The 56972-nt window shown below is 33.0% G+C and carries 76 protein-coding genes (1 of these 76 only partly in view); 56 read left to right on the top strand and 20 right to left on the bottom strand.

The genetic code is table 11. The features are described 5' to 3' along the window. The 22 genes from ACQKNX_RS23030 to ACQKNX_RS22925 form a co-directional block, all read left to right on the top strand. Positions 1-307, top strand: the 3' end of a protein-coding gene (locus ACQKNX_RS23030) for an ArdC-like ssDNA-binding domain-containing protein (RefSeq protein WP_427430880.1). 563 nt of this gene lie to the left of the window's left edge; only the last 307 of its 870 coding nucleotides appear in the window; the start codon falls outside the window, past its left edge; its stop codon occupies positions 305-307. A gap of 89 nt (positions 308-396) precedes the next feature. Then, entirely contained in the window at positions 397-3603 is a 3207-nt protein-coding gene (locus ACQKNX_RS23025) for a helicase-related protein (protein ID WP_427430879.1), read from the top strand. Between the two features lie 37 nt (positions 3604-3640). Further along, positions 3641-4480 carry a hypothetical protein gene (locus tag ACQKNX_RS23020; protein WP_427430878.1) on the top strand — a complete coding sequence of 280 codons (840 nt, stop codon included), beginning with the start codon at positions 3641-3643 and terminating at the stop codon, positions 4478-4480. A 461-nt stretch (positions 4481-4941) separates the two neighbouring features. After that, positions 4942-5673 carry a hypothetical protein gene (locus tag ACQKNX_RS23015; RefSeq protein ID WP_427430877.1) on the top strand — a complete coding sequence of 244 codons (732 nt, stop codon included), beginning with the start codon at positions 4942-4944 and terminating at the stop codon, positions 5671-5673. A gap of 15 nt (positions 5674-5688) precedes the next feature. After that, positions 5689-6234: a hypothetical protein gene (locus ACQKNX_RS23010; RefSeq protein WP_427430876.1), complete on the top strand. Its 546-nt coding sequence runs from the start codon at positions 5689-5691 to the stop codon at positions 6232-6234. Between the two features lie 174 nt (positions 6235-6408). Continuing rightward, positions 6409-6801 (top strand): hypothetical protein, encoded by a 393-nt coding sequence (locus ACQKNX_RS23005; protein ID WP_427430875.1) that lies wholly within the window; start codon positions 6409-6411, stop codon positions 6799-6801. Between the two features lie 88 nt (positions 6802-6889). Next, entirely contained in the window at positions 6890-7198 is a 309-nt protein-coding gene (locus ACQKNX_RS23000; protein WP_427430874.1) for a DUF2325 domain-containing protein, read from the top strand. Positions 7199-7213: 15 nt separating this feature from the next. Further along, a complete protein-coding gene (locus ACQKNX_RS22995) occupies positions 7214-7762 on the top strand; it encodes a metallophosphoesterase family protein (protein ID WP_427430873.1) in 549 nt (182 codons plus the stop codon). Between the two features lie 27 nt (positions 7763-7789). Further along, positions 7790-10087: a DNA topoisomerase gene (locus ACQKNX_RS22990; RefSeq protein ID WP_427430872.1), complete on the top strand. Its 2298-nt coding sequence runs from the start codon at positions 7790-7792 to the stop codon at positions 10085-10087. A gap of 18 nt (positions 10088-10105) precedes the next feature. Then, a complete protein-coding gene (locus ACQKNX_RS22985) occupies positions 10106-10708 on the top strand; it encodes a hypothetical protein (RefSeq protein WP_427430871.1) in 603 nt (200 codons plus the stop codon). Between the two features lie 17 nt (positions 10709-10725). Next, complete coding sequence (locus ACQKNX_RS22980) at positions 10726-11481, top strand: hypothetical protein (RefSeq protein ID WP_427430870.1); 756 nt, start codon at positions 10726-10728, stop codon at positions 11479-11481. A 28-nt stretch (positions 11482-11509) separates the two neighbouring features. Beyond that, positions 11510-12025 carry a hypothetical protein gene (locus tag ACQKNX_RS22975; protein WP_427430869.1) on the top strand — a complete coding sequence of 172 codons (516 nt, stop codon included), beginning with the start codon at positions 11510-11512 and terminating at the stop codon, positions 12023-12025. Further along, entirely contained in the window at positions 11934-12764 is an 831-nt protein-coding gene (locus ACQKNX_RS22970) for a thermonuclease family protein (protein WP_427430868.1), read from the top strand. The genes ACQKNX_RS22975 and ACQKNX_RS22970 overlap by 92 nt, the downstream gene beginning before the upstream one ends. A 281-nt stretch (positions 12765-13045) precedes the next feature. Then, positions 13046-13240: a transcriptional regulator gene (locus ACQKNX_RS22965; RefSeq protein ID WP_427430867.1), complete on the top strand. Its 195-nt coding sequence runs from the start codon at positions 13046-13048 to the stop codon at positions 13238-13240. Beyond that, positions 13237-14496, top strand: a complete 1260-nt coding sequence (locus tag ACQKNX_RS22960; RefSeq protein WP_427430866.1) for a DNA polymerase thumb domain-containing protein — start codon at positions 13237-13239, stop codon at positions 14494-14496. The genes ACQKNX_RS22965 and ACQKNX_RS22960 overlap by 4 nt, the downstream gene beginning before the upstream one ends. A gap of 10 nt (positions 14497-14506) precedes the next feature. After that, positions 14507-14848 carry a YolD-like family protein gene (locus ACQKNX_RS22955; protein WP_427430865.1) on the top strand — a complete coding sequence of 114 codons (342 nt, stop codon included), beginning with the start codon at positions 14507-14509 and terminating at the stop codon, positions 14846-14848. After that, positions 14841-15194 (top strand): aconitate hydratase, encoded by a 354-nt coding sequence (locus ACQKNX_RS22950; RefSeq protein ID WP_427430864.1) that lies wholly within the window; start codon positions 14841-14843, stop codon positions 15192-15194. Before ACQKNX_RS22955 ends, ACQKNX_RS22950 begins: the two co-directional genes overlap by 8 nt. Before the next feature lie 75 nt (positions 15195-15269). After that, a complete protein-coding gene (locus ACQKNX_RS22945; protein WP_427430863.1) occupies positions 15270-16172 on the top strand; it encodes a DNA ligase in 903 nt (300 codons plus the stop codon). Between the two features lie 349 nt (positions 16173-16521). Then, positions 16522-17247, top strand: a complete 726-nt coding sequence (locus ACQKNX_RS22940) for a hypothetical protein (protein ID WP_427430862.1) — start codon at positions 16522-16524, stop codon at positions 17245-17247. 227 nt (positions 17248-17474) lie between these two features. Then, positions 17475-17981, top strand: a complete 507-nt coding sequence (locus ACQKNX_RS22935; RefSeq protein WP_427430860.1) for a hypothetical protein — start codon at positions 17475-17477, stop codon at positions 17979-17981. A gap of 118 nt (positions 17982-18099) precedes the next feature. Beyond that, complete coding sequence (locus tag ACQKNX_RS22930) at positions 18100-18450, top strand: hypothetical protein (protein ID WP_427430859.1); 351 nt, start codon at positions 18100-18102, stop codon at positions 18448-18450. Between the two features lie 449 nt (positions 18451-18899). Beyond that, positions 18900-19262, top strand: coding sequence for a hypothetical protein (locus ACQKNX_RS22925; RefSeq protein WP_427430858.1), 363 nt, complete (start codon positions 18900-18902; stop codon positions 19260-19262). 46 nt (positions 19263-19308) lie between these two features. Here the strand turns inward: ACQKNX_RS22925 and ACQKNX_RS22920 are convergent, their stop codons facing one another. The 9 genes from ACQKNX_RS22920 to ACQKNX_RS22880 all read right to left on the bottom strand — a co-directional run bounded on the left by ACQKNX_RS22920 (position 19309) and on the right by ACQKNX_RS22880 (position 25528). Next, the gene (locus tag ACQKNX_RS22920) at positions 19309-20361 is read right to left on the bottom strand and encodes an HNH endonuclease (protein ID WP_427430857.1); all 1053 of its coding nucleotides are present in this window, start codon (positions 20359-20361) and stop codon (positions 19309-19311) included. A 187-nt stretch (positions 20362-20548) separates the two neighbouring features. After that, on the bottom strand, positions 20549-20827 hold the full coding sequence (locus ACQKNX_RS22915; protein ID WP_427430856.1) for a hypothetical protein: 279 nt from the start codon (positions 20825-20827) through the stop codon (positions 20549-20551). 22 nt (positions 20828-20849) lie between these two features. Next, positions 20850-21308 (bottom strand): hypothetical protein, encoded by a 459-nt coding sequence (locus ACQKNX_RS22910; protein WP_427430855.1) that lies wholly within the window; start codon positions 21306-21308, stop codon positions 20850-20852. After that, complete coding sequence (locus tag ACQKNX_RS22905) at positions 21302-21709, bottom strand: hypothetical protein (protein ID WP_427430854.1); 408 nt, start codon at positions 21707-21709, stop codon at positions 21302-21304. The genes ACQKNX_RS22910 and ACQKNX_RS22905 overlap by 7 nt, the downstream gene beginning before the upstream one ends. A gap of 148 nt (positions 21710-21857) precedes the next feature. Further along, positions 21858-22292 carry a hypothetical protein gene (locus ACQKNX_RS22900; RefSeq protein ID WP_427430853.1) on the bottom strand — a complete coding sequence of 145 codons (435 nt, stop codon included), beginning with the start codon at positions 22290-22292 and terminating at the stop codon, positions 21858-21860. 102 nt (positions 22293-22394) lie between these two features. Then, positions 22395-23537, bottom strand: a complete 1143-nt coding sequence (locus tag ACQKNX_RS22895) for a tyrosine-type recombinase/integrase (protein WP_427430852.1) — start codon at positions 23535-23537, stop codon at positions 22395-22397. 217 nt (positions 23538-23754) lie between these two features. After that, positions 23755-24114, bottom strand: coding sequence for a hypothetical protein (locus ACQKNX_RS22890; RefSeq protein WP_427430851.1), 360 nt, complete (start codon positions 24112-24114; stop codon positions 23755-23757). A 461-nt stretch (positions 24115-24575) separates the two neighbouring features. After that, positions 24576-25010 carry a hypothetical protein gene (locus tag ACQKNX_RS22885; protein ID WP_427430850.1) on the bottom strand — a complete coding sequence of 145 codons (435 nt, stop codon included), beginning with the start codon at positions 25008-25010 and terminating at the stop codon, positions 24576-24578. Positions 25011-25141: 131 nt separating this feature from the next. Next, complete coding sequence (locus tag ACQKNX_RS22880; RefSeq protein ID WP_427430849.1) at positions 25142-25528, bottom strand: hypothetical protein; 387 nt, start codon at positions 25526-25528, stop codon at positions 25142-25144. Positions 25529-25847: 319 nt separating this feature from the next. Here ACQKNX_RS22880 and ACQKNX_RS22875 point away from each other — a divergent pair, with 319 nt between their 5' ends. From ACQKNX_RS22875 to ACQKNX_RS22725, 31 genes are all read left to right on the top strand, one after another. Beyond that, complete coding sequence (locus ACQKNX_RS22875) at positions 25848-26348, top strand: hypothetical protein (RefSeq protein WP_427430848.1); 501 nt, start codon at positions 25848-25850, stop codon at positions 26346-26348. Between the two features lie 43 nt (positions 26349-26391). Then, entirely contained in the window at positions 26392-26643 is a 252-nt protein-coding gene (locus tag ACQKNX_RS22870; protein ID WP_427430847.1) for a hypothetical protein, read from the top strand. A 16-nt stretch (positions 26644-26659) separates the two neighbouring features. After that, positions 26660-26839: a hypothetical protein gene (locus tag ACQKNX_RS22865; RefSeq protein WP_427430846.1), complete on the top strand. Its 180-nt coding sequence runs from the start codon at positions 26660-26662 to the stop codon at positions 26837-26839. Further along, a complete protein-coding gene (locus tag ACQKNX_RS22860; RefSeq protein ID WP_427430845.1) occupies positions 26817-28055 on the top strand; it encodes a DNA cytosine methyltransferase in 1239 nt (412 codons plus the stop codon). Before ACQKNX_RS22865 ends, ACQKNX_RS22860 begins: the two co-directional genes overlap by 23 nt. Before the next feature lie 32 nt (positions 28056-28087). After that, a complete protein-coding gene (locus ACQKNX_RS22855; RefSeq protein WP_427430844.1) occupies positions 28088-28306 on the top strand; it encodes a hypothetical protein in 219 nt (72 codons plus the stop codon). A 58-nt stretch (positions 28307-28364) separates the two neighbouring features. Continuing rightward, entirely contained in the window at positions 28365-28808 is a 444-nt protein-coding gene (locus ACQKNX_RS22850) for a hypothetical protein (protein ID WP_427430843.1), read from the top strand. Positions 28809-28857: 49 nt separating this feature from the next. Next, on the top strand, positions 28858-29028 hold the full coding sequence (locus ACQKNX_RS22845) for a hypothetical protein (protein ID WP_427430842.1): 171 nt from the start codon (positions 28858-28860) through the stop codon (positions 29026-29028). A 1-nt stretch (position 29029) separates the two neighbouring features. Beyond that, positions 29030-29407: a DUF3850 domain-containing protein gene (locus ACQKNX_RS22840; protein ID WP_427430841.1), complete on the top strand. Its 378-nt coding sequence runs from the start codon at positions 29030-29032 to the stop codon at positions 29405-29407. A gap of 59 nt (positions 29408-29466) precedes the next feature. Beyond that, positions 29467-29751, top strand: coding sequence for a hypothetical protein (locus ACQKNX_RS22835; RefSeq protein ID WP_427430840.1), 285 nt, complete (start codon positions 29467-29469; stop codon positions 29749-29751). A gap of 311 nt (positions 29752-30062) precedes the next feature. Then, positions 30063-30353 carry an AbrB/MazE/SpoVT family DNA-binding domain-containing protein gene (locus ACQKNX_RS22830; protein WP_427430839.1) on the top strand — a complete coding sequence of 97 codons (291 nt, stop codon included), beginning with the start codon at positions 30063-30065 and terminating at the stop codon, positions 30351-30353. Positions 30354-30511: 158 nt separating this feature from the next. Next, positions 30512-31177, top strand: coding sequence for an EcsC family protein (locus tag ACQKNX_RS22825; RefSeq protein WP_427430838.1), 666 nt, complete (start codon positions 30512-30514; stop codon positions 31175-31177). A gap of 33 nt (positions 31178-31210) precedes the next feature. Further along, entirely contained in the window at positions 31211-32539 is a 1329-nt protein-coding gene (locus tag ACQKNX_RS22820; RefSeq protein ID WP_427430837.1) for a hypothetical protein, read from the top strand. A gap of 230 nt (positions 32540-32769) precedes the next feature. Further along, the gene (locus tag ACQKNX_RS22815; protein WP_427430836.1) at positions 32770-33936 is read left to right on the top strand and encodes a DNA adenine methylase; all 1167 of its coding nucleotides are present in this window, start codon (positions 32770-32772) and stop codon (positions 33934-33936) included. A 14-nt stretch (positions 33937-33950) separates the two neighbouring features. After that, on the top strand, positions 33951-34613 hold the full coding sequence (locus ACQKNX_RS22810; RefSeq protein ID WP_427430835.1) for a hypothetical protein: 663 nt from the start codon (positions 33951-33953) through the stop codon (positions 34611-34613). A gap of 115 nt (positions 34614-34728) precedes the next feature. Further along, positions 34729-34824 carry a putative holin-like toxin gene (locus ACQKNX_RS22805; RefSeq protein ID WP_427430834.1) on the top strand — a complete coding sequence of 32 codons (96 nt, stop codon included), beginning with the start codon at positions 34729-34731 and terminating at the stop codon, positions 34822-34824. 509 nt (positions 34825-35333) lie between these two features. Further along, entirely contained in the window at positions 35334-35555 is a 222-nt protein-coding gene (locus ACQKNX_RS22800) for a hypothetical protein (protein WP_427430833.1), read from the top strand. 244 nt (positions 35556-35799) lie between these two features. Beyond that, a complete protein-coding gene (locus ACQKNX_RS22795) occupies positions 35800-35979 on the top strand; it encodes a hypothetical protein (RefSeq protein WP_427430832.1) in 180 nt (59 codons plus the stop codon). A 138-nt stretch (positions 35980-36117) separates the two neighbouring features. Further along, on the top strand, positions 36118-36342 hold the full coding sequence (locus ACQKNX_RS22790) for a hypothetical protein (protein WP_427430831.1): 225 nt from the start codon (positions 36118-36120) through the stop codon (positions 36340-36342). Positions 36343-36381: 39 nt separating this feature from the next. Beyond that, positions 36382-36603 carry a hypothetical protein gene (locus ACQKNX_RS22785; protein ID WP_427430830.1) on the top strand — a complete coding sequence of 74 codons (222 nt, stop codon included), beginning with the start codon at positions 36382-36384 and terminating at the stop codon, positions 36601-36603. 244 nt (positions 36604-36847) lie between these two features. Next, on the top strand, positions 36848-37330 hold the full coding sequence (locus tag ACQKNX_RS22780; protein WP_427430829.1) for a hypothetical protein: 483 nt from the start codon (positions 36848-36850) through the stop codon (positions 37328-37330). A gap of 373 nt (positions 37331-37703) precedes the next feature. Then, positions 37704-37922 (top strand): hypothetical protein, encoded by a 219-nt coding sequence (locus ACQKNX_RS22775; protein ID WP_427430828.1) that lies wholly within the window; start codon positions 37704-37706, stop codon positions 37920-37922. 95 nt (positions 37923-38017) lie between these two features. Next, positions 38018-38203 (top strand): hypothetical protein, encoded by a 186-nt coding sequence (locus ACQKNX_RS22770; protein WP_427430827.1) that lies wholly within the window; start codon positions 38018-38020, stop codon positions 38201-38203. An 83-nt stretch (positions 38204-38286) separates the two neighbouring features. Then, a complete protein-coding gene (locus ACQKNX_RS22765; RefSeq protein WP_427430826.1) occupies positions 38287-38481 on the top strand; it encodes a hypothetical protein in 195 nt (64 codons plus the stop codon). A 2-nt stretch (positions 38482-38483) separates the two neighbouring features. Then, positions 38484-38792 (top strand): hypothetical protein, encoded by a 309-nt coding sequence (locus tag ACQKNX_RS22760; protein WP_427430825.1) that lies wholly within the window; start codon positions 38484-38486, stop codon positions 38790-38792. Positions 38793-38865: 73 nt separating this feature from the next. After that, positions 38866-39291 carry a hypothetical protein gene (locus ACQKNX_RS22755; protein WP_427430824.1) on the top strand — a complete coding sequence of 142 codons (426 nt, stop codon included), beginning with the start codon at positions 38866-38868 and terminating at the stop codon, positions 39289-39291. Positions 39292-39325: 34 nt separating this feature from the next. Continuing rightward, entirely contained in the window at positions 39326-40315 is a 990-nt protein-coding gene (locus ACQKNX_RS22750) for a helix-turn-helix domain-containing protein (RefSeq protein ID WP_427430823.1), read from the top strand. Between the two features lie 221 nt (positions 40316-40536). After that, entirely contained in the window at positions 40537-40833 is a 297-nt protein-coding gene (locus ACQKNX_RS22745) for a DUF2187 family protein (RefSeq protein ID WP_427430822.1), read from the top strand. Continuing rightward, the gene (locus ACQKNX_RS22740; protein WP_427430821.1) at positions 40814-40987 is read left to right on the top strand and encodes a hypothetical protein; all 174 of its coding nucleotides are present in this window, start codon (positions 40814-40816) and stop codon (positions 40985-40987) included. The genes ACQKNX_RS22745 and ACQKNX_RS22740 overlap by 20 nt, the downstream gene beginning before the upstream one ends. Before the next feature lie 17 nt (positions 40988-41004). Continuing rightward, on the top strand, positions 41005-41397 hold the full coding sequence (locus tag ACQKNX_RS22735; RefSeq protein ID WP_427430820.1) for a hypothetical protein: 393 nt from the start codon (positions 41005-41007) through the stop codon (positions 41395-41397). A gap of 87 nt (positions 41398-41484) precedes the next feature. After that, complete coding sequence (locus ACQKNX_RS22730; RefSeq protein WP_427430819.1) at positions 41485-41691, top strand: hypothetical protein; 207 nt, start codon at positions 41485-41487, stop codon at positions 41689-41691. 28 nt (positions 41692-41719) lie between these two features. Then, positions 41720-41869 (top strand): hypothetical protein, encoded by a 150-nt coding sequence (locus tag ACQKNX_RS22725; protein ID WP_427430818.1) that lies wholly within the window; start codon positions 41720-41722, stop codon positions 41867-41869. 506 nt (positions 41870-42375) lie between these two features. Here the strand turns inward: ACQKNX_RS22725 and xerS are convergent. The 5 genes from xerS to ACQKNX_RS22700 form a co-directional block, all read right to left on the bottom strand. Further along, positions 42376-43506 (bottom strand): tyrosine recombinase XerS, encoded by a 1131-nt coding sequence (xerS, locus tag ACQKNX_RS22720; RefSeq protein ID WP_427430817.1) that lies wholly within the window; start codon positions 43504-43506, stop codon positions 42376-42378. Positions 43507-43584: 78 nt separating this feature from the next. Beyond that, the gene (locus ACQKNX_RS22715) at positions 43585-43884 is read right to left on the bottom strand and encodes a hypothetical protein (RefSeq protein WP_427430816.1); all 300 of its coding nucleotides are present in this window, start codon (positions 43882-43884) and stop codon (positions 43585-43587) included. Positions 43885-44403: 519 nt separating this feature from the next. After that, entirely contained in the window at positions 44404-44637 is a 234-nt protein-coding gene (locus tag ACQKNX_RS22710; protein WP_427430815.1) for a hypothetical protein, read from the bottom strand. Further along, the gene (locus ACQKNX_RS22705; RefSeq protein WP_427430814.1) at positions 44637-44834 is read right to left on the bottom strand and encodes a hypothetical protein; all 198 of its coding nucleotides are present in this window, start codon (positions 44832-44834) and stop codon (positions 44637-44639) included. Before ACQKNX_RS22705 ends, ACQKNX_RS22710 begins: the two co-directional genes overlap by 1 nt. A gap of 10 nt (positions 44835-44844) precedes the next feature. Beyond that, the gene (locus ACQKNX_RS22700; RefSeq protein WP_427430813.1) at positions 44845-45162 is read right to left on the bottom strand and encodes a hypothetical protein; all 318 of its coding nucleotides are present in this window, start codon (positions 45160-45162) and stop codon (positions 44845-44847) included. A gap of 534 nt (positions 45163-45696) precedes the next feature. On the opposite strand from ACQKNX_RS22700, the gene ACQKNX_RS22695 reads away from it, so the two are divergent. The 3 genes from ACQKNX_RS22695 (at position 45697) to ACQKNX_RS22685 (ending at position 48716) form a co-directional block, all read left to right on the top strand. Further along, positions 45697-46449 (top strand): helix-turn-helix domain-containing protein, encoded by a 753-nt coding sequence (locus ACQKNX_RS22695; protein ID WP_427430812.1) that lies wholly within the window; start codon positions 45697-45699, stop codon positions 46447-46449. A gap of 222 nt (positions 46450-46671) precedes the next feature. Next, the gene (locus tag ACQKNX_RS22690; RefSeq protein ID WP_427430811.1) at positions 46672-47889 is read left to right on the top strand and encodes a hypothetical protein; all 1218 of its coding nucleotides are present in this window, start codon (positions 46672-46674) and stop codon (positions 47887-47889) included. A 17-nt stretch (positions 47890-47906) separates the two neighbouring features. Continuing rightward, entirely contained in the window at positions 47907-48716 is an 810-nt protein-coding gene (locus ACQKNX_RS22685) for a hypothetical protein (RefSeq protein ID WP_427430810.1), read from the top strand. Between the two features lie 231 nt (positions 48717-48947). Here ACQKNX_RS22685 and ACQKNX_RS22680 read toward each other — a convergent pair whose 3' ends face one another. From ACQKNX_RS22680 to ACQKNX_RS22655, 6 genes are all read right to left on the bottom strand, one after another. Further along, positions 48948-49391 (bottom strand): hypothetical protein, encoded by a 444-nt coding sequence (locus ACQKNX_RS22680; RefSeq protein ID WP_427430809.1) that lies wholly within the window; start codon positions 49389-49391, stop codon positions 48948-48950. Between the two features lie 26 nt (positions 49392-49417). Continuing rightward, the gene (locus ACQKNX_RS22675) at positions 49418-50263 is read right to left on the bottom strand and encodes a hypothetical protein (RefSeq protein WP_427430808.1); all 846 of its coding nucleotides are present in this window, start codon (positions 50261-50263) and stop codon (positions 49418-49420) included. Positions 50264-50349: 86 nt separating this feature from the next. Then, complete coding sequence (locus ACQKNX_RS22670; RefSeq protein ID WP_427430807.1) at positions 50350-50622, bottom strand: hypothetical protein; 273 nt, start codon at positions 50620-50622, stop codon at positions 50350-50352. Between the two features lie 247 nt (positions 50623-50869). Beyond that, entirely contained in the window at positions 50870-51526 is a 657-nt protein-coding gene (locus tag ACQKNX_RS22665; protein WP_427430806.1) for a hypothetical protein, read from the bottom strand. 57 nt (positions 51527-51583) lie between these two features. Beyond that, positions 51584-53497: a peptidoglycan DD-metalloendopeptidase family protein gene (locus ACQKNX_RS22660; protein WP_427430805.1), complete on the bottom strand. Its 1914-nt coding sequence runs from the start codon at positions 53495-53497 to the stop codon at positions 51584-51586. A gap of 31 nt (positions 53498-53528) precedes the next feature. Next, positions 53529-56948, bottom strand: coding sequence for a type IV secretion system protein (locus ACQKNX_RS22655; protein ID WP_427430804.1), 3420 nt, complete (start codon positions 56946-56948; stop codon positions 53529-53531). Positions 56949-56972: the final 24 nt, after the last annotated feature.

The following is a 56972-nucleotide window of genomic DNA, read 5'->3' as shown; positions in this document are numbered from 1 at the left end:
AAGCGGAAATCATAAAGCAAAGACAGCAGTACATGAACTGGTTCATAGTAAAGTACATCGTAAAAATAATGAAACAAAAGAGGAACAAGAGAGTGTAGCTGAGGGAGCGGCATTTATTGTCTGTTCATATTTCGGTCTTGATACTTCGAGTTATTCATTTGAATATATTCGGGTTTGGTCTAAAGAAACTGAAAGCATACTCAAGTATTGTGAGCAAATTCACGAAATTGCAAGTACACTTATTTCTGAATTTGAAACTTACTTTGAGATGAATGAATCTTTAGAGATCAACTTAGCTATAGCCTAACAATAAAAAGAAATTAGAGAACAGTCACAACACCGTTATTGATTTGGAAGGTGCTTCGTGAGTGTTTTTTTGTATTTAGGAGGTTCAACATGACAGCAAATACAGAAGTGAAAACAGATATAAGACCAGAAAACGTAGAAAATCCAAAGATGATTCAAGTTATTAATGAACGGGTTTGGAATGAAGCATTTTGCTATGCAATGGTCTTTGAAAAAAATAAAAACAAGCGTGCCTATGATGCTGAAGGAAAGTTGCTTATGACTATCATCAGTGGAGCTGATACTACACTCCAGGCAATAAAAGCAGCTATAGATATGGGAGTAGAAATAAAATTTGGATTTGGCGAAAAAGGGCTATCTAATTATGAATTTAAAAAAGAATTAAACCTTTCTTGCGAAAAAGGAAAATATGACAAGTTTCATATGAGCCTTAATAAAAACCGAAAGGCTGTAGCAATTGTTCATGAGGATATTATCTCCGCTGGTAAGTATGTATTATCTTTTGAAGGTAACCCTGCAGAAGATATAGCTAATCTTTTAGGTGGGTCAAAATACGGTTTAAATATTCTTCCTGAATGGCAGGATACCGTTTTTAACCAATTGATTGAAGAAAAATATCTAATAGAACATGACCTCTACTATGATTCAGGGTTATTACAATTAAAAATGTATTCCTTGGATTTAGATGAAGAACAAGCTGATCGGTTTATATCTGATTTAGTTCAGAAGGGCATGCTTCCTTTTCCAAATTCAGAGGTAATTTTAGACGATAAAGAAGAGATAACACCAATAAATGAAATTACAGACCTTACCTCTTATTTACTTAATTATAATCAGGCAATGGCAGAGAAGATGAACAAAGTGTTGGTACCTTCTTACAATCCATTGGAGGAAAATTCATTGGCACATTACGACTCGTATAAGCGAGAATTATTTCCTGTACAAGCACATACTGCTTCTGCGATTTCTAAAAGGTTAGTTAATCACCTATTAATTAATCAAAAGGGAGTCGTTTTACAAGGTGAAATGTCTACTGGAAAAAGTGCGATGATGACGGCAATAGCGGATGGTTACAGTGTTCTAGGAATGAAAAAAGGATACTTTGCCATGTTAACTTGTCCTCCATCTTTAACAAAGAAATGGCCAGAAGAAATTAGAATGCTTATTCCACATGCTGAAATTCATGTAATCACAAAAACTGAGCATCTAATTAGATGGCATTCAGAATGGACACGGGCAGGTCGTAAAAAACCAATGGTTCCAACTTTTTTCATCATATCGTTTACTACCTTGAGAAACGATGCAGCTATTAGACCCGCAGTGGAGTTCAAAACACTAAGAATGACTGGAAGTAAAGGTTTACACAACGCTGATAAATCAGGAATTTATTGTTCGAAATGTGGTAGACCTCACCAAACCATTGATAGCACTACGGTGATAGAAAAGGAAGGTAAGCAAGAGAAAGTTTATGAGACACATAATATGACGGAAGATGAATTCGGATCTAGTCGTCGTATTAATTCTAGTGTCAATCCTGCAAACGCCTTTTGCTTTTATTGCGGAGAGTCTTTATGGACCAAAATGATAAAACGTAGATATTCTCGCTTTTCCGAATGGGCTGAACATGAAAAGAAATTAATTGAAGCCGTAAAAACTGGTGATCAATATATGTACCAGTTTCTACAGGAAAATCAATCTGATTTATCTTCATCCACTTCAATGCCCCGTCGTGTAGCAACAATCGAGTATATACGTAGAAAAATGTCGGGTTTTATAGACATTGCACTTATTGATGAAGTCCATCAATTGAAGGGAAGTAACTCAGCACAAGGCAATGCTTTAGGATCCTTAGTAGCTGCTTCAAAAAAATTCATTGCTGGAACAGGCACTTTGTTTGGTGGTAAGGCAGAAGATATTTATTATCTCTGGTGGCGCTTATTTCCGCAGGACATGGTCAATAGCGGTTATGAATTTAATGAAGTTACTAGGTTTAATGAAGAGTTTGGAAACATTGAGGAAACGATTTATGAGCCAAAAGAGACTACGGAATATAGTAATAAAAACAGTCGCGGTGGAACACGGACATCAAGGAAAAAAGTTATACCAGGTATCTCTTCATTTATTTATGGAAAATACATGGTTAACAATGTTGTCAACGTTCGATTAAAGGATGTATGGCCCGATCCAGTTGAGTTGGTAGATACTCCAACAATTTTCGTAGATATGACTCCAGAAATGAAACAACACTATCAATCGATGATAGGTACATTCGAGAGGCAAATAGACAGTAGAGATGATGGTTTTAAACTCTATACGCAAATGTTGGATTATGGTATCGGATACCCAGATAATCCTTTTAAATTCCCTGATGCATTATACAAAAACGAAAAAGGCGAACGTGAATTAATATGGAGTGCTACACATATATCGCCAGCACAAACAACACCTAAAGAAGCGAAACTGCAAGAAATTATTCAAGGAGAAATGGCAGAGAAACGCCCTTGTATTGTCTATGTACGTGATACAGGATCAACTGTTGCTTCAAGAGATGTTAGACCTCGGTTAAAAGAGAAACTTGAGGAGATTGGCGCTAAGGTCTGTATTTTAGACACATCTACAACAAAAACAAACTTACGCAGTGAATGGCTAAAGGAAAAAATAGAGAGTGAAGGGTATGACGTTTGTATAGTCTCTCAAAAGCTTGTTGAAGTTGGACTCGATTTATTATGTACACCTACATTGATTTATTATCAGTTCTCTTGGTCATTGTACACAATCAACCAAAGTGCAAGACGAGCTTGGCGTATTGGTCAAAAGAGAGAGTGTCGGTTATTTTATCTAGCTTATAACGATTGTTATCAGAGTTACATGGCTGAAATCATAGCAAGGAAAAATGCTGCGACTGCTGCAATAAATGGTGAATTATCGAGTGATGGAATTTCCGCTATGCTTGGCGATGACGGTGATTTACAAGCAATGTTAATACAGTCCGTTAAGAAAGGTAATATCACCATGAAAGGTTCTGCAGAAGAGTGGATTGCAAAAGCTTCTGATAGAGCACGTGAATTACTGGCCAATATAGGAAAAACTAAAACGCCTGAACTTGATAACGAGGACAAAAGAAACGTTATAACAGTCACAAAAGAAGTATCGCAAAATCAAAGAAATAATGATGAGATTATTGATTTATTTACTGTAGCTGAGCTATGCGAGGAAAACACCCAAAGCAATAAGAAAGGGCGTAAAAAGGCAACAGTAAATGAAGGTCAATTAGTATTTGATTTATTTGCAATGTAATTGTAGCAATTTAACACAATTAGGAGGAGAGGAATACATGTTATTAATTTTGTCACTATTAGTTATAGTTTTGTCTAGCTTATATGCTGGAGCAAAAAGAAAAGCTCGTATTTTAACAAATAAAAATGAAGAGTTAACGAATATAGTTCATCTCGAAACATGGGGAGTACCTTCAAATTTATATTCAGGAATCTATAATAGACAATCCGGAGAATCAAAGGAGGACGTGATTACGATGGTTGAAAAACAAGGCTCTGTATATGTTGAGGACTGTATGGACGATGCAGCACTAGCTTTTTTAAATTCTCTTGAAGTGACTGCATCGAATATCGAAGAATCGAATGAAATCAATGAATACGAAGAAGCGATGGAATTATACTACACAAATGAAAAATTTAACGAAGCGGAAGAACAGTTCTTTGAAGCGGTTCGTGGAAATTTGGATACAGTAATTTATGAAAATAAAATCGAAATGAGTGAAGATATTTTATTATCTGCAGATGATTGGGAACTTCCAGTAAAGGAACATGAAATACCTTTAAAATATCGCGATTTAGCAGAACATAGTATTTCGAACGAGGTTTTTGGATTACAAACTTGGGTTTGTAAAATAATCGGAATGGAGGAGTTCTTTTTACACATTACAGATAATTCAGCACAAACATGGTTAAATGCTGAGATTTATAAAGGCTACAAACAATTTAATGTGGATGACATTATCTTTGTGGAAATATGCCGCAATAAGGATAATACAGTCACATTGCAGTCAATTAATTGTTTGGAGAGAGGTTCTTCGAGCGATGATTGGAAAAAAGACCAATTAATTCAAATTAACCATATTGAAAATAATGAAAAACGGGATTATATGGCTATTTGAATGATAAAAGCTTCCTAACATTAATAGTTAGGAGCTTTCCTCAAAATTCAAAATTTAATATTTTTTATAAAATAATTAGGATAAAAACCATTTTATTTTACATAAAATGTTATATTGTTAGTATTTTAGTTTGGATTTTGATGAAAGTTTGTAATTATATTGTCGAATTTGGCAAATTTTAATGTATGATAGTAATGTAAATTATACATTGGAAGATAATACAACTTATATATGTATATTTTATATCCACATATAAGCTTTTTCTAGGTGATAAACCCTATTTTCAAGGATATTCCAATAGTCCAATTGACTAATAGAATAATCATAATTGACTAATAGTTACATAATTATTTCTATTTACCCTAAATATACTCACCTAAATAAAAATGCATTTATCCATCCAATTTGCCATTCGACATTAGATTCGAAATAAATATGAAGTAAAAAATGGAGGTCTTCGAATGTTTGAACAAACGGATTTAGCAAAGAATATAACTAAAAATAATCAACTGCCAACTAATATTAAGCTCATTTCCCAACTAGTACAAGATGATGTACGGATTCAATTTAGAAATGAGGGCAGTGACTACTCAAAACACAGACCATTTATGTTAACACCTTCTTATGTGGATCAACTTTCACATCAAATTCGCGATTTAGTGAATAATGAACTATTTGGTATAAGAGCACTAATAAAGGATGTAATCAAATCTAAAAAAGGAATCAATTCTTCTACTGTCAAGCTAAATCAGGCACAGGTTATAGTAGATGCAGCTGTTACATCTTCTTTAACTAGTGATAGTTTAATAGGAGAAAAGATTATGGTAGAAATAAAAATCCCATTCAATAAATGCGGAAGTTTTAAAGATTTTTTCCATCCAGTATCACAGTTGTTTATTCCAATTGCTGAATTTGTACAACATTTTGAAATTAAAGCTAGTAATTTTCAACTCTATCATCTACATGCATTTTTGACATTTTCTAAAGAGGAAATACTTTATGTTTGTCAAAATCCAATTGAACCTTGTAAAAAGACAAAAGAAGAATGGACATCTTTTCTTTTAAAGTTATACGAGCAAACACTTAGTAGTCATACAATCACATTTGAAGTAGACTGTATGGACGGGAAGTTGGTACTTGCTAATTCGCTGATCAGCCTCCCGGCCATTTCGTTTGAAAAATTAATACTTTAGGAAATGAGGAATTAAATGAAGATGCTTTTACTAAATATTCTCCCTCAACCTCCAACTGGAAATTTCGATGAAAATAATATGTTAATACCAGATGAGAATAGTCTTGATGGACTTTACAGTAATCTCACAGAATTAGGGGCAAAAGGAACCGAAAAAGTATTCTCATGGGGAATTAGTGCAATCACCATCTTATTTTTATGTGCTGTAATTATGATGATTATGGCAATTCTTTTTAGAAATGGACAATGGCAAAAGTTTGCTCAAACGACTATGTTATGGTCGTTTTTAAGTATGATTGCAATACGAGCCATCCCTATTGTTGTGTTATCTTTCAGAAGTGAATTAGATGTAGATGATGCATTTTCTACTGCACTCATTGCAATTTCTCAAATCACAATATTTATTGGTTTAACCGCTTTGATGTTAAGTTTGCTATTCCGTTTTGCATACAAACTAATTGAACATCCTGAATATCATAGATGGTCAAAAAATACTTTAAACATTTCTATAATGATGATATTTTTTGCTCTTATAGGACCATATATTTTCGCTATGATGTAGAATGAACCTTATATTGCATGCTCTAAAGATGAGATGATATAATAAACAAATAACTACTATTATTGTAATAGGAAAAGATTGAATATAAATAAAAGGGAACACCCCTCTAATTTAAACATAGCAAAATTGCTGTGTTTGTTTAGAGGGGTGTTTTTTTTATTAGGAGGGATTTATTTGGAACAGATATATCTGATTTCTGCTACTGCAAAGGAGACAGAAAATTGGAGCAAATTAATAGAGCTAGCCGGGAATGCTAACATTCAAGTGCTTGATTTTACTCAGAATACAAAAATAGATAACTTAAAAGCTATTTCAACAGGGATAGCTTGGGTTGTAGGTTCAGGAATGCAACCTGACTTACTAGATAGAATTGTAAAGCATTGCCAAGGACATTCCATACCGGTAGTTTGTACCGATTGCTCGCATATACGAAATTACAGTGTTCAATACTTAATTTCAATGGGCGTGAAAGCGATTGTCAATTTGCATTTTTCAGTGCTTCGTATCAAAGAAGTAATGGATATTGTGTATGGCGGTGGAATTTACATGCAAAACTTCAAAAATTAAATATGAACTAATGTTATAAAATGTGTTTTACATTTTACCTTTAATGTTATATAATTTGAACAAATAACAATATATGGAGGTAATTTATATGAAAAACAAACCAACTATCACTATTATTGGAGGCAGCCAAGAAGGGACATTTAAAAAAATCGGTGAAAAAAAAGGGTGTAATATTCTATTTCATAATGGAAAAGACCGGAAAGGTACAGGGGTAATCTTACCATTAGTGAAAAAAAGTGATTGTGTTGTAATTCTACAAGGCGCATGTTGTCACCCAACTATGTTTAAAGTAAAAGAACTCTGTAAGGAATTAAATATTAAAATTATTTATCAAAATGGCTTCGGAGCGAGTGCTGCAATTACAAATGGGCTTGCGGAATTAAAGAAAATTGCTTGAAGAGAGGTGAATTTTTTGAAGTTATTAGCGTTTTCCGATATTAGAACCACATTAGAAATACCTGAAGAGAACGTAGATTTAATAGTTCTATTAGGTAATATACCAAGCAAGATGATGAGTAAGATCTGTAGACAATATGAGAATACGCCAATTGTAGGTTTACTTAGTAAAAGGTGTTATCCAATGTTATACAAAGAGACAAGCATAGTGAATATCCATCACAAGTGTTTTGAATTTGGTGGGCTAAGGTTTGCAGGTTTTGGTGGAGAGCCAAAGGAATTTACTTATGAAAATGAAGAAAATGTTTACAATGATGAACAAGTAAACAACTTCATTAGCCAGCTTGGGAATAGTAATGTTGATGTTTTAATCACATATACAAATCCAGCATACGGAGATGTAAAAGGAGCATTAGCATCTGAAGGATATAAACCATATAGCAAATTAATCCTGGAGGGTCGTGTCAAAAACATAATACATGGAAGAATACGATCACCTTTTAAACGGAAACTTGCTAACGTGAATATAGAATCTGTTTATCCATATAGTTTGATTGAATTATAAAATGCTGAAGATTTGGAGTCGAAAAAAATGACTAGTAACTTACCTAATATGATAATCATTAGCGAAAAGAGAAGCCAGGCAATGGATTATTGTGCAGCTTTCAATGTTGCTACAACAACAGAACATTACGTAATACTTAAAGCCTGTAGTACCTTTGCATTTGGAGCTATAGTAACTTGGGCATCTGGTCATCTATTAGAATTAAGGGAAATATTTGAATATCCAGGTCAAGAACACTTAAAGAATTGGAGTTTAGATACTTTACCGCTTCGAATTGAAGGAAATCCATTATATAAGGTGAAAACCGGACAAGAAGCTCACTTTAATGCAGTTAAAAAAATTATCCGTCAAGTAGCCCTTCAGGGACCAGCAATAGATGGGAGCTTACCTGTTATTTGCTCTGCAGTTGATACAGACCGCGAAGGCGAACTAATATTTAGAAACCTTCTATATCACTGTCTAACCCCTAATGAGTTGGAAAATGTAGTTATTAAAAAGTTATGGATAAACTCACTTGAGAAAAGTGAAGTATTTAAAGGTTTTAATAATCTGCAGGAGGAGAGAAAAGCCTTAATGATGTATGAAGAGGCTAGAGCTCGATCAATTGCTGATTTTTTGGTTGGGATTAACGCTTCTAGACTGTATAGTAATTTAATTCAAAGAGAACTTACAACCAATCAAAAAGATATAAATTACAATTCGGTACTAGGAGGAAGTTTTACATTTGGAGTGGGGCGTGTACAATCTCCGACCCTTTTTTTGGCGTATAGAAGAGAACAAAGAATAAAGAATTTTGAACCTGAAAACTTCTACGAGTTATACGGTAATTTCATCTCTGAAAATGGAGTGCAGTATAAGGGAAAAGCAGCAATAAAGACAAATTCAATTAAAGAAATAAAAGAATTCTTAGATTCCTATTCTCTAACTGATACAAAGCAGTATGAGGGGACTATCAGCGATGTCTTGACAGAAGAAAAGAAAACGATGGCACCTACACTACATTCCTTAATGACTTTACAAACAAAAGCCAATCGTCTCTGGAAGTATTCACCTAAGAAGACTTTAACTATTGTGCAAGCATTATACGAAAAGTATAAGTTAGTCTCCTATCCGCGTACATCTTGTTCATTTATTACAGAGGCTGAGTTTGACTACTTATTAGGGCTTGTAGAGGGTTATAAAAAAGTTGTAGGGATATCATTCAAAAATGCTTATGAATCCCCTAGAAAGCGATTTGTGAATACAAAAATGGTAGCAGAGCACCACGGCCTAATTCCAACTAAAAAAGTGCCGACTAAAGAAGAACTCTCAAAATTAAAATCCGATGAATTGAACATTTACTTAGAAATAATTAGAACTACTTTGGGAATGTTTCACGACGATTATATTTACGAAAAAACTACTGTTAATACCAGTGTAAATTCATTACTTTTTAGAACTATTTCTAATAGAGAAATCAAAAAAGGGTTTAAAGAATTGTGGCCAGAAGTCCTTAAATCCGATGAAGAAGGAGAAGGAGCCCTAGAGGAAAACACTTTAAGTATCATCAATGGTCAACTAAGTAGAATTGAACGTAGCAAATGTGCGTGTGAAATACATGAAGGCACGACAAGCGCGCCTTCTGCCTATACGGAAGGTCAACTTCTGGAAGCAATGAAGACATGCGGAAATTTGGTTGATGATGAAGAAAGTGCGAAAATCTTAAAAGACGTAAAAGGCATTGGAACCGAAGCAACCCGAGCAGATGCTTTAGAGGCATTAAAAGCTAATAATTTAATTGAAGTTACAAAGAACAAAGTAAAAGTAACACCCAAAGGACGAATACTTTGTTTAGCTCTAGAAGGTACTCTATTGTCAAGTCCACATATGACGGCAGAATGGGAAAGCTATTTAAAGTCAATTGGGGAAGGAAAAGCTTCCGCAACTACTTTTTTAAAACAAATAGACAATTTTATCTTGCATCTTATTACAAATGCTAAAGGAACATTTTCACAGCAAGTACTGACTCAATCCCTCATCATTGAAGCAAATCAAGCTATAGAAGATAGTACGTTTGGTATCTGTCCAAAATGTAGACAAGGGAAAGTTATAGATCGTGGAAATTTTGTATCGTGTACTCAATATAAAATCGGTTGTGATTTCTCTATTAGTAAAACAATTTCGAAAAAGAAATTATCAGAACCTCAACTGAAGAAGCTAGTTTCAAAAGGAAAAACATCAATCATCAAAGGTTTTGTATCAAAAAAAGATACTACATTTGATGCAGCATTAACACTTACTCCTGAGTTTAAAATCGTATTTGAATTCGCAGAGAAAAATAAATAATTGAAGGGAGGCATTTAAGTGGGGCTTATCAATGCAAGTAAGAAATCATCACTTCCGGCATCTTCCAAGATAAAAAACACAGCCAAATTCATCGTTATAACTGCTCTATTTAGTTTTGTTATTGCTGCCATAGCCTATATGTTCAACTCAACTAAAATTGAACATGCGCCTGCTAAAGAGTCAATACAATTAAATACTTCTCAATATAGCGAAGAACAGAAAGAAAGCATGCTATTCATAAAGTATGCTTTTGGTAAATTTCAAACGGATGTACGGCCTGCATATGAGGATTTATTATCTTACGGAAGGAATTATGTTGGCTTAACTAACAACCAATATAATACTTATTCAAATCTTCTCAATAACTATAGGAAAGATTTACTTCAATACGAAAATCACTATCCTGAGCAAGTATTAGCATTAAATGATGTTACTTCAAACATCTTAGTTTTTGCAGAAAAACTTCAAATTGAGAAAGATTGGTTCAAACATCTAGACTTAATCAACTCAATAAATAATGATATCTCTCAACTTAATACACCATTAATAAAATTACTTCATACTAACCAACTAGATTATCAAATTGTACAACAAAATGATTTAAATATTGTTAAATTTTAAAAGGAAGGATGAAAGGTATGAATATTAAAACGTTTTTTCAAGGAAAAAAAAATATCGATGTAGATACTCTACCTGAAGTTGCCATTACAGCACCTAGAAAGGCAATTGAAAGGTTAGAGGAGCATAGTACATCTGAAATACTCTCACGCCGCGAAGAAATACTAGCCGGCGCCTCTACATCATCAAAAACAGAATCAGAAATTCTTAAAATTGATAAAGAACCAATACCTGTAATGGTAAATGAGAAATTTCCAAATCGCCCACTAATTCTAGAAGAAAATGAAAGTTATACAAGGGATGGATTGGACTTATCTGAAGACGAAGTAATAACTTCTTCCCAACGTTTTGAATCAACAAATCATTTAATACGTTGGGACGAACCTAATCAAATTCTACAAACATTAAACTATTCAATACAAAGTGAACAACCACAATATTTATTAGAAGATCCACCTGAAGTTGTATATGAAGAAACATTATTAGAACCCGAAACTGATTTTGATCCATATGATGAGTGTGCATCTGAAACTGGTTATACAGAGGTTGAAGTTACTCTATTGGATGGTAAGCAATTAACATACCTCTTTAATATTGCAAAAACTAAATTTGAACAACAATGGCTTGATGAAATACACTCAGTCGGTACATTCACCGCAAAAGATATATACGGTAACCTGGTTACACTTTCACCGAAAGTTACAACCCATACCATTGTATTTAAAATAACTGAAGGCAACTTACCAGGACAAAATATAAATACATTGTTCACTTAGAATATCCAGTTTAGAAGGGACTAAAAATATGCTTTGTAAAATTGAACCCGTTATTATAACAAAAACTATTAGTAATACTGAATTATATCTTGGCGACATATTTACCGCAAAAACATTTTATACCGAAGAATTGAGCTGGGATGCTTTACAATATATTCGTACCGTTTCTTTTGAATTTCAATCCCCAGAAGAGGATGTTATTGCTAAGTGGTTCCATGAACTGATAAAGCAAATACCTGTCTATCTTTATTACCTTTCAGAGGAAAGTTTTAATTATTGCTTAGATCTGGTAATTAAGCATGAAACTCAATTCTTATTAAATGATGACTACCCCACGAGGGATTTTATATTAGAATCAATTACTCAAATTGCAGTTGATGAAGAAGAATTACTACCATTTGTTAATCATGTACGCAGTCAAATATTAAATTTTTCAACAAAGGAGTCAACGGATGCTAAAAACTTCAATACGCTTATTAGTAATTGTCCTGGCACTTCTAATGTTATCTGGTTGCCTAGAATCAGGAGAGAATCTCACCGATAAAGCAGCTGCAGAAGCGGAAGAACATGAGCAGAGTAGCATAACTAAACAATTAACGGATACAGCACTACAATTCATTGGGAACAAAGAATTACCTGAGATGAACTTGCAGGATGCATCCAATTTAATTACAATTTCCTCTGCATTTACCCATCTATCTGTAGATGACCTTAAGGTACTAACAAATCTTTTTGAAACTTCAGCATCCAATAATATTGCAGCTGGTGAAGTCTTATATAAAGCCACTTATCAAGACAACTATGATGGTGATACAATATCTTTCAGAATCGATGCTGCATATCAAATGAAAAAGACAAATGAAGATTTAAATAATAATTCAAACAATAGTTCATTAAAAGAAATTAATATGTCACAAACAGCTTTAAGTGGCAAAGAACACATAAAAGTACGTTCTCTATTGATAGACGCACCTGAAATTGTTAATAAAAAAACTGGACAAGTTGATGAATATGCAGTAGAGAGTAGAGAATTTATCAAACACGTTTTAGAAAACTCTAATACTATTTGGTTAAAACATGATATAGGAGCTAAACAAGATAAGTATGGCAGAGAATTAATGTATATATGGGCTGATCAGCATCTACTTAATGTCCTTCTATTAGAAGAAGGGCTCGCTAAGACTGCCTATATCAATGAACCAAACACAACATTACTCGAAGAATATAAACAAGCTGAAAAGCAAGCCAAAGAGAATAAAAAAGGGATATGGAGTAAGAAATAGAATTTATAGAAATGACAAATAATGAAATGAAAAACACACAGGAACTACCCGCTTCAAAAGGCTAATTAGATTGTGATTCATCGCCTCTAATTAGTGTTTGGAAGCGGGTCCTTTTTATATCTCCTATATAATTTAAACTAGACACCGAGATGGCCCGAATACGCTGTCTTAGTCTTTTTTGTTTCCATAATTTTTAACTTGCCAAAACACAAACACTTGTTCTAATATAGGAATATATATATATACAAACAAACGTTCTTTAGTAATAGGAGGAAATCACAATGAGGAAACAACTGATTAAAGCTATTATTTATGCCAAAACTGGTGCCGTAATAATAAAGCGTGTAAAAATCATTAAAGTTGTTGGTGATTTATTTCAAGCATTTTATTTTGCAATACAAGCTAAGCGTATCTTTTTAATCAGTATTGTTCTAGCTGTTATTCCTGTTTTTAGAAAAGGGCGTGGGGTTGTATGAACTACGAGGAAATGCCAAATCTCCCAATCCTATGTATCGATATGAAATGCTTTTACGCAAGTTGCGTTGCGATGTTACATGGGCTAGATGTTTTAAAAACTCCAGTTGCAGTAGTTGCAAACTTTGAACAACCAGGTAGCATAGTGCTTGCTGCATCCCCCTTAATGAAAGAGAAATTTAAAATCAAAACTGGAAGCCGCCGTTGGGAAATACCCAAACATCCTGACATTAGATTGTTTGAGCCAAAAATGAGCTTTTTTATTCAAATGTCCATGAATATAACAAAATTAATTTCAAATTATGTACCTTTGGATGCTATACATGTATATAGTGTCGACGAAAGCTTTGTAGATCTAACAGGTACAGAAAAGCTATGGGGTTCACCTGAAGAAACGGCAAAGGAAATTCAAAGAGCGATTTTAGACCAGTTTAATGTCCATAGTGCAGTAGGTATGGGACCGAACATGTTGATAGCTAAATTAGCATTAGATTTAGATGCAAAGAAAACCGGCTTTGCTAAATGGACGTATGAAGATATTCCAAAGAAATTATGGCCAGTACGTCCTCTTTCCGAAATGTGGGGAATCGGTAAACAGATGGAAGCCAACTTAAACGCTATGGGCATATTATCAGTCGGAGGACTGGCTAATACAGATTTAAAGGAATTAGAAAAGCGCTTTGGCATAATGGGGAATCAATTATATCATCATGCATGGGGAATTGACTTATCCAAATTAGGTGAACCATTAGTTAAAAATCCTTCACTTAGCTTTGGGAAGGGTCAGATGTTAATGAGAGACTACCATACACGAAAAGAAATCTCTGTTGTGCTCCTAGAAATGTGTGAGGATGTCATGAAGAGGACACGTGATGCAGGATTTGTCGGTCGTACAATTAGTATAGGACTTTCTTATAGCCGTAATGCTATGACCAAAGGCTTCCATCGCTCTAAAACGATTGCGGCACCTACAAATGAAACGATTGTGATGTATAAAACTTGTATTGAATTACTCGATGAACACTTTGCAGGAGAGCCAGCACGACAATTATCAGTTAGAATATCCAATCTAGAGAATGAGCATAGCATCCAACTGGATTTATTTGATGAACGAAAACCACAACGTCAGATCATTGGTCCTACTATGGATTCAATCCGTAATAGGTTTGGGGCTACCTCATTATTACGAGCAGTTTCTTATACAAAAGCAGGTACAGCAATTAATAGAGATCGCTTAGTTGGTGGTCATTTGGCATAGGAGTGATTTGATGATACAGAATAGAGGAAATATTAAATGGGGATCATTGATGTTACCAGAGCATCTAGAGTTGCTTAGAGAGTGTAAACAAACGGAGTATGTAGAACCTCCTAGAGAGCAGATGGATTGGGAATTAGAAGAAATGCAACAAACAATAGACCAAGCAATTAATCAGCAACTGGAGGTTAAATTAAATGTGTGGATGGAAGGTAAAATCACGCAGTGGACGGGCATAATAAAATCTATCAACTTTAATACAAATGAACTCATACTCGAAACTCTTATTAAAACCAAGCGCATTCCATTGCAACATGTACAATCAACACAACTGGAAGTTAATTATTATGATTAAAGCTGATGAGAGACAGTTACTACACAAATATTTGTTGTTAGAATTAGCTGTGAAATCATTGCAGGTTGATTATAAAAAAACAGAACAATTTAAAATGAAAATTGTATTCTTACCAATTATGGATACATTATTGAAGGAACTACGACAAGAGTATTTCAACCTTAAACGACAACTTACGCAGCTGCGTATTAAGGTAGTCGGATGGCAGCCTGTAGATGAATACTTTAGTGATGTACAAGTGGCCACAGTAGGGAATGATGTAATTCTACGCTATGCTAATCAAGCATTAAAATCACAGGTAGAAAAGCTAATTATTACCCACATAGATTTAAAAATGAAATTATAGTTACCACTCGTTCCTTGTTTTTCTTGTATTTTTGTCTTATCTGACATGAGATAATGAAAGTAGGGGGGATAGGTAATGTTATTTACTCCAATAAAACCAATGTTACTTCATATGGGTAACAATGATGAAATAAAAGATAATCCATACTTGGATAACTGGGATATCAAATGGAACGGTTGGCGTATCCTATTGCATAAACAAGGCGATAGAATTGAAGCTTACACTCGTCACGGAAACAATGTGACAGCAAAATTCCCCGAACTGCAAGATGCTAGACATTCAATCAAAGCACATACAGCAATCCTAGACTGTGAAGGTGTAGTTTTAAGAAACGGCATTTCGGTATTTGAGGATTTTGCTTATCGAGGAAGACTTACCAATAGAAGTAAAATCGACCAAGCTACCTTAACTCACCCATCTACCTTTATTACTTTTGACATTTTGGCAACTACCAAGCCTGTTATAAACCTACCGTTAATTGAACGTAAAGAGCGCCTATCATCGATTATTGAACCTTCGAATAGTTTGCTTGTTACACCATCCATAGTAGGTAATGGCAGCGATATTTTTCAGTTAACAAAAGAAAAAGGAATGGAAGGGATTGTTGGGAAGCGAGGCGACTCCACATACAAAACAAACCACAGATCAAAGGATTGGTTAAAATTTAAGCATTTTAAAGTAATGGATGTTGTTATTTTAGGTTATAAAGAAAGTCCGTTTACAATGCTAGTTGGCCAACGTTTAAGTAATGGACAATACAAGCCACTTGCAAACGTAGAGTTTGGATTTAAACCAGAAGAAAAAAATGCTTTTAGACAGATAGCTAAACAAATTACTACAAAAGTAGAACGCAATTTGATTTGGCTAGAGCCTATTTTAGAGTGCAAGGTACAATACTTAGAAAAGACTAATGCGGGATTGTTAAGAATTGTATCGTTTAAAGGTTTCAACTTCGACAAGATACCAAATGCAATATAATTTAACTTCCTAACTTCCTACTTACCACCAAATGATAAAAAATCCGTTTAACGCGTTAATTCATCTTCCAATATATTTAAATGAATGATAAAATTAGCTATGTAATAATTTTTTCTATTTTTTCGGACTCCAGTTTTAGTCTGAGTGTTTTCAACAACAATTAACAAGTCTTTGTGACTTATTTAACAGCTCTATTTGTGCTGTTTAATAATAAGTTACAAGGGCTTTTTTTGTTGTCTAAAAACAGCAATAAACACGTTTTTAAGAGTATCTTCACAGCATTAAATAATTGATAGCATCTACTTATTGCTATGAGAAAGTTAAAATTTTGAAATGGAGAGTGACTTATATGTCAACTGAAACAAAATCATCATTAACTGGGCAATTCCTTTATGGTTATGTCCCTGGGGAAGAACGAGTATGCATTAAAAATACAATAGAACAAATCGCAGCTTACATCATGGCAAATCGTTTTAAGGGTCAAGTAAAAATCGTCAACTTCTTAGATATTTTAGAGATTCAAACAATGGGCGAGTTTATAGATTTTTGCGACAACAAACGTTTCTTGCAAAATGAATTACTACCTGTTTTAGTGCCAATGCAAAAAGGCGAAGCAGAAGTAATCGAATTTGTACCTTTCATTGATGAAACCTACACACTAAAAAATGCACGTTTTGTCAATGAAGAAGGGAAACATGTATTAATTAATTTGAACTTCTCTGATGAATGCATTGAAGTAACATTGGTCAATGATGAAGTGTTCGACACAGAAGAAGAATTAATTGCAAAATACCCAGATTCCATTAGTCAAGAGCTAGCAGAACATGTAGTCAATGCAATACCATATGAACGTGACGAGTTTATTATTGAATACGCTGAAGAGTATTGCGACGAAGAAAATGCAAAAGATTTATTAGGCATTTCTGAGGAAGCATTCGAAAAATTATGGGGAACAGAAGAAGATAAATTTGAATCCTTTATAGCTGCAGTTACGGAAAAAGTGAATGAGATGACTGTCGATGAACTATTAGAGTTCACATTTAAACACAATTTGTACATTCGTGCGCAAAATTAGAAACTATACACTACTACAGATGTGTGTATAGGAGATTAATTATGCAGGAGTTTTCGCAATTAAATATTAATAAATTAAGAGTTAAAGGGTCTGTATAATACAGGCTTTTTTTAGATAAAAACAGCAATAAATACGCTATATGAGAGTATCTTCACACCTGTTAGTAACAGACAGCAACTACTTATTGCGTTGATGAAGTTCAAACCATGAAATGGAGAGTGTAAATTATGAGTATAAGAAAAACATATGAGTCAGAGGACAAGTTTACTGTCTTTGGAGTAGATCGCATAACAGGCGTGTTTCTACAAATTTTTCATGAAATTGAGAACATTAAATTAACCAACTGGTCAGAATTTGAACCCGTTAACCTTCGATTGACTTATGAAGCTATTCAAGAGGCAATTCATAAAGGGGATATCTTAGAATCGGAGTTTAGAGAGATTTGTAAAATTCCTCTAGGAGACTTTAACGTGTATTTCTCAGGAATTTTATTAACTGCGAATGTATCAAACGACTTCGAAATGCCTAAAGCACTCATGAAAAAGATTTATAGTGGTAAGGGGTTTCGGATTCGAACACTAGGTGACTATTACAGGATACTTAAACTATTTAGATATCCTGTTTCTTTTTCAAAAGTAACTTGGTATCCATACTGTAAACACTCAACAGGAGCCATTTATGAATTCATTAATGACACAGTAGCGCAGGATACAATATCTCAGATCTGTATTTAGAAGTAAATAAATGCATGTAAGAGCCCAGAGAGTCTGTTTAAACAGACTCTCTTTTTGTACAAATAACGAGAAACATTTGTAGGAGAATTTTAAAATAAGAGTAAAGGAATTGATGCAGATGAGTACAAATACTTTTTCAATATGCCAGGGAGACACTAAAGATTTCGTTAGCTTAATTACTGATTGTGAGATGATTCAACCTTTGGCCAAAGAAATATTAAATAACCATACATTTGCATGGGCTAATATTTTCACCAGAGCATTTGATTATACGGTAAAAGGTAACAGCATTTCGGTTAATACTTTTGCAACTTATATTGCAGACTGTACATTTGTTAAATTCTTAGATGTACTAAAACGAAATCACATTATCTTAGCAGTAGAAAAAGGTATGCTTGTATTTTTAGGCAAAGGGGATATAGAAGAAATTTTTCTAGATGAACTTTTCTCTATTAAATATTTTTCATAATTCATACAAAATGAGGTAATGGCTAAATGACAAACGAAGAAATATACAAAGAAATGATAGAAGTATCCCAGAGAATAAATGATCTTGATAAACAAAACAGACTGGACGAAAGAAATGAATTAGTCCCAAGATATAGAGAACTATAAAAAAAATACGACTTTGGCTTTTCACTACATGAAGTTGTTGAAACAACTGCATGGAGGTCTAGGTGGAGCGTAGCAAAGATCACAGAGTGCACAGACGACAATCGATTTCTTGTTTGTAATGAAAAAGGATGGGAATGTTATGTAAGCGGTACTATGATTAGGAAACTAGTTGCTCCCCAAAAAGAGCAGCATATTGAACAATTAAGTTTGTTTTAAATAGTATTTTGAAACATTACCGTCTGTAAGTTTTACACCAAAGCCAACAAGTAAATGATACACAAATCTAATTAGGAGTGACATCGAATGAATAAATGGAATAACTATGAAACGTTAGAACACCACAAAGGAATGATTTGGGTGGGGAAGCTAATTAAAACCGAGAATAAAGGAAACATATGCGTAAACCAAAATGGTGAATTTAGAGTAATAGCATATGTTTCTCCTGATATGCTAGAACATAAAGACTTAGATACAATGGTTGCTGAAGTAGTGACTGCAGAAGGAACTCAATACTTATTAGAAGAGGATGAAACAAAAATAACATGTTCTATTTGCGGTAATACTTATGATGAATTAATGGTAAACATCGTTGATTACCCAGATGATGTATGTTTAAAATGTGAAAGCCAATATCGCGAACGTGCCAAAGAATATTGTGAAGCATAAAATTAACACGTATAAATTAGGTTAGCCCTAATTTATACGTGTTTTATTATGGCTTCAAATGTTTGTATAACGTTGGATGTGATCTTATATAAGCAGCCAAACGACCTACTTCTAAAGAAGAAATTATACTTCTTATATTATCAATGATGATTTCTTTATGTTTCTTTTCCTTTGGGTTAACAACGTATGCAATTTCCTTGTAAGGTGATGGTCCTGGATAAAAATAAGAAGGACTTTCAATTGTCTCAATTACAGCAGGAATCATTCCAAATATGTTTAAGAAGAGTCGAATTTTGTTATTGTATGTGTAGACAATAAATATGTGCTCTCTATCTTTTGTTAAGATTTTTTCTGTATTCCTTAAAAGCATTTTCTCAGTAGGGTAGGTGTATAAAATATTGTTTTTAACTACAAATGGCGGATACTTATCTTTCTCTAATTGGCGGGGGAAAAGTCTAGAATAAAGGTTCTTAATATTCCCTTTTCCCACTTTATCCCATAAATAATTTCTTAATGCTGCAGCAGTATTAGATTTAGCAAAGTTAGGTATAAAAAGACAACCCAACCCAAGTATGATTTTAACTTGTTCTCTCCTGATTACACTTAAATCTAGACTTTTTTGGAAACCTACTTTCCCTACATCTACAGATTCTGAACTTACTTTAGTTATGCTTATTTGCTTCCCTTTTTTCAAAGCCTTTTTCTCAATATCCTTTAGGACTTTTTCTTGGTGCCGCGGATCTACTTTTATAGTACTCTGTTTATCATTTATCCAATCTTTACTAATGTCGGGTTTAGTTATTGGAACAAAACCCTCCTCACAAACCTTAATTTGAATAGGTTCTCCTTCTTCTGTAGAGGTTTCAATTATCTCAGTATGCTTTTTCCCACGTTTATCAGTTAGACCTGCTAAAGCGCGTTCCCAACTAATTAACCATTGGTCTTTGAATTTAACGTCTATTTGTTGATTCGCTTGAGAATTGCACTTTATACAAACATTTGAAGTTGTGATATTGCCACCAATAGAATCAGGAATAATATGTTCTTCACTTTTTAAAGTATCCTCTAAATCTTCACCACAGTAAAAACAGTTAAACATTATTAAAAACCTCCGCAAAATTTGACCTTTTTTGACTATAATTAGTCTATATTTCATTACAATTCTTGTCAAATTTTTCAAGGGGCTAGTGATGTATAATGGTACACAAAAACCCAATCTAATGATTGGGCGAAAGATTACTAAAAAAAATGCATGAAGCTGTAGACAAATAATAAAGTTCGGTCCTTTAAAGAAGAATAAAATTGTTTAACTCTTCAACACTTATGAACCCCATCTTCTGATAAATTTTTGCAACTTCTTCATCAATCTTAAAAGGATTTTCTTTATTTAATAAATAGCCTTTTGCAAAGTCAAATTGGCTTTTATGAAGCACCATTACAGGGTTTTCTTTACTAGAATTTTGAATCTTCGAGACTTCAAATTTTGAATAATCACTCTTTAATTCATAAATTTTATCATCATCCAAAGTAACATAAATAGTATGGGTATTAAATGGAATTTTCATTGTAAATCCTCCTTTTAATTGTTTAGTCTACAATCAGTTCAATCTCTACTTTAGAAATACGTTCATCTTTGTGTCCAGGTATACTGCAATCTTTATATGTAGCATAAACTTCATAGGTGCCATCTCCAAAACCTGTTTGAAACACAGTAGCAATCGTGTTTTGATATTCGGCGGCTCTAAGTTCATTGTCTGTTAGTTCACATACTTCCTCATACGAATCATTATGAATCTGAGTCCATACAAGTCCCATTTCTTTTTCTTCTATTAAGAATTGAATTAACAGCCCTTGAATAACCTCTAACTCACTTTTATCACTTGATTTGATGAAATGTTCATCTGTATCTAATACTTCTACTATATATCCTTTTTCCTGTAAAAGCTTTGTTACTTTGTTTTTTAGAGCCCCATAAAACTTCATACCTTGTGGTGTACACTCAGAAGCTTTCTTCCAATGATCTTCAATATAACATGGGTCTAACATTCTCCTTCAATCAATTTTGGTGATAGTAGGGAAGGATTCTTTGAATCAACAGCATGTTTCAAACCATAATTCCCGTCATCTTCTTCATAGATAGTTAAAAATGCCTCGCCAACAGCAGATCTCCATGTTTCACAGTGAGCAATTGTTTTAATTTTGTTATCTAAAGATTCAATAGCCGAGCAGTAATTTTCTCCAAAGGCAGTTGGTAACCAAGAACCTTCATCTTGTAGGTAATACCCAAGTTCAAGACTTTGAATGTCTCCGCCGTCCTTAATTTGTTGTAGTTCGTATAAATAATTAATTACTGGACCAATAACTACCCAAACACCGCTTCCGTACCTTTCTTTAAATGCTAGTAATACCCAATCATGTTCATCAATTAGTTTATTAATTGTTTCCATTAGCCATCTCCTCAATTAAGTAAATATTAATTTTTTTACTCACTAAAGAAAACGAATCACTCCATCTTCTTCAATTATTGCCTTTAACTCTTCCATTTGATTATTGGAGATAAAAGCTGTATAGTTCTCCAACTTACAATAATATGGTCTAATCTGCGTGTTTAGTAAGCATATCTTCAACAAAACAAGGCAAGGTGATAGTGAATTTTACAAAGAAATCGGAGGAATCAATTTTCAGTATAAATTTGTTATCCTCTATTCTACACATCCTACTATCTGAATGGTTACGGTCAAAATCATTATGAATATAGAAAATATCATTTTTGTCTGTTTCGACTTTACAAAATTTCGAATCGTAATCATAGATTACTTTATTCAAATTGACATGATATCTCCTTTTTATAGGCACTTGATATACGTCAATAATACAATCTTCAGCACCTTGAAATTTTAAATATTCGATGATTCTAAATGTATATTTATTTGTGTCACCTAGCATTAAGTGTTCAGTTTTAACAAGCTCCTCTAAATACTTTATTACTGGATCGCTGTTATCATCAAATATATTCCAAATTTTTTTCAACAAATTTTTACCTCCTGGTAATAAGACACATTAATTTCTTTTTTAATCATTCCTAAGTTTTTTATTGAAAACGATGTAGCGTCGTCCTTATGACACGTAATTTTAGATATATCCTTCAAAATTATCGGCTTCCCACTCATGAATTGCATGTTGATCAGTAGCCAATACCTTCTCCATATAAATAATTGTCGTTTCAATTTTCTCATGGCCCAGTGACTTCATAATTTTATAAATGTCTGCACCGTTTATATGGGAGATAATAGCGAACGCATGTCGAAATATATGGGGAGTGATAGCTTTATCACTTTCAATCTTAGAAAATTCTCGTTTAAATACTTGGTCCAAATAACTGGGCGAATACGCATTCCCTGTTTTAGTTGTAAAAAGGGGAGCGTGTTTATCAGCAGCCTCTATAGGTGCCAACCCTCTAACTTTTCTAAAATGCTTTATGCTTACAGCTACTTTATCCTTTAAAGGGATTCTTCGCCATTTTCCGCCTTTTCCTAAGACATCAAGATGATATCCACCTTTAAGTGTATCTTTCCTCATATGCTCAACTTTTAGCGTACACAGCTCCTCATTACGCATACCAGTAGTTACTAATACAAGTATTAAAGTAAACATTATTGGATTCTTATTTTCTTCAAAGTGTTTCAAAAGTTCAACTACTTCAGTCGGTCCCATATCGCGGTTTGGCCGATCATTACTTGTTACACTAACCGTTTTAAAGCCCTGGTGTAATGGCTCATTTATATAATTACATTCGAATAATTGTTTAAAGAAACCTTTTAAGATAGTTGTTTTTCTTTCTAGTGTTGCTATTGAGTAACCAGCTTTATTTTTTTCTTTGTTCTTTAATACATAGGGACTCTTGGTAGCCAACCACTCCTGGTAACGTCGTATGTGACGGGGTTGCAATGACTTAAACAGCGAATGGTCTTTCATCTCCTGTATGTCTACACCAATTTCTTCACTATATAATAGTAGATACTCAAGAAATTGCTCAATTTCCTCCTTATACTTCGATGTTGAACGTTTAGTACGACCGCGAGTGCTAAATAGCTGCTGAGAATGATACAGATACCACAGGACCATGTCTCGGTCATTGAATTGCTGGAAGCGGTGCTCATGGTTAATTTCTGCTTGTTCAGTAAGTGTAAGTAAATTATCCATATGCAGCGCATCGTAGTTAAAATTAAAGGAAGAGGTTCTTAGAAGGGCACTTTCATAATTTTGTAGATCCATGGTTTCCTCCTCAGTTCTAAAGAAGTCTCTAACATTACTCTTTAAATAAATGTCTTTCTTTATGAAATTCTATTGCTGAATCATTTTTAAACTTTTCTTGAATAGTACTTACATAAAGTGAAAGTTCCTTATTAATAATCTGCATTAATTAATTTTAAAATGCTAATGCAAAAGAATAGAATAACTATTCCTATAATCATATAGAAGTACTCTTCCTTTATTGAACATGTAATTCATTATCAATTATTAAATTCCATTGATTTTTTGTTACAGATTCTAAATGTAAAAAAGTGTTAATATAGAATTTGTTTTCTTGTGACAATTCTTTTTGTTCGACCAAGATGAAGTTTCCCCCATTTTTCAATTTTATCACTGTATATATACCAGGGAAGTAGCGGGCAAATGCCTCTTTTGTTTCCTCAGTAGGTTCTATAGGCTGATTTTCAAATAAACTATAAGTGTTAAAGTCAATATTTCGTAAATCTGCAATGTCTTCAGTAGTAAGGTTTTCACAAGTAAAAGATGGTTGAACCTCTGGATTCTTCTTAAATGCTTTACTTAGTTTTTGTAATATCAAAATAATTCCTCCTTGTATGTATCTATTTTTAATTTCTGTTCATGCCTTTATTTTAATTTAACTGTTTTATAAAAAGTACCTAATCAACTGATTCTCAACCTTCTTCTATAAATACCTCGTTACTACATTCACACCTAATATTAATTCTCTCCGATTGTATAGGCCAAAAGCTGAAATTTTTTGGTCCATACTCTCTTTCTGTCATACCATCAAAAACATCAATAGTATTACCGCATTTTTTGCATATAATTGTGAATCCATTTTTTCCATTACTTAATGATTACATAGGGTTCACCTCTCTTTATGGATAATTATGTAAATGTAGTTGTGAGACGAATCGAATCCTACTAGTATCCATAAAACAAATTTTCGATTCGTCTCACATTTCCTTAATACTTCAATTATCAAATCCACCCAATATTAGAGAACATAAAACAACTGCAGATAATTTCTCTGATAATTTATCTGTCCCAGTTCTTTACCCAATAAAAGCCTTCACTTGATTTATCTCTAATTTTTTCTAGATAATAGATGATATTTGCATTTAATTTTTCTAAGGATTCTCGTCTTAAATCATCCTCATCAAATAGCCTTTCTGTATAACCAAATGAATTTACGAATGGATTCTTTTCCTTAGTCAACAACTGTATTCCTTTTTCAGCAGCTTCAAATACCTTTTGAGGATCAACCAAATCATCAATTTTTTTACTTACAGGTGGATAATAAATATCGTAAACAGGTAATAACAAATCAAAATGCCCTAATACTGTAGATAAAAAAGCAGATGTTGAAAAGGTAATATCTATGTCACCATCCTCTAAGTAGTAAATCCTCTCATCTTCATAATCTACAGATTTAATTTCATAGTTTTTAAAATAAGTCCAAGAGGTTCCCATGTATAAATCACTCCTTTTCAAGTCTCTCCATCGATTTCCTTAACAGCATTAATATATGCTTCGGCCGCTTCTTCTTCATCGTCAAATCTTTTAGAATATAAAGTCTTCCCCTTACGTCTTACAACAGCTTTTCACATTTGTCTTCCAGAATCCCATGAAACTCCTTTATATTTTGACTTACCCCAAGTCTTAATTGAATTTCTAGATTTATAGCTTCGATCAACAACTTGAAGGTTATTACGAGTGTAATTTTTATTATCACCGGAATTTTTAAAAATCACCAATTTCTTATTATCTGGTGCCAAATCTAATACATATCTATTTAAATAAACAAGGTCTCTATTTTTGTCATAGCCTCTCACCTTTTTATGGGAATCTAAATGTAAGTGAGAGTCTGGATGTTCATACCATTTCCATTCAATATTTTTACACTTTTCAAAATCTTCATCATCAACCAACACAAATTCCTCTGATTGTAATGAATCACTATATTTAGTAACACGCATTTGTCTAACCATTATAAACTCCTTATGTATTATTTCTTTTCCTCTATATACCAATAAATTAATTGTACTACAGATGGATAAGTAAATCACATAAAAAAATAGTCCATTTATTTATTATAATTATTTATTTATCTATTTGCATTTTAATTATAATTATATATATAATTAAAATGCAATAATAACTAATATATGGTATGCTAAATATAAATTATTGTATAAATTGTAAATTTTGGTTTTTAACTAAAAATGGGATTTACAAAATGGAATTATTATGGAAGGAGAGTCTGGTTTCTGAATTAATTAATCTAAAATTTATAGGGGAGGGATTTTCTTGAACTTAAGGCAAAAAATTAAAATGGCGAAAAAAGAATTAAAAAAGTTAGATTCATTTCCTACTAGTAAATCTAAGCAAAATAAAAGACGACAGGAATTGACTGACTTAATTAATAGTAAGCGCCACTTAAACTCCTACACAGATGATGAAAAAATTCTAAATGGCAAGCTAACTTATATGGAATTATCTTGTGGAATGACGAAGTTGAGTTTTGTAAAAAATCCTAACGGTAAACCTCTTTCAGTAAGACAACAAATGCTTTTTAATAATCATGCTACTCAAGCATTGTTAAAATATGTTCCTGTTGTTTATGAAAAGTACAAAAATAATAATGAACTACCATCTGATTTTCATTCAATCTATACCTTATATGTCTCTACAGATAGCAAACGCGCAAAAAGACTATTCTGTAAATTGTCTATCTATCAGTTTAAAGATGGACAAAGCCTATACATTAAACAAGAAGGAAAATGGATAAAAATTATTGATAAAGATTAGTTAGTAGAGTTGAACTTACTAAGTTAGTTTCAGGAGGGTAGTAATGCATTCATCTATAGAAAACCATGAAAACGTGTATTCGACAGTAAAAGACTTATATAAAAATTATATACCTGCATCTACTATTTTCTTTGACGGGGATACATACGAACGTCAAGAAAATGGGAAACAGAGAGATACAATCATTCATTTTTACCGATGTGAAAAAGAACTGCATACCCTCATTATTCGACTAACCGATGGAGTCCCATATTTAATAGAAGGAAAATATTCAAGGACTTATGAACCTTTGTAAAAGATGTGGGAAAAAATTGCGGAAACAAAAGTCAATTGAAGATGGAATGGGACAGTTATGCAGAAAGAAATCGGAAGAAGAAGCGGCATACTTAGAGTTTTTAAAAAATCAGATGACTATTTTTGATTCTGAATTCAACTTAAATGAACATAACCAACAAGGAGGTGACGAAATTGAAGCAATTAAGCTTATTTAGAGAAATTATCGTTGATAACTTTGCCGGTGGCGGCGGTGCAAGTACGGGCATTGAAATGGCAACAGGTATGAGTGTAGATATTGCAATTAATCATGATCCGGCAGCTATTGAAATGCACAAGTTAAATCATCCAGACACCGAGCATTACTGTGAATCAGTATGGGACGTAGACCCAAAAGAAGCATGTAAAGGGAGAAAGGTAGGGCTTGCATGGTTTAGCCCTGATTGTACGCACCATTCAAAGGCGAAAGGGGGCACACCTGTTAAACAAGAAATAAGAGGGCTTGCTTGGATTGCTGTTAAGTGGGCATTAGCTGTAAAACCTAGAGTCATTATGTTGGAAAACGTAGAGGAATTTAAAGATTGGGGACCAATCGAAAATGGTAATCCCATCAAAGAGCTGAAGGGAAAGACATTTCAGAGCTTCGTAAAAGCACTTGAATCACTAGGATATGAAGTAGACTTTAGGGAATTGCATGCATGTGATTATGGTGCACCTACTATCCGTAAACGGTTTTTTATGATTGCTAGATGTGATGGTAAGACAATAAAATGGCCTGAGCCAACGCATGGAGATCCACAATCACCAGCTGTGCAATTAGGGAGATTAAAACCTTGGCGTACTACAAGTGAAATAATTGATTGGAGTATCGGCGCACCGTCTATATTTGAACGCAAGACACCACTAGTACCAAATACACTAAACCGTATTGAAAAAGGTTTATTCAAGTTTGTCATTAATACAGATAACCCGTATATGGTGAGCGAGGATATAGCTGCATACCTTATCAGTTATTACACTGAACGTACTGAAAATGAAGTAAGAGGGTTGTCATTAAATTCACCCTTACACACTATTACGGCTGGAGGTAATCGGTTTGCTGTAGTTTATGCATTCATGACTAAATACTATGGTCAGAGTACTGCACAAGGCTTAAACGAGCCACTCCACACTATAACAACAAAAGACCGATTTGCTTTAACAACCTGCATAGTAAGAAATCAGCAAATCATTGATATTGGATTGAGAATGATGCAACCTCATGAATTATTTGCTGCTCAAGGTTTTCCGAATAACTATCACCATCCAGGGAAAAAAGCTGAACAAATTAAGAGAGTGGGAAACAGCGTACCACCACCATTCGCTGATGCATTAGTTAGAGCAAATTTACCTGAATTGTGTGCAAGTAGCAGTCGTTATGCAGTAAACATTTAAAAACTAACTAAAACTAATAGGAGTTGTAGATAATGGCACAATATACTTGTGAATGTTACGCGAATGGTCCAAATGGAAGAATATATGTTGGTAATAGGGTGCGATGCAGTTATAGCGTTAATGGAGAAAGTGGTGGTTGCTGGCATGGTGAAGTAACACGTATTACAATACGTGGCATATACATCGATGTCGGTAATAAACGTGATAAGTATGTACCTTTTGTAGATATTCAAGACATAATATTAGCTTGATATATAGCTAATCAATTGAAAAAATTTATTGTATATGTAGAGTAAAGGAGAGGACAGCATGAACGTTTATGAATCACCTGAAATGTATTCTACAGAATTAAATATGTCACTTGCACAAGCAGAAATCCGTTTAGCCCATTTTGAAAAAGCACGCGAAAAAATGAAGCAATCACGACAATGCCCAAAGTGTCAACAATACACATTAAAAGTTGAAGGTGGCGAATGGGAATCTGGAGTAAGAGATTGGGTATATTGTGCCAACGAAAAAATTGAAAAAACAGATGATGGTGGAGATTCAATTTTTGTTGATTGTGATTTTACTGATGATGTAAAGAATGAGTATTTATTCGCATTTCATCACGATTTTGATGCTGTGCTTATGATGGCGTGTGGATTAGATATACATGATGAAAAAGCCGTTTTACATAACATTGGTGAAGCATGGAGTAAGTTTGTTGAAAAAGATACTAAGAAATTTACTCAGTTAGTCAATGTTTCTTGATAATTACTACTGCACTATAGAAGGATATTGTTCAGGAGGGAGAATATTTATGGGGTGGCAATTAACATTTCATTTCGAAGATTTTCCAAAAATAAGTATGTGTGGTTTTGTTACAGCGTTAAACAAAAAGAAAGCAATTGAAAAATTCAAATCAGATTACCCAAACTTAGCAAGCTGCATCATTACAGAAGTAATTCCATATGAGGAAGGGAGCAAGTGAAATGACAGTACATGAATTAAAAATTGCACCGGAATATTTTGGTCCAGTATTTGATGGCATTAAAACATTTGAAATCCGTAAAGATGATCGTGGTTATGAAATTGGCGATTTAATGCATTTAAAGGAATTTAACGGAGAGGCATACACTGGTAAGTCAATAATATTGGAAATCACTTATACAACAACCTACAACCAAGAACCTGGATATTTGGTGCTAGCTATTAAAGAACCGAATTTTGAAGTGTTAAATGGTGTGTTCGGCTACAACAAAGCAGCATGCCTCAATATGGGTTACGATCCGATTTGGGTACTTGACCATGCAACTGACGAAGATTTAGAAGAGTCCATTTCAGCAGTTGATGCAGCAGATGCATTATAACTAGCATTCCGAAAAAACATATTTGAAATATTTTGTTCAGTAATTAGGAGGGATAGAGAATGCTGCAAGAAAGAATTTTTATTTTTGCTTTTAATAGATCCAGCGAAGGTTATATCAGCCCGGACTCTTGCTATCGAGGTTACTTTGATGGACAAGATTTTATCCCTAGAAAAATCGGTTATTGCGAATCAATAGAAGAACTTTACAAATATGATTATGTTCAGTTTTTCGGAGATAACGGCGCTCAAATGCATATACCAAAACGTGAATATCGAGATCTACTTGAATCGATGAAAAGTTCTTATTTAGAGGTTTTTGGAAAAGAACAAATTTCACTATTTTAATTGAACTACTGCACAATATGAGGAAATTGTGCAGTAAGAAAGGGCGTTTGAAAAATGGATACTAGCGAAACTTTGAATGTAATATGCATGTTTATTAGTCTGATAGGGTTGTGTATCGGAGGTTACAATCTTATTTACATATCCAATCAAATGAACCTAAAGTATTAAATAAAAGAAAGAAATATATATCCTTAAGTTATTGCATTATCTCTTTAGGGTTTGTGGGATATTTAATGATTATGAAATAGATTTGTTTACTAAACAATTTGAGGATAATAGACAAAAATATATTATATTACGGAGGAATAGAGATGAAATCAACAGGTATTGTTCGTAAAGTCGATGAATTAGGACGTGTAGTAATTCCTATGGAGTTACGAAAAACTTTAAGAATTAACGAAAAAGATCCACTAGAAATATATGTGGATAAAGAGGTAATTATTTTAAAGAAATACTTACCTGATATGACATGTGCAGTTACAGGAAGTATATCTGACGATAATCATAAATTGTTAGAAGGAAAATTAATATTAAGTGATCAAGGTGCGGAAGTATTACTAAAAGAAATTCAGTTACAACTGTTGAAGAAAAAGAGTCTTTAAGTTAGATAGCTTTTATATCCCAATGAACATTAGTAGCAGCATGCACCCAGTATGCTGCTTTTATTATTAGAAAATTAATATGCATACACCCTTATAAACTATAGTATGTTACTATCATTTAATATAACAGAATTACCAAAATTTAAATTTATTAGGGGGTGATAAATTTGGTAAGTAACGAAGGAAATGTCCAAAAAATTTTAGATTGGACATATGAAAAGGTCTTAATAGGTATACCTGGCACCTATTCGGTGTATGAACTTTCTAATAGCTATTTATCAAAAAATCCAACTAAAGATAAGGCTATTGATAGCTTAATTCGCTGGCAACAAAGTAAAGCAGGGGCAAACGGCTTTGCTGCAGGTTTGGGTGGTCTTATTTCTTTGCCCATAGCAATACCTACAAATCTTGTTTCAGTCATGTATATGCAAATACGGATGATTGCTGCCATTGCTCATATACGTGGCTATGATTTAAAAGATGACCAAGTTCAAACATTTGTCTATGCATGTTTAACAGGTCAATCCGCTTCTGATTTAATAAAACAAAACGGCATTATAATTGCATCTAAAATTGGGAAAGTACAAGTACAAAGAATACCAGGTAAAGTATTGACACAAATCAACCAAAAGGTGGGCTTTAGATTAGTAACCAAGGCCGGTGAGAAGGGTGCTGTAAATTTAGGGAAAATGATCCCGCTATTAGGTGGTGTTGTCGGAGCTACATTCGATGCATCTACTACATATATAATAGGTAAAGCTGCTAAAAAAACCTTCATTGAAGGTGGATATGATAACGATAACAAAATTATTTTAGAGATTTAAATTATAATCGAAAGAATAGAGGAAGAAAATAATATGATAGAACCTTTTCAAACCTTTTCAGGACGGAAGTACAAGGAAATAAAATCGTTATTTTATGATTATAATAATCATTTAAATGATGATAAAAAATGGTTGTTCGAACGATTTGATTATGGGAAGTATGATGACTTCCCAGAAGAATTTTTACGTTTTGTTACTGAAAACTATGAAAACTACGATACCTTTAAAAATCATTTATTTAAACACACCAATGAATCATTAGCTGTATCATTCAGTGAAATGGCGAGTGATTTTAGGCATGCAGCATATGCTTGTGCTACGTTTATGCTTGAAGGACCATATATAGAACGTTTAGATAAATTAATATTTCCATTGGCATACTTATATCGTCATTCACTTGAATTACTTATCAAAGGAACTATTTTAAAGACCAATAATATCAATTTGTCGAGTGTAACAACCCACGACTTAAAGGAACTCTTGAATAAAGTCAATTGGCCGGATAATTTAGAATCATTTAATCCGCATATAGAATGGTTAAAATCCTTTTTAGATAATTTTTCGACATTTGATAAAATGTCTGATTCATTTAGATATCCTTTCAAAATAAATTCTGAATCCAATATAAAGAAAATGAAATTCGTCTTTGAAGAACAAAGAAACATTTGCATAGTTTCTTTAGTCAAAAAATTCGAGTATTCGTTTGAAATTGTCTCACAGATATACAATGGGGATTTCACTGATATTACAGTTGAGGATTCCAAAGAACTTTCAACAGATTTTTTGGACGCTGGTACAGAGTATTATGCCATGAGTGTAGTTGGCAGAAAATACAATCAGAGTGATTTATATTTGTATGCAGATTCATACAATGATTTAGCTGAACATCTATTTAAACAGACAATATTGGATAAGAAGGATATAGCCAATGAAAGATATTTCAAACCAATCTGCTATCTTCTTCAAAATGCTATAGAAGTACAATTTAAAGCTATATGTATGCGTGTTTTTGACCACCAATCAGCTTTAAAATTACAGTACCAAAATAAGCACGATATTAAGAGGATTTGGAATAAGATATATGAGCAAATTAAAACTTATGGATGGGTTGATAGTTATAAAACTAAATTAGACCTCACATTTAATTATCTATCGCCAAGCGAGGTGACCGTTCCAGTTGATACACACTCTTTTAGGTATCCAGTTAATAAAAATGGTCAAAAAACCTTTAAGGACACCAAATTCCATATTGGATATGTATATTTTTTCCTAAGAGATTGTTTTCAAGTAGTATCAGGTCTTTATTATGATTGTGATGAACAACTTCAAATGGAATATGAACTACGAGAATTTACAACTTGAGATTTACAATACCTTGCTTTAGTTGTATTAAGGAGTAGGTATTTACGAAAAAACTGTATCCATTTGTAAATGACTGTAGATATGGATTAGAAAGCATTGCATTTGCGCAATGCTTTTTATTTTATACAATTAAACATTTGCATTTGTTTTTAAATTATATGTATAATTAAATTATTAGAATATACACCAAAGAAGAATAGGGAACCGATATGGAAGGAGCGGGATTATATATGTATTTACTGAAAGCGGAGAATTGCTTTTCACCAAAACAAACACTGATTGATGAATACAATAAGCTACACAAAGTTATAAGTGGTTATTCTATTCATGATATTTCTAAGCAGCATTTAATTTACAACGCTAGATTAAAAGAGTTAGGTGAAATTCTACAAATTAATCATAAACAATTTACTGCTTCAAGATTTATGTGTGAATTTTGTTCTGAAGTTTATCCTGCACATGAAAGATTAGACCATAACGAGGAAGGCTATTGGTGTGACAGCTGCGATTGCTTTAATTACTTTAGCAATGCACGTTCAGCTAAAGATCGATTTATTTTAATCTTAGAAGATGCGACTGCTCCTGCAGTTCATATTCCTAAAGATATAAAAAGGAAATTAAGCGCGCAGCTTTCTCCGCTTCGATACCCAGGAGGCAAAAGCAAACTAGTACAATATTTATTTTCTCACATACAAAAAAGTAAACGTGATGTACTATATTCACCCTTTGCTGGAGGAGCAAGCTTTGAATTCGCCTTACTTCATGCTGAAGCAATTAATCACCTACATCTAAATGACTTAGATTTTGGTATCCATTCCCTATATTGGACGATTCTTAATATGCCTTCAGAGCTTATTTATCGAGTAAACAACATACTACCCACAAGGACAGATTACTTTAAAGCCCAACAAAATATACGAAACGGTTTCAAAGGAATGAACATGCTAGAAGCAGCATGGGATACGCTCGTAGTTAACCGCCTTGCTTATAGTGGTATACCTAAAGCTAATCCATTAGGAGGGAAGAAGGGAACACAAGACCAGCTATTATCACGTTGGAACCCGAAGTCATTGTCGGCTCGTATCCAGTCCTTAGCGAATTTGGCTGATAAAATCACATTATACTGTGAAGATGCCTATGGTTTTGTTGAAGAGGCCTATTGGAATACCGATGCTCACATCTTTTTAGATCCACCCTATGTAAAAAAAGGACAAGCTCTCTATAATCACTTCTATACCGAACAAGACCATACAAAGCTTGCCTTCCTACTCAATGAATTGTATAAAGGTATGCCTGGTGCCGATATTATTGTTACATACGATCTCGATAAACTTATTACTGATAGTTATGAGCACCAAACAGAAGCCCATATCATTGGAAGACGATATTCCATATAGAGAGGATGAAAAACATGATTTTATTATTTGAAATGGGATTGCAACAAGAAGCAATTCAAAACTTAACGACACCTTTGAAGTATGGCCTCATGGCGATGCTTGGAATTATAACTATCGGAAAAATGATTACAATAGTTTTTCAATATCAGATTAGTTCAACACCAGAAATTAAAAATGATTTTTCTTTTTCCAACCAGCTTCCTGAATGGCCATATTTTCAAAAAGCAATTGTAAACATCAATTCAAGTCTGAGCAATTGGGATAAAGTAAACCTTGAAGCGGAGCATACAAATATCCTCAAAATTAACAAATACAATATAAAAATATATAAAGAAATAGCAGTGTATCTAAATGAATTTGGCGTTTCAAAAGACATATCCTATATTTTTTTACAAAACGAAGAACTGCTCAAACGTATTGCTACGGATATAGAAAGGCAACCTTCAGGGAAATCAAAAGTTTTATTGCACTTACATATAAAAATGGCTGAAGAACTAAAGGCTATAAATATACAATTGGAAAGCGCTATGGAAAAACATATTAAGGTACTGCAAGAAGACTATTTAATTGAAGAAAAAATATCTAGAATTGATACGCAAAAAATAATAGAATCCCGTACCAATTCTGAAGAAAAAAACACTAACTACAAGCCCTTTTTTAATGAAGAAAGTAAATAGTTTCCCTCTAAAATATGGTATAATTAAAGAGTAACTAGATAGAGGTTTCATGGGTGGTTGGCAATCAATTTAACCAATCTTCTTCTTTTTTTTGAAGGGAAAGGAGTTGATGCCAATGACGGTTTTTGAAAGTCTGATGGTAGCAATAAGCTTCACTACGCTTATTGTGTCAGTACTAGCATTGTCATTTACTTTTACACAAAAAAAGTAAACCCCCTCCGCCTCGCAAGCTAAGAGATGGTTTACTTTCATCACTTTGCAAATCGCCTTTGAAGCGATTCGTCTTGTTACAACGACCATTTAGTGCGGTAACACTAAATGGTCTTATTTATTTTATATACATCTTCATAAGGAATTATAACATCTTACCAAGTTTTTCTCAATAAAAATAGTTCCTAAATACTGGATTGGAAAAGAGAGGATAAAATTGCCCTCTTTTTATACATATAATTTAAAAACAAATAAAATAAATCAAAATATAGATAATTATTGTATAATTATAATAAAAAGTAATGAGAACTATAATGGAAAGAAGGTTTTAATGGATATGAGCAATTTCTTAGAATACCTAGGGGGAATAATTATAATAATGACCCCATTAATATTCTTATTTTTTTATAAACTCGGGTTTAATATGGAGTTAGATAATATTAGTGTCCGTGTTCTTCTTAAAAAAATAATTTTTAGAATCAAAGAAAGGTAGTTTTAGGTGAGGTATTCATGAAAAATATAGAATTAGGAGTTAGTGATGATTATCTTGTTGAATTTCAAAAACATTCGTTGGACGGATATACTACATCGTATACTCTAGAGTTAAATTTTTATAATAAAAAAGAAATAATTGGTGTAATAAATATAATCTTTGACGTAATTGGATATGGAACAGAAGGTTTCGATGGAGGAATTGATAATATCAAGTTATGTATTTTGAAGATCCACTAAATAAAGAAGAGTATCTTGACGATAACGAGGCATTCATTTATATTTTCACAAACTATGGCAGAGATATTATGACTATAGTTGATTTAGCTTATGATACTTTAGAGGAGTTTTATACAAAGGGGACTCCTTTGAGTCGATTTGCTAATCATTTCAAATAAGTTTTCTCGCTCAGAAGTGGCTAAAGATTGTTGAAAGATATCATTATTCTTGAATGATGAAAATGTACTGGAAGGGACTTCATATAATGACTTTATATAAAGTAATTGTGGAACAAAAAATAACCAAAAGGGTTCTAGTAATTGTTGATGCGGATTCTGATGAAGATGCGATTGGCAAAGCACGTGAAAGAAACATTATCGCAGCTGAAACAACAATAGATATGAAAATTGACGAGTTTATCCCCATTGAAACGGATAAATATTAATGACCAATTTGAAAATATTATATCTACTCTTCGATTGGATACATAGCAGCTATTGATGTTATATTCTTAGACTAATAGTTCACTTTGAGTAAATTATGCAATTTAAATAAACAAATTTAGAGTATAGGAAGTGTTTCATTGTTTATACGTAAAGACCAACTGTATATTGATAGAAATAGTGTAGGACCATTTAAAGTGTACTTAGCGCTAGAGAATGCAGAAAATGCGGATGATATAGTTAAAGTTATAGAACTGGTAGGAGATTCTATTGTTTATCTTACAAGCAAAACCGTGATTGCTTTTGAAGGTAATTTAGAAAAGGATTTATTGGCCGTGGCAATGAAATATAACTACACAGTATGAGGAACATTGCGATGAGAGAATAAGAAGGGAGAAATTAAAATGGGCTTTTTAGATGTTCTTTACTTTGCAATTTTCGGAGGTATTTTAATTATCACTTCAACTATTTTACTTTTTAGTTTGAAAAGTACAGATGATGAAGTTAAGAAAAAATATTACCAAAAGACATACTCACCTTTTTTAGTAGGTTCCGTTGTTATGTTAATAATCTATCTACCTATTGTAAGTATAGGCAATACTGTAGTGAATTTAATGAACAAATAAAAGAAAATGTACAATAACATAGCACATAACTCATTGGATAGTGGTATGGATTTTACAAGTTAAGCTATTCGAACTTTTGAAGTTAATGGAGGAAGTCCTGTTTGTTCAAGTCAGAATGGATTATGTGAGTAAACGAAAGATATTATTCAGTAGTCGATAGGAGATGAATCCATTTAATTTAAAAATTCACTAAAAAGGAGATAAATATGAAGTGTCAACAGGCTAAAGGGGGATATATCTAACCGTGTTCTGGAAATTAAGATACAGATATAAACAGCATAAGACAGATATAGAGATACTTAATAAATTGCCAATTTTTGAGCCTTACTTAAAGATGCGTGATTTAAAGGCATTTAGAAGTTGGGATATTTATCTCACAATTAATAATATTAAAGAGATGATTTTAGCTACTTCTTTAAATGATAAGGACTTGGAATTGTTATATGACATATTGTATGAAAGGTCCGAAGAAATAGAGGCTTTAATAGTTTATATATCTATACATCTTCCTGAAGAGCGGAAGTCCAATAAGCAATATAAGGAGATAGAGGAATGGTGGTTTTACTATAATCTTTGCTATAACGACATTACTAAAGGTCTATTTGCTAAAATTACAATATTTTTAGAACAGTGTAGAATTCAAAGGTTCAACTCCTTACATCAAGATTGGGAAAATGAATATCCAAAGAAAATTAGTAAATTGAATCGGAAAGAAGAAGTTAACTAATATGAAAGGAACTATAACTAAGAATTGGAAAGTTATATCGACGATTAAAAGAATTTATAATTGTATACAATTTTCTTTCCTATCGTGATTTTTATTATGTTAATTGAAACGATATTATTTTATACATTTAGATTACCAATCCTCAAATTCAGTTTGAAATAAACTAAAGAAGAGGGTATACGAAAACGACATAAAAGAACTTATGTCGCTATGATTACTTTGTGTATCATTGTTATTACGCTATATGTTGCTGCTCTTAGTATAGGCAATGCTATATTTCCTGGTAGTTACTGAAAATTATGAAGATCATGTTAGAAACATTGAGGATTTTGGACACTGGACAGATTTTAAATAGAAGGGTGTAGATGAGGATATGGATAAAGAAAAAGTTAAGGAAATGATATGCAAGGCAATAGACAACATTCCCGATTGTGCTGATATTGTAGATTGCTACACGGAACATGGTTTTGGTAATAGCCAGGCATTTATAAAAGTCGTTATTAAAGTAAAGGAAGAAACAGAAGAGAATATAAAACAGTTTCATAACATAGCACATGAAGCATTTGATAGTGGGATGGATTTTACAAGTTAAATTAATCACTTTTGAAGTTGATGGAAGAAGTTTCAGCCAATATGGTTTGTGTGAGTAGGTACTGCACAATACGAGGAAAAGGAGATTGAAATGAAATGGGAATACAAACAAATGAAAATTTAGTAATAGCAAGAGAAGATGAATTGAAAGGCAGCGAATTAAAGTCTATTGTCCTCTCAGAGCATATAAAAGATCAAAATGGCATTGTTATGAAAGAAGAGGATAGTAAAGAATACGAAAATTTATTTAATGCTTTAAACATTACTGTGACAAAGATATAAGTGACTGGACAATCTTTTGTGTTCGGTTCTTTGAAAGATATTGTTCAGCAAAAAACAATAAAACATTCAGAGGGGAATTATTAATGGAAAATCATGAAAAATTGGATATTCTAAACGGTATAGAAATTCTAAAAAATAAAGGTTATCAAATTGTCACTATAGATCTATCCTCAACCTCTACATCTTATTATAATCCTTTTGAAATTGGTTTTAACAAATTAGAAGATGAGATTGAGGATGACATTAATAAGCGGTTAGAAGATAAAGGAGATTTTTAATAATGACCGATATCATCTCATTTATGGTTTCAATCATTGACTATCTAGGCACTACCAAAAGCATAATTATACTCATTATCAGTTTCTTTCTTTTACTTCTATTAATGTATATCTCCGTTCTAGCGGAGCATAGCTCTTTACTAGACATTTTACATTATCGAACATTCATAGTTATTGCAACTAAACCTGAAGGTGAAGTAATCAAAGTAGAATTGAAAGCATGGGGACGTATTAATGCTGTGGAAAAAGCAGCTAAAAAAATAGGGTATACAAATGGCGAGCAATTTACTGTTACTGAAATTAAAAATTAGATTAGAATTCGATATAGAAATTTCAGAATAAAACATCTTTTTGCACTACTACTTAATTCTTAATAAGGGAGTTATGATGATGGAAGTCCTTGAACAAATTGAACTGGAACTGTTTGATGAAAATCTGCTGAACTATAAGCCTAATATCCAGATTAAAAACGAAACAGTAGAAATAAATAATCGTCAATATGAAGATATATTATTGAATAATCATGTGTTACCATTATTGCGAGGCATTGGCACAAATTTAGAACATTTACGCGTATGTGTGCGTGATGTAAATGATACTTGGATGGTAGTAGAAGTAGCTACAAGTGAAATATGTGCCTCTATGACTATTTGGAATAACGGCAATAAAGATTTCATTCACTGGAGCTCTAATATGAATCGTGAAGCATTTTTAAACCAGTATTTTAATCGATATAAGCCAGCTCAATTGTTCTATTTAGAGAAGGGCTTAGAACATAATACAAGTAGCTTCTTTAACTATAAGACCTAATCTTATAGTTGATTTATTGAAAGGAATGAATGTGGTGCAAAATAATGAAAAAGAAATTGAAGCGGGTCTAACACTTAAAGAGGTTGCTGAGACTTTAAACATCGCTGAGTCTACAGTCTATAAATACATCGAAAAAGGGCTCCTTGAAGAAGTTGAACAGCCTAACTTAAAATATACAGTCAATGGACAACGGTTATTTAATGCAGAAAGTGTTTTAAATTTGAAAGCACAGATGAGTGCCACTAGTGATCACATTAGTTTAAATTCATATGCCAAAGAAAAGAAGGTCAGCCCGGAGTTATTAAAGAGGATTATTGCTGATAATGATATCGAAATCCCAATGGGTTATCATGGCTTGCGACAAACTTATTTAATATCACCTGAAATAAGAGAAACTCTAGATCAACTCATATTAGAAAACAATTTTTCGCATTTCAGAACAAAGAGTAACTACTATAATAGTAAGCTTAATATAGCCTTACTGCAGCCTTTTGTTGATGAAAATGGTAGAACATACCGCATTATGATAGAAGGGCGTCGTTGGGGTTTCTATACAGAAACAGGGTTTATAGAATATGGAGCTATAAAAGATATACAGCCGTTATATGATATTCATAAACCTACAGTCCGCTCTACTTTGTATGTGAACTTTTCTATCCCTAAAAATGAGAAAAATGCTTATTTATACGTGGATGCTATCTACAATATATTTGGCATAGAGAATGCTCAATTAATTTTAACTGATGAAAGTATTAATGGACGGATTAAAATGAATAACTGGAAAGTGGCCAGTCATTCAGAACATATCGACAGGCTCTTAGAATTAAATAACTATACCCATAATGGTGAAGTAAAATTAATTGATCATGTATTACATGTAGTTAGCTTTGATAAACGGGTTGTGGTTGTTCTTCCTGCACAGTACCATGAGCGACTATCAGAACTTGCTAACAAACAGAACACGACAGATAGTAAGATGGGCCAAAAAATAATTCAAGATTTCTTAAATAAACAGCAAGAATAAGTATACATTATGAACAACTCGCATGTTTCACACATTGTCCATTAGAAAATAATATTGAACATTCAGATTCATGTTGATATAATACCCATATAAAGCACTTAATATTTCCAAATTTAATCTTGAATGGGAACACCCCTTCATCTACACGAAACTGCTATTAAACTGCAGTCTTTTTCGTGTGAATGAAGGGGTTTTTTTGTTCAGAATAGGGGAGAAAATGTATGATGAATCTTGCTAACTCATGGGATAAGCAACAAATTAAATGTTTGCCGAGAAAGTTAAAAAAAGGTCATGCTTCAATAGGAGACACCGTTAAATTCGAAAGAAATGGATATACAATTCATGGTCAAGTAGAAGCTTACCGTGAACATACTGTACTTGTTTCAATAAGTGATGCAGATGCAGCCAAGCTCCACCTTGAATCTCCTATCACCTTAGTTAACCATAAAAACTACACTGTTATTACTACAGATATATGTACAGAAGGGGGAGCAGCCAGTGCCGAGTACTCTAGCTGATGTTATACCCATTCTAGCTATTGCTTTCGCAGTATGTATTGCGTGGAAAATTGTTTCTGTTATAAGGTCATTTGTTTTACGTGTAATTGCATTTGTAGGTACATTCTTTTTTTTATGGCGAATTTTCGAAATGTGGTCTACATTATTTGGTTAAGAAAGGATTGTTTAGTTATGTCACGACAAGTATTGAAACAGCCATTACAAGAATGGATATTACAATGCCACAGCTCAAATAATATGCTTTCTTCTTCTAAAAAAGAAGAATTTCTATTAAGAAGGGTAAAAGCAGTCCAATTAGTATGCTTTAATTTGCCTTATACGAAGACAAAAAAAGCATTACTTGTAGAGCATGCTATTATATTGTTAAGTTTTATTTCAAAACGATTAGATCGATCGATGACTATCCCAGCACATATATCCGATATCAGCGAAGAAACAAATCTTGCCGTTAGTCGTATTCGCACCGTTTTTCATTTCCTTGAAGCGGTTAGAATTATGAATTATAGCAAAGGTATTATCTCAATATATAAGATTTCTGAATTAATACCATTCAAAGAAAATTAATACTGCAAAAAAGGGGTTTACAGAATACCTTGCGGAAAGAGGATTTTCTATAATGTAAACATAAAACAATTGGAGGGTGGATATAGAATGTTTGGTGAAACATTAAAAAAGTATTGTCCAAAATGTAAAGAAGATGTTAAATATACTACCACAATTATGTATATGATTGATGGTAAAGAATATACAGATACTTTTAATTGTCCGAAGTGCAGTAAAGATTTAGCCAAAGAAGAAAGAGAGTTTATTAGAAAAGCACGAAATGAAGGTAAGGACGTTGTAGCTGTTATGTGTTAATGTAATCAATTTAAAGGACGTTCAATGTATGTCATTATTTGGTGATAGAACATTTAAACAGGAAATATACGATTCATTGCATTACATCATTCATAACTTTAACCCCGAAGTGATTGAACTTATGTCACTACTACGAATAACAAACTTAAAAGAGATTAAAGTGCAAGAACAGCAATAGAAACTGATCAAACTAACTTTTTTATAAAAATTTCACATTTTCACAAATAATTAACCCGTTCTGAACAAACTTTGTTCAAAACGGGCTCTTTTAATTTAACTTAAAAATTGGGTCTGTTGGTCGTTTTTGATACTTTATTCTAAAGCTACAGATAACTGATAAACCTAAGTACGACAAGTGTTAAAGTTAGGTAAGCACCACATAATAAGAAACTTATATAGTGTCTATGAGTGTAGAACTTAGTTTTAACTAGAAATTTGAGATCCCATAGAAGAAAACAAATAAACAATACTGTAAATGAAATTGCAGAAAAACCTATATATGCTTTTACCAGAAACATTTTAATCACCTCCTTTAAAATCAAAAAAAGAACCTAAATACAAAGCCGTCAAAAAGACGACTCAATATCTAGGTTCTTCCTTGATTTAAGTTGTTCAAATATTATTTATATAATTCGAATATAGCACGTGAGACAAATAATGTATATAAAAATAAAACCTCAACCCTCATCTTCTTTTATCCATTTCATCTAAAACCTTTTCTCCATCTTTAGACGACATGTTTGTGTACAATGAAGTTGTTTTAATATCTGAATGGCCAAGTTGATCTCTCAATAAAATGATATCGCCACCGCTACGTATATAGTCAACTGCGAATGAATGTCTTAATTTGTGCGGGCTTTTCCCATCTTTAAAAAAAGCAGAAGTATATTTATTAACAATGTTTTGAATTGCTTTTCTTGAAAGGGGTCTTGCTACTCCACCATAGACGCTCACAAAAAGGAAAGGGGATTGCTTAGCACCTGGATATTTGGATTCCCTAATATCCATATAGCGTTCTAAATCCGCTATAGCACTCTCTAGAACTGAAACCGAATCAGGCTTACTACCTTTTCTAACAACATCTATGTACCTACTGTGCAAATGTATATTTTTCATTTCAATACTGGCAATTTCTCCAACCCGCATACCGGTACCTAACATTAATGAGTTAATGGCTAAATCGCGTATCATATCTCGCTCATATCGACTCCTAGCTTCTGCAGAAGTTAAAGTCTCGCTATAGCCGTTTGCTAAAAACTTTAGATAGGAGGAAATTTCATCGTCATTCAATATTACTGCATTAAGATCACGTGCTCTACGGCTGGCCGTTTCTCCTGTTTTATGCGTTACAATCTTTGACATTACGTTCCGATAGAAATAACATTCGCCATCCGCATCTTCGGTTTCTTTGGTTAGATAATTGAAAAGGGACTTTAAAGCTTGAATCGATAATGCAACAACGGATTCGCCGCGATACGCCGGTAATTTTAAAGCTTTTGGTTTTCCTTCAGTATCAACTTCTTTTTTCGAAATATCTTCGTTCCGCAAAAATTGAATATACATTTCGATTGTATCTTTTCTCATTCTATCTAAATCAGAGTAGGGGATAGCAGCCACATTCTCAGCTTCTACAAGCCCCTCTGAGAGCAACCAATTAAAGAAGTGTTTGTATCTATAGAGATACTGCAAAAGGGTGTCAGGAGACAATCTAGCAGTTAATTTTGATTGTATATACTCCTTAACGTAGAAGGGCATAGTCTCACTATGTTTTTCTATTAATTTTCGAATATTTAATTTCTCAGGTGTTATAGCCATTTATAAAACACTCCATCCTCTCCAATTGTTCACAAAATACAATTTTAACGAACATTCGTTCTTATTTTAACTTTAAATTTAATTACAAGGTAACCATCCTAACTCTCCCATATTTTCATCAATTTTGTACTTCCCATTCTCTTCAAATATACAAATAAATTCGTTGTATTCCTCACTTACAAAGTAGCCAATCAATTTGCATTTACGTATGGACATTGGGAAAACAGGGATAAACACTCCATATTCATTGAGCCTATAAAGGTGTTCAGCATCGGAAGGACACATATTTGCTGTTATATCCTTTTCATAAAGTGAAATATCTCCACTAATACACTCTGAAAAATAGCAACTAGATATTTTACTTGTTTTTATATTCATAGTCATTATCCTTTCTTCATTTATCACTAAAGTCTATTATTATATTGCTTCTCATATATTAATGTATCGTACCTTTGAGATGCCCCTTATTATCTTTCGTATAAATTTCAAACCACTACTGAAATCAATCAGATTGCTGACCTATGTAATAGAAAGGTGCGAAATTAGTTCAGTAGATTAATTTGAGTAGTGTTAGTACTATCTAAGAGGAATAAAAGACATTTCTCTTCATCTAAAATCAAACCTTGTTCTGATATATAAACAATATTATTTTTTAAGAGGAAATTCATTGCCTCGTTAAAAATAAATAGAAGATCTGATGTTACTGTATCATTGTATAAGTGGAGCTGCTCGTAATCCTCTTGTAATTCTAAAACAGATTTATAATTATGTTTTCGAGAGTAAATCAGAAATAAAATATATGAGCATCGTTCATATTTAGGAATTGGTGACCAATAATCAGAAATCATCGTAAATAAATCGTAAGTATACTTAATCATCTCTTTGAACCTGCTCTTTCTAATCTTTCAATATATCGATATCTATTTGTCCTTTATCATAATCAGCTACAACCAGCACATTAGTAAAAGGGCTAAGGTGACTTACATCACTTTTAGGGAGTAAATCACTAACTAAGGCTAATTTAGTCGTTACACTAAAAACTTTGCTTTGATTTCGTTCAAAAGCTTGTAGGAGATCTTCAGTTAAATCCAATTCATTTAGATTAACCGGTATTGTAAATGAAGTTACCATTATAGACACTGCCTTTCTGTATTATTTATTCCAGGCTTTTCTAGCTGCATTATTTTACTCTGACAAACCTCTAATTCGTTAATTAAAGTAGCAATTATATGAACATTTAAATCTCTATATTCACTCTCAAGAAAAGCAATGCTCTTTTTTATATTCTGCTGTTCATTATTAAGGACTAGCAATTCGGAAGATTTCATATTTCCACTCCTAATCGCAAGAGGGTGAACTATCTGTATTATCAGAGGCCGTATTGCAGTTATTGCTGTATGAAGCGGTATCGGTTATTGATGAGCTATATAGAATATTTGCCATCACGTTTGAACTACTGGACGCCGTTGTGCCACTTCCTGCATTTCTATGATGCAGAGTGGAGACAGTCTTATTTGAAGTTCTTTTAGGGCTTAATTTAATAAACTCAGGCTCTTTGTAACCTTCAGCACGATGAATGTCATCATAATGTTTTCTTCTTTTATCAACTTTTCGTTGTTGCAGATTTACCAAATAATTATTGAGTCTTCTTAACATACTTATTCCTCCAAATCTCCAGTTACTCTAGCAATTCTTAACTTCATTTTATTTAATCTAATTTTACTACATTTACCTCATGAATGTTCGTTAAATTTATATTTTGTGAACATTCATTTAATAGGTATTCATATATACTTTCTTAAATTTTTAAATTTTAATATAGTGTATATGTGTTCTAGATTTCATCTAGATAAATCTAACTTTAATTTTTTATCTTAACTACTAATACTTAATGAATTTACTCCCTTTTATAAGTAATATTGTTCTTATAACCTTTTTAATACATTTCTAATGAGAATTTGCAATTCTAATTCTTAGTAGAGATAATATTACATTCAGTAGATAAATAGATTTAACTATCAATAAACCTAGAGAAATAAGTTTGAGGGTTGTAATAGATAAAATCTACATATTATGTATAATAATTAGTAAACAAATAGAAATTTATAATTACTATATACCCTATAATTAGAACGTTTTTACCTATACGAAAGGACTGATTATATGTCATTATCTGTTAAGGGCATTAAAATGAAAGAAAGATTACAAAATGCTCGAAAGCAACATAAATTAACACAAAAAGTTGCTGCAGAAGAAATCTTTAATATCCCTCTAGGAACTCTTTCTGGAATTGAAAGTGGCCGAATCACTCCTCCAATTGAATATGTGTGTATCGCTTGTTATAAATTACTTCAAAGAAGTAGTTTAGAAGGATTTATTACTTTAGATTGGGCTAAGGCTTTATTAAGAAAAAAATCGTATCGTCTTAACTATTTGTTTGAAGATGAAGAAGACTTATATGAGACAATAATTAGTTTAAGTAGAGCTTATCCTGGTTACGTCCTATCTTCATCTTTAGTTGTTGAATATCGTAGAGATCACGTAAAATTTGTTATGCCTTCATTTATAGAAAAAATTCCAGTTCAATCTACTCCCCCAATAGAAAATTTATCATTTAATGATAAGCCTAATTCGGGAACCTATAATGAAGAAAAACAACTTGAAAATTGGTCCGAATTAGTGAATTCAGTTTTAGATTTAAAAATTTTACATAACAACATGGCTACTATCTTAAATAAAATTGACCATATTCAAAATGAACTTAGTATAAGTAAAATGGAAGATAATATAAATTCTAAAGTAAACAGTATTCACAATTATAATGACGTTTTTATATATGAGCTCCAATTAAGAAATGAGATTTCAAGCAAACTATCTAAATTGTCTTTAGAAGAATTAGAACAAGTTAAATCGCTTCTTTCTTCATTTAATGTTTTCGATTAAATTCACTTACTTACTTGCGCATGTATGAAATTGGAAATTTTAAAATCATTGGTGTGTCATATTATTTTTTCTCATTAAATTGCTACGTTTATTTTTACTTATTTTTTAACTAACACAATTTAAATCTAAAATTTGACAATAAGTTAAACATGGATTATCATTATCTTACATAAATTATAACATTAGTTCTTATTTATTTTATAATGAAAGTGAGTGATATCTATGTTAAATGAATTACTATGGCTGTATGGAACTAAGCGCCAATATGACATGCAAAAGGAAAATGGTTTAGCTGGTTTAGTAGGAATACTAGTTACATTTATGTTGATTTGGAAATGGAACGAGTGGATTTATCCCCTTCTCAACTCAATTGGTATAGTTTCAATTACTCGAAATATTGGTCTGATAACTGGTTCACCTATTCTTACAACCATTAACGTGTTAGGCCTTATTATGGGTTTACTTGTTATATTCTCTGTACTTCTCGCTATTCCGACTTTTTTTATTCTTCTAATTATGAATTTATTTGGAAGTAATTTTAATAGCAATCGACCTACTCCTATGCAGTATGCTGTCTCATTACTCTTATTACCTATACTTGTTGTTATTTATCCTATTATTAAGTTTATGAAGGCGATTAAAATCATTCGTCCTAGTTCAGTTGAGTCTTTTAGAGAAGCTAATAAAGATGTACTTAATGATTTTTCATCTATAGAAGAATCCTATACAGCTATCTTCATAGATCAAGAACATAATGATGACGCGTCAGCTAATAGAACTGTTATTTCTGCAGATGAAGCACTATTAACTCTAAACCGAGCAATTGCATCTCTCGAGAACATGCATGATTATGTTTTTGCATATTCAGAAACTGATAAAACGTGGTATTTACTAACTCCTAATCCAATACCACCTTTTGCATCGAAGATTTTAGTTGAATCGTCACCACAAAGAACACCATATAACTACAATGAACTTTACGAAAATTTCATTTCTAATAACCAACAAAAAGTTGATTTTTATGTGCCCGCTTCTAAATTAGATATTTCATGGGATAAAGATACAAACCACGTTATGATAGATGTCTCTGATAAAGGAAGCGGTTATGTCTTCAATTGCTCTAATGCAGCAAAGTTTGAAAAATTAGAAGGAAAATCTATTGATCAGCTTTATCAAAAAGCAATTAATAAGTTCCCTTTAAATCATTTAAACTTAAGAGCACATGTTTTAAGTTACGCTTTACCTTTAGCTTATCCAGAAGAGATTGGACGTTATAAATCACCTGCAATGCCTTCCTATTATCGCGAATTACAGAAGGTTCCCTATGTGGATGCTTTTGCCCCTTTATATCAAGCAGATGTCATTCAAGAGATTAAGACTGCTGCTGCTCGCAACAATAAATGGGCGATTGACTATCTATCTAACCTACAAAATTCATAGTTTAGGAGTGTATGTGTTTGAATTACCAATATAGAAATTTCTCAAAAGAGGAAGTAAATATTATTTTATCGCGTTACTTTAATAAAACTGTACTTGCCAAACAATGGGATAACATGCTTAATCGTAGAAAGCATCATACTTTGCCTTATTCTGATATGATTATGGATATCCTCTCAGTTACAGAATGGGAGCATGTTCACCAGTATTCAATAGAATTGATTAGAGATTATTGTTCTTTACACAATGTATCCCCTGACGAGGTACCTAAACATATCGAAGTGGACTATCAAAAAATGTTGATCCAATATGTAATGGAACCATTCATAGAACATGTAACTTCTGTGAGAAAGTATGATGAGTTTCGTCAGAATAATAATCACTTACACTTGCCCCACCCCCAAAAAATTATTAGTAACTTCGGGAGTTGGAATAATTTTCGGGAATCAATGAATTTGTCTAAAAATAATGCAGGAAATCCTATAGCATTTACTGACAATCAAATTTTAGAGATTTTAGAAAAACATCAAGCGTTCTTTACTACTAATGAAGTATGGGAAAAGCATATTAAAGAACATGAAATAAGAAATAATGAAGCTTTACCAACTATGAAATGGATAAAAACACGAATTGATCGGAAAATTTTACTTAAATACAACAGCACCTTGCATCGTACTGAAGAAGAATTGCTAAGTGTATTACGTGAGAATGCCCATGCTTTTTCAAATGGCATCACTTATTGGACTGCATATGCTAGAAAGTATGGTTTACCTAGCTATAACACTTTTGTGCGAAACCTGACAGATGAACAAATTAAAGATGTATTATGATAAATAACAGGTGAACTGAAGCGGCTAAATTAGCCGCTTCTTTTATTTCTTTGATTTAACCTTACAGCTATATTAGTCTCTCTAACTTTTCACAAATTGCAAAACTACCACTTATTTCAAGAAATCTATAACTTGGATACTTAGTCATATATTCTTTTGCTAAACGATTCATCTTTTTCATCTTTAGACTGCTCGAATATCCAACGAGGCAAAAGGACTTTTTGTGGTACATTATCCATCAATATTTTTGTTTACTATTTCATTGTCTTTAACTAGTAATTTTTTCTTTCTATAAATCTCAATTCCATATAACCCAAAATAAGAAATGCAAAATGTAATAATGAGATAAATGAACGTTTGATTATTACTTACATATGAAAAAAATCCAAATAAGAATACTACAGCCCCCAAAATGATTAACATACTAAAATTTACTCTTGTATTAATTGTAATTTTCACTGTTGCTGCAAATGTTAATGCAAATACTAATACAGCATTTGCAAATGCTGTAATAATTTTTTCTTTTTCTGTCTCAAATTGTATTGATTCGATAAACATTAAAACACCAGGTACACTTAAAAAACTTGAAATAATTATAAAAGCAGTAATTATAAACTCTCGCGTAACAGTAAAATAGTTCCAAGTGCTAAGAATCTCCCTAATTTTTAATTTCAATTTGCATCTTCCCTTCTAAAGAACAACTATAAGAACTCTATATATTTATCTGATTTAATAATCATTTCAGTAGAGGGCTTATCTTTTGTATATTCATTTTTTCGTAAAAAACCCATTGCTAGAATTTCTTTATTAACAAGATCTTCATCGCGGTAAGTAAAATGTTTAAAATACTTCTCAAAAATAACTAAAGTAAAAAAATATGTCTCTGAAGTTAAATTGATAAACCATACCTTTTCTCTCCTTATAACGTTCTCAACTACACCATAAACAAAATATGGTACTTCATATGTGTTACCCTTCCAAAATAGATAATGAGCCATATCATAATGACAAATTAACTTTGATATAGGTATTTGATTCCCTTTAATTGAAATAACAATACTAGCTAATAAATCAGGACTGACACTTTGATATAGTTTTTTGATACTTTTAAGGGATGATAAAGATGAAGGTGTTTCGGGCTTTTCTTTTAAGAGTTTTTGGTCAATTTCTGGAGGAGGTGTCGCCTCCTTTTCGCTACCACTTCGATTAACCTCTTTTGGAATATAGTCTGGGTCAAGTTTGTCCATATTTAGCTTTACTACAAACTCTCTTATTCCTTGTGCTCTTAATGTTTCTTGGTATTCATTAACTTTGAACACTGTATCTTTGAAAGTTAGCTTTTTAGCAAATCCACATGATTCTCTATGAATAGAATTTGCTTTTCCACTTGTTTTAAAGTGCGGCGTATTTAATACATCCCCTTTTACAAAATGGACTGGCACATTACAAGTAGGATCCATACAAGAAAGGACTATACCATGTCTTTCCGCTTCATATTCTTTAGCCGTGATTAATTTTCCGTTTGAAAGAATTGCTGAATGCATCATTTTTACCCCCTTCTGTTTATTTGTATTACTACTTCTCTTTTATAATTGCTTTAAAATAAGGATTGGATATTTGCAAAAACTTTAAATTAACCTATGCAATTTCTTAAATATTCTTCTATTCGGCTTTTAATTAAACAGCAATCTGTAAGATTCTTTATTTCCTCTAATAAAAGAATACTCCTCATAAAATGATTATGTGATTTCACTAAACCTTCAGCATATTCAGGGCTATTAGTAATTGCTATTTCAACACCTCTTTCATTAAAAACTTGTTTGTCAAAACCACTTAACTTCGACAAATTAGTCTCTTGCATAAATTGTCGAAATTCATAAAATTCATTGTTAGGGCTCACTTTCAAATAATCACTCCCCTGTTAAGTATCAAATTTGTTGTATAAAGCTTTTAAGAATGCTTCCTGTAATTTGTTTCTCATTCATGTTTTTTCCTCCCTTAAATTATTTATAGTTAAAAAACAGAAAAACCCGCCGAATAAACATACTCCATGTATGTTTTACTCGACAGGTTGTTCCCGTTCAAATATACAATTAATCAAATATTTCACATCATTAATTTTATCAATTATAACTAGAAATAACAACAAATGTTTACTTGATAGATGATTTGTTAAATGTGTCAAAAAAGGCTATGAAGGATGAATTAATAGCATAGTAATAATGATCCTTTGTTCCATCTTCCGTGTAACGCTTAACATTCATATTCATTTTTATGGGATTTCCTGCTTTGTAGTTAAAGACTACAGTAAATGATTTTTCATCTTTGCGAATGTAGCTGATAGAATCATATTCCCCAGACCTATTAATCAAACTCAATAGTTGATTCCGAGCAGCAACTAATTCGTCATGATTAGGATATAGATTCACAAATTCCATATAAGAATGTATATCAAATAATGTAACAAGCATATCTATGTCTTGCTCTTTAATAGCGTAATGTAGTTCGGCAAAGATTCTTTCCTGTAATTCTTCCTCTGAAGTCTTTTCTATATTTAAAGCATCATGGAAGAATAATTCTATATTTTTCACATCAATTTTTTTGGGAAGTGAGTTTTCGATGAAATGTATTATTTTTTCACGATCGACCTGTTCCATCTCTAAGTCTAAAGCTTTTTTTTCAACCCAAATTTGATTTTCTATTAGAGCCTCTTTTTCCATTTCCTTATTAGCAAAATAAAAATACATGCCGAGACCTATAATTAAGAATCCAAGTAAAAATAACGCACTAAAGATAAGCCTTTTATTCACATTTATCATTCCTTTTGAAAAAATCACCCACCATCTAGGTAGGTGATTTCACATAATTTAGAACGGTACATAATCTGCCGGATTTAATACATTATCATTTTGAACGCGACTTGGTTTGTGTAATTCAAAATGTAAGTGTGTGCCTGTTGAACTTCCTGATGTCCCCATTAAGGCAATTGTGTCACCTTGTTTTACCTTTGTACCTTCAGACACTTGAATCTTATTTAAATGCGCATAGACGGCCTCGTATTGAACTCCATCTGCTTGATGTTTTACCCAAATGTAATTACCCCATCCACCATTGCAGGTACTTCCTAAATAACCCTGGGCAGGGCAACCCCCTTTTGCTTTTGTAACAACCCCATCTGCGGCTGCTAAAATAGGCGTATTAGTTTTATTTGCTATATCAACGCCGTAATGGAAGCTACCCCATCGACTACTAAAAGGTGAGGTTACTTGACCTGCAGCAGGTCTAATAAAACCATTTTTCACATTCGCTGGTGGCTTCTCACCAGTTCCATTTGAGTTGATCGTTGCAGCATCTTTAAATTCATTAGCTTTTTGATTTACTAAAGCAACGTAAGAATTAGAATGATTATATTGAAATATTGCCCCATCTTTATTACTAGCGAATCCATTCTTAGACAAATAGTATGCGGCAGTGTAAATGGCATCTGCAACATCCCAAGGACTCGCTTTTCCATTTCCATCCGCATCAATACCGTATCCACCATACTTTTTAACAATAGCAGGGTTATATAAATCTGATTCTGGCATTTCGGTATGACCATTAGTACCTTTACATGAAGGATAACTCCATCCATGCCAAGTACATCTCATGAATTGTAAATGGCCTTCTGCACCAACTGAAGATATCATTGGTTTATGTGTTGAAAATTTAGTTTCAACCCAATGTAGCGCAGCGAGATAATACCAAGGCACACCAAACTTTTGTTGAGCTCCCAAATAATATTTCATAAATTCTTCAGGTACATTGCTTCCAGGAGTAACATTTATATCGCCAAAATTATTTTCATATTCGCCCTCTAATGTACCGTTTTTCCAAGCAGCATAATTAACTCTTCCACCTGTTGCTTGATAAAATACCTCGATAAGTTTGAGGTCCTCTACACCCATTTTAAAAGGTGAAGCAAATAATCCATTCTCAAACCTTGTGTAGTCTTCGGTAGCATCTTCATTAACGATATATGTGGTTATACGTGTAGATGTAGTCGTTGTAGTGGTAGAACGTACCGTTTCCCCATTTTCGTCTGTTGATTCACTCGTAGAAGAGGTAGTTTCTGTAACCCAGTCTCCTACTACTAGCTCTGGCGTTCCTATCATTATATGATCCCACGCCTCTACCTTAATAAGTAATTCTACATCAATTGTTTGACTAGATTCTGTGGTTGTGCAATTCCCATCTGTACAAACAGTGGTTATGGTTTCTATTAGTCCTTGCTTAGTTTCATAAGTAAATATGGGTTTAAGTGCTTCCGCTATATCATACATTGCATCCTCTATATCTAATTTATTGTGTTCAGAATAATAAATTTGAACAGCCGCAATGATTAATTGGAAAGGAACTTTGTATTTTTGTTGTTCTGGTCGGTCTGGATCAACTGTTGTATCAGCTGCAGCAATAGCATACTCTCTTATTAATTCAGCATCTTCTCCTAAAGAATCATCTTCACTTAATATTACCGTTGTCATTATAAAGATAAAGATGATTACAAGTAAAACACCTACTATAGCTAGGGCATAGGGGCCTAGTACTGAAGCTAGAAACCCCACAATTGCCTTAATTGCTCCAGCGATGGCCTTTACTGCTAACTTTATAGCTTTCTTAGCCACGTTTTTCGCAAATTTTTTAGCGATTTTTTTTCCTTGCTTAGATGCTTCCTTTTTAACTTTCTCCTTTGCTAATTGCGATACAGTTGGTTGTTGTTCCTCTTGATCAGAGTGTTTCATCTAAACATCCACCTCTTTCTGTATCAAACAACTAGCCTAATATGCCTTGTTTTCTTCGCACTACATCTAATTGATTGCGTCTATCTACAGAACGTGTTGCTCTTTCCATATGACGAGAGGACATTAAATAGTCAGGTAAACTTTGAGTAACCATACCTGATACCCCTCGTTGATCATAAATTTTTGTAGCTTGATTCGTTAGCTCATTACCAGGTACTTGTATTTGTTGGTTAACTGTACGGCTACTAACTGATTGATTTGGCATAGTAGTCGTTTGTGATGAGGTATTAGCCATTTGTAATTCTTGAGTAACTTTTTGTGCTACCATACCTTCGCTGGACATTTTAATTGGTTGTAACTGCCCATTACTAATTTCTACTGGAATATTTACAACTTCATTGTTATTCAAACGTGTATCTCCTGCAAAAACTGGAGAGATACGGTATGTTTGTCCATCTTTTTCTGCTGTCACATATTGACGACCTTTTTCTACCAATACTTGCGGATTAGACATACCAGATGCAACAACATCTTCAGTAAAGAAATTACCTAAATCTACTCTTTGATTAAATACAGGTACATCATTTCGTTTCACTGGTGCATGATTTGCGCTTGCATTTGGATTTCCTAGCAAACTATTGTGTGATGAATTAATCTCAACAGGTGTTTGAATTCTTGCCCCACCGCTATCCATTCGATAAGTTGAAGGACCTCCTTTGGCTCCAGATACAGCCACCAACGAATCTCCTTCACTTGTAAGGTCTTGATATACTACATCACCATTTTTTAATGACTCTGCACCTGCACCCATACGAGATACAGTCATTATTTCACCACTACCAGTTCTTACTTCAACGTGAGATGAATCACGTGTAATTACTTGTCTTATGGCTCCAGGAGCAATTTTTGTATTTCCATGCTCATCAGTTACCGTTTGAGCCATTGATATTACTTCAGAAGGTGATGCTATTTGTTCTTGCACTGCTTGTGTGTAAGGAGAAGACATTCTTGTCGCCCCATTTTGGGCTAATTTTAAGCCTGTTCTACCTAAGACAAGAGCTCCGGCAAAGCCTGCAGCATTCGTAAATTGTTTTTGTGCTTGGACTGCATCTCCAGCATTTTGAGCAATATGTTCATTGGCAAATCCAGTATTAAATCCACTAATTGCATTTGGTATTGCCTTTAATAATTGCCCTTCATCTTTTGATTGGCTAAAAGCAGCAAGACCCATGTTAGCTCCTGCATCAAAGCGTTTCCCGAGATTTTGGAAAGAATTAATACCTGAAGCCCCACTTAAGAAAGCTTTCGCTGTTGATGTTGATAAAGGCTCCACTGAACTATTAATTGCATTAGAAAACTCTGGAGTTTTCATTGAACCAACATGTCCTGCATAAACTGATTTTTCATTTTTCAACCATTCTTTTCGAGCTGTCTCTTCAGACATTCCTTCAGGTCTATTTTGAATAAATTCAGCACCTTGTTGAGCTGTTTTTACATGAGCAATACTATTGGCTAATAATGAGTGATTAGGTTTTCCAGATTCATTTAAGAAAGAGGCACCTGAAACATTCGCCATGCCATTCTTGGAAGCTGAAAGTAGATTACTAGTGTCCCCAATACCAATATGTTGCTTAGCTGCATCATTCATAAAATTAGCTACAGCATCTCTTGAAACGTCACCACTAGCTCCTGCATTGGCAGAAAGGAATTTTCGTCCGTCCCCTAAAAATTTTGATTTAACATCATTTATTCGTTCTTGGAAAGCTGCTTCTTTCCGTAAATTAAATGATTCTTTAGATTCGCCAGTTAGTTGTGGGTTCTTTGTCGCATAATCTTGCATAAATGTTTCTTTATTATCTTTACCCCATTGCTGTGCCATCTCATTAGCAGAAGCAGCTATTAGCTGATTGCCATTTCCAATATCCTTAGCAACCTTTTTAGCTGATTGAATTTGTGCTTTTGCTGTTGATAAATACTCAGCTTCTTTTTGCTTTTTTATATCACCAAATTTCTTGTCTAGTTCTTGTGGTGTAGCATTTGGGAAACGATCACGTAAATCATCCATGATTTTATCTTTATTCACTTTTGCCCAATCATTTGTGTTGTGTTTACTTAAACCTTTTGCAAGTGATTCATCATCACCAGAACGATTTTTCATTGAAGATACAGCATCTTTACCAGCACTAATTCGCGAAGAAATCAAACTAGCAGCTGCACTTCCCATTCGCCCTACTGGATTTCCAGCCAATTCACCTATTTTCGCGCCTGCTTCAGCTAAGCCTATTGCCCCAGCAGGTCCTAAACCTGAACCAGCAATAGCACCCGCCATTCCAAACACAGCTTTTCCGCCTCGGCTCATAATATCTCCAGCTTTTAACATTCGGCTTGTCATATTGCCGGCAAATTTTTGTTCTTTATTTCCAGTTATTGAACCTGATTCGGGCTCATCAGCAGCCCCATTTTTTTCGCCGTCTTTACCATCACGTAAACCAGTCGTTCCCTTACGAAGTCCTTGTAACGTACCGCTTACAGATTTCCCATCCATAGCACCTTTAACCGCTCCAGCCATTCCTGCCAATGCACTCATACCAAACATGGCCCCCGCTTTGGAAAGATTGCTATGCATACCGCCTCCCATACCTAGTAGCCCTCTTATTGATTCCGAAATGGGAATGAAAATGACGTATACGATTATGGTTTCTATTAACCCATTTGAAGATGCAGATAAAACAGAAACTGTCCAAAATACAACGGCATGAACTGATTGAACAAATATTGTTCCTGATAGTTCTTTAAGCCAAGCCGTAGTAATAGACTTAAAATTAGGCATCATCCAGAAGACCAACATTAAGGGGCCCATTCCCATTAAAATAATTAATGTTACACGTCTCATCATGTAATAAAAATTTGCCCAAATTGCTAAGCCAAGTAAAACAAGGTTAACTGCTATCTTCCCAATAACACCTTTGAATTCTGATTCTTTATTATCTAAATCCATTTGTTCTTGAATGGTATCCAATTGAGAATCATGCGAACTTGCAAAAAGGTTTATAATCACTTCGTTTATTTGAAATAATATTTCATAAACAGTAGGCAAGAAATATAACATCATACCTACTAGAATCAGATCTTTTGTAAAATCCATTACTTCATTTCTTCTACTGGCATTAAGTTGAGAACTTGAAATCCTCATACCTCCAATAACAATGAAACCTATAAAGAAGCAACCAGCAAGTGTTAATAGCATTAAATAGATTGGTGAAAATGCATTTGTTAAATCAGTTGCATGAAAGGTAGACCAAATAAGTGACTCGCCATCATCCTTATTTTGGCCGTAGACTAAATCCTTTAATGATGATAGTCCAGTGAAAGGTTCTATAAAACTTTTGTAAATAAAGGTCATTAAACTTTCAAATATGGCAAGTATCTTCTCACCAATTGCTTCAAACATGACTGACTCCATCTCCTTTCTTTA

The organism is Lysinibacillus sp. NPDC093712, from assembly GCF_050280025.1.
Classification (GTDB): domain Bacteria; phylum Bacillota; class Bacilli; order Bacillales_A; family Planococcaceae; genus Lysinibacillus.
The sequence above is the reverse complement of the archived record's forward strand: the minus strand, read 5'-3'. Positions and strand labels throughout refer to the sequence as shown.

Excerpts from the sequence above, each read along its gene's own strand:
- ACQKNX_RS22955 (WP_427430865.1), top strand. The coding sequence starts at position 14,507 with ATGATACAGAATAGAGGAAATATTAAATGGGGATCATTGATGTTACCA.
- ACQKNX_RS22870 (WP_427430847.1), top strand. The coding sequence starts at position 26,392 with ATGCATTCATCTATAGAAAACCATGAAAACGTGTATTCGACAGTAAAA.
- ACQKNX_RS22795 (WP_427430832.1), top strand. The coding sequence starts at position 35,800 with ATGACTTTATATAAAGTAATTGTGGAACAAAAAATAACCAAAAGGGTT.
- ACQKNX_RS22980 (WP_427430870.1), top strand. The coding sequence starts at position 10,726 with ATGAATATTAAAACGTTTTTTCAAGGAAAAAAAAATATCGATGTAGAT.
- ACQKNX_RS22760 (WP_427430825.1), top strand. The coding sequence starts at position 38,484 with ATGACCGATATCATCTCATTTATGGTTTCAATCATTGACTATCTAGGC.
- ACQKNX_RS22745 (WP_427430822.1), top strand. The coding sequence starts at position 40,537 with ATGATGAATCTTGCTAACTCATGGGATAAGCAACAAATTAAATGTTTG.
- ACQKNX_RS22810 (WP_427430835.1), top strand. The coding sequence starts at position 33,951 with ATGATTTTATTATTTGAAATGGGATTGCAACAAGAAGCAATTCAAAAC.
- ACQKNX_RS22930 (WP_427430859.1), top strand. The coding sequence starts at position 18,100 with ATGAGTACAAATACTTTTTCAATATGCCAGGGAGACACTAAAGATTTC.
- ACQKNX_RS22920 (WP_427430857.1), bottom strand. The coding sequence starts at position 20,361 with ATGTTTAACTGTTTTTACTGTGGTGAAGATTTAGAGGATACTTTAAAA.
- ACQKNX_RS22905 (WP_427430854.1), bottom strand. The coding sequence starts at position 21,709 with ATGGAAACAATTAATAAACTAATTGATGAACATGATTGGGTATTACTA.
- ACQKNX_RS22775 (WP_427430828.1), top strand. The coding sequence starts at position 37,704 with ATGGATAAAGAAAAAGTTAAGGAAATGATATGCAAGGCAATAGACAAC.
- ACQKNX_RS22915 (WP_427430856.1), bottom strand. The coding sequence starts at position 20,827 with ATGAAAATTCCATTTAATACCCATACTATTTATGTTACTTTGGATGAT.
- ACQKNX_RS22885 (WP_427430850.1), bottom strand. The coding sequence starts at position 25,010 with ATGGGAACCTCTTGGACTTATTTTAAAAACTATGAAATTAAATCTGTA.
- ACQKNX_RS22705 (WP_427430814.1), bottom strand. The coding sequence starts at position 44,834 with ATGAAATCTTCCGAATTGCTAGTCCTTAATAATGAACAGCAGAATATA.
- ACQKNX_RS22975 (WP_427430869.1), top strand. The coding sequence starts at position 11,510 with ATGCTTTGTAAAATTGAACCCGTTATTATAACAAAAACTATTAGTAAT.
- ACQKNX_RS22855 (WP_427430844.1), top strand. The coding sequence starts at position 28,088 with ATGGCACAATATACTTGTGAATGTTACGCGAATGGTCCAAATGGAAGA.
- ACQKNX_RS22940 (WP_427430862.1), top strand. The coding sequence starts at position 16,522 with ATGTCAACTGAAACAAAATCATCATTAACTGGGCAATTCCTTTATGGT.
- ACQKNX_RS22770 (WP_427430827.1), top strand. The coding sequence starts at position 38,018 with ATGGGAATACAAACAAATGAAAATTTAGTAATAGCAAGAGAAGATGAA.
- ACQKNX_RS22710 (WP_427430815.1), bottom strand. The coding sequence starts at position 44,637 with ATGGTAACTTCATTTACAATACCGGTTAATCTAAATGAATTGGATTTA.
- ACQKNX_RS22690 (WP_427430811.1), top strand. The coding sequence starts at position 46,672 with ATGTTAAATGAATTACTATGGCTGTATGGAACTAAGCGCCAATATGAC.
- ACQKNX_RS22845 (WP_427430842.1), top strand. The coding sequence starts at position 28,858 with ATGGGGTGGCAATTAACATTTCATTTCGAAGATTTTCCAAAAATAAGT.
- ACQKNX_RS22820 (WP_427430837.1), top strand. The coding sequence starts at position 31,211 with ATGATAGAACCTTTTCAAACCTTTTCAGGACGGAAGTACAAGGAAATA.
- ACQKNX_RS23000 (WP_427430874.1), top strand. The coding sequence starts at position 6,890 with ATGAAAAACAAACCAACTATCACTATTATTGGAGGCAGCCAAGAAGGG.
- ACQKNX_RS23015 (WP_427430877.1), top strand. The coding sequence starts at position 4,942 with ATGTTTGAACAAACGGATTTAGCAAAGAATATAACTAAAAATAATCAA.
- ACQKNX_RS22660 (WP_427430805.1), bottom strand. The coding sequence starts at position 53,497 with ATGAAACACTCTGATCAAGAGGAACAACAACCAACTGTATCGCAATTA.
- ACQKNX_RS22945 (WP_427430863.1), top strand. The coding sequence starts at position 15,270 with ATGTTATTTACTCCAATAAAACCAATGTTACTTCATATGGGTAACAAT.
- ACQKNX_RS22700 (WP_427430813.1), bottom strand. The coding sequence starts at position 45,162 with ATGTTAAGAAGACTCAATAATTATTTGGTAAATCTGCAACAACGAAAA.
- xerS (WP_427430817.1), bottom strand. The coding sequence starts at position 43,506 with ATGGCTATAACACCTGAGAAATTAAATATTCGAAAATTAATAGAAAAA.
- ACQKNX_RS23010 (WP_427430876.1), top strand. The coding sequence starts at position 5,689 with ATGAAGATGCTTTTACTAAATATTCTCCCTCAACCTCCAACTGGAAAT.
- ACQKNX_RS22895 (WP_427430852.1), bottom strand. The coding sequence starts at position 23,537 with ATGGATCTACAAAATTATGAAAGTGCCCTTCTAAGAACCTCTTCCTTT.
- ACQKNX_RS22805 (WP_427430834.1), top strand. The coding sequence starts at position 34,729 with ATGACGGTTTTTGAAAGTCTGATGGTAGCAATAAGCTTCACTACGCTT.
- ACQKNX_RS22840 (WP_427430841.1), top strand. The coding sequence starts at position 29,030 with ATGACAGTACATGAATTAAAAATTGCACCGGAATATTTTGGTCCAGTA.
- ACQKNX_RS22755 (WP_427430824.1), top strand. The coding sequence starts at position 38,866 with ATGATGATGGAAGTCCTTGAACAAATTGAACTGGAACTGTTTGATGAA.
- ACQKNX_RS22880 (WP_427430849.1), bottom strand. The coding sequence starts at position 25,528 with ATGGTTAGACAAATGCGTGTTACTAAATATAGTGATTCATTACAATCA.
- ACQKNX_RS22910 (WP_427430855.1), bottom strand. The coding sequence starts at position 21,308 with ATGTTAGACCCATGTTATATTGAAGATCATTGGAAGAAAGCTTCTGAG.
- ACQKNX_RS22735 (WP_427430820.1), top strand. The coding sequence starts at position 41,005 with ATGTCACGACAAGTATTGAAACAGCCATTACAAGAATGGATATTACAA.
- ACQKNX_RS22850 (WP_427430843.1), top strand. The coding sequence starts at position 28,365 with ATGAACGTTTATGAATCACCTGAAATGTATTCTACAGAATTAAATATG.
- ACQKNX_RS22785 (WP_427430830.1), top strand. The coding sequence starts at position 36,382 with ATGGGCTTTTTAGATGTTCTTTACTTTGCAATTTTCGGAGGTATTTTA.
- ACQKNX_RS22765 (WP_427430826.1), top strand. The coding sequence starts at position 38,287 with ATGGAAAATCATGAAAAATTGGATATTCTAAACGGTATAGAAATTCTA.
- ACQKNX_RS22990 (WP_427430872.1), top strand. The coding sequence starts at position 7,790 with ATGACTAGTAACTTACCTAATATGATAATCATTAGCGAAAAGAGAAGC.
- ACQKNX_RS23020 (WP_427430878.1), top strand. The coding sequence starts at position 3,641 with ATGTTATTAATTTTGTCACTATTAGTTATAGTTTTGTCTAGCTTATAT.
- ACQKNX_RS23025 (WP_427430879.1), top strand. The coding sequence starts at position 397 with ATGACAGCAAATACAGAAGTGAAAACAGATATAAGACCAGAAAACGTA.
- ACQKNX_RS22800 (WP_427430833.1), top strand. The coding sequence starts at position 35,334 with ATGAAAAATATAGAATTAGGAGTTAGTGATGATTATCTTGTTGAATTT.
- ACQKNX_RS22725 (WP_427430818.1), top strand. The coding sequence starts at position 41,720 with ATGTCATTATTTGGTGATAGAACATTTAAACAGGAAATATACGATTCA.
- ACQKNX_RS22960 (WP_427430866.1), top strand. The coding sequence starts at position 13,237 with ATGAACTACGAGGAAATGCCAAATCTCCCAATCCTATGTATCGATATG.
- ACQKNX_RS22830 (WP_427430839.1), top strand. The coding sequence starts at position 30,063 with ATGAAATCAACAGGTATTGTTCGTAAAGTCGATGAATTAGGACGTGTA.
- ACQKNX_RS22695 (WP_427430812.1), top strand. The coding sequence starts at position 45,697 with ATGAAAGAAAGATTACAAAATGCTCGAAAGCAACATAAATTAACACAA.
- ACQKNX_RS22935 (WP_427430860.1), top strand. The coding sequence starts at position 17,475 with ATGAGTATAAGAAAAACATATGAGTCAGAGGACAAGTTTACTGTCTTT.
- ACQKNX_RS22715 (WP_427430816.1), bottom strand. The coding sequence starts at position 43,884 with ATGAATATAAAAACAAGTAAAATATCTAGTTGCTATTTTTCAGAGTGT.
- ACQKNX_RS22925 (WP_427430858.1), top strand. The coding sequence starts at position 18,900 with ATGAATAAATGGAATAACTATGAAACGTTAGAACACCACAAAGGAATG.
- ACQKNX_RS22965 (WP_427430867.1), top strand. The coding sequence starts at position 13,046 with ATGAGGAAACAACTGATTAAAGCTATTATTTATGCCAAAACTGGTGCC.
- ACQKNX_RS22815 (WP_427430836.1), top strand. The coding sequence starts at position 32,770 with ATGTATTTACTGAAAGCGGAGAATTGCTTTTCACCAAAACAAACACTG.
- ACQKNX_RS22655 (WP_427430804.1), bottom strand. The coding sequence starts at position 56,948 with ATGTTTGAAGCAATTGGTGAGAAGATACTTGCCATATTTGAAAGTTTA.
- ACQKNX_RS22835 (WP_427430840.1), top strand. The coding sequence starts at position 29,467 with ATGCTGCAAGAAAGAATTTTTATTTTTGCTTTTAATAGATCCAGCGAA.
- ACQKNX_RS22970 (WP_427430868.1), top strand. The coding sequence starts at position 11,934 with ATGCTAAAAACTTCAATACGCTTATTAGTAATTGTCCTGGCACTTCTA.
- ACQKNX_RS22730 (WP_427430819.1), top strand. The coding sequence starts at position 41,485 with ATGTTTGGTGAAACATTAAAAAAGTATTGTCCAAAATGTAAAGAAGAT.
- ACQKNX_RS22950 (WP_427430864.1), top strand. The coding sequence starts at position 14,841 with ATGATTAAAGCTGATGAGAGACAGTTACTACACAAATATTTGTTGTTA.
- ACQKNX_RS22675 (WP_427430808.1), bottom strand. The coding sequence starts at position 50,263 with ATGATGCATTCAGCAATTCTTTCAAACGGAAAATTAATCACGGCTAAA.